The organism is Micromonospora humida (genome assembly GCF_016901255.1).
In the GTDB taxonomy this organism is placed as follows: Bacteria; Actinomycetota; Actinomycetes; order Mycobacteriales; family Micromonosporaceae; genus Micromonospora; species Micromonospora wenchangensis.
This window is the reverse complement of the sequence record NZ_JAFEUC010000003.1, coordinates 401,254-458,280: the sequence shown is the minus strand read 5'-3', so window position 1 is coordinate 458,280 and position 57,027 is coordinate 401,254. Positions and strand designations below refer to the sequence as shown.

Sequence of the window (57,027 nt, the reverse complement as noted above, 5' to 3'; positions counted from 1 at the left end):
ACCCCGGCAGCTCACCGCGTTGGCCGGTGCGGTCCAGCAGTTCGCGGACCCCGCGCAGCAGCGGCACCGGGTCACCGGTGACGTCCCGGGCCGGCCCCGGCGGGTCGCCGATCCGCCGGGTGCCCAGCCGGGACCGTAGCTCGGCCCAGAGGTGCCCCACCTCGGCGTCGACCCGCTCCAGCATCGACCGGGCGTCGACGACCTCCTGCTCGGCGTCGCGGAGCTGGGTGGTGGCCTGCGCGACGGCCCGCTCGGCGGCGGCGCACTGCTGGCCGTGCCAGGCCTGCGCCTCGGCCCGCTGGGCGGCCACCCGGCCGGTCAGCTCGGCGAGCCGGCGCACGTGGGCTGCGTAGGTGTCACTGGGGACCGGTTCGTTCATCGGGACGGACCATAAGGGATGATCACCTGTCCGGTGCGGTGCACCGCCCGGTCGAAGAAGAGCCCCCGCCACGGACGCGGGTACCAGTCCGGCCCGCCGGAACCCGGGTAGAGCGCCGAGCCCAGCTCGCCGCCCTGCACGTCCAGGGCCACCCAGGCGCCGATCTGGTCGGTACGGGCGGCCGGCCCGCCCAGGTCAGCCCGCATCCGGGCCACCCCGCGCCACCAGGCCAACACGTGGGTACGCCGTTCCGGCCCGTCGTGCAGGATGCGGCGCAGCCGCTCCAGGCCGGTCGACCCGGGTGAGCCGGTGGCCAGCGCCCCGGCCGCCGCGTCGACGGCGAACAGCAGCAGGTAGTGCGGGGTGCCCGGGGTGCCGGGGCGGGTCAGCGCGGTGGCCGTCTCGGCCATCAGCTCGGCGACGGTCTCCTCGTCGTACCAGGCGGCGTCGTCGGCGAGGTCCTCGTAGAGGGCGCGGGCCGCCGGGTCGGCGTCCGGGTCGAGGCAGGCGATGGAGAACCGGGCGGTGCCGGGGCGGTGCTGACGGGCCAGCGAGCGGGCGGCGGCGTCGAGCACCGCGCACGCCTCGTCGACCCGGGTGCCGAGGACCGCGAGGTTACGGCCGGGCGCCCGGGGCAGCCGCAGCGCCGCCGACCGGGACTGCACGTCGATGATCTCCCCGAGCACCGCGACCGGGCCGCGCGGCCCGGCGTCGCCCGGCGGCGGGGTGAGGGCCCGGAAGTCGGGGGCCTCGGTGAGGCGGGGGATGGCGTCACCGTCGAAGAGCCGTGCCGGGGCGGCGTCGGCGGGCCGCATCCGCCACAGCCGGTGCTGCAACTCGCTCCACGTCTCCCAGTCGCTGGCCGACGGAATGCGGGCCACCTCGTTGCCCTCGGTCAGGCCCGACTCGGCGTTGACCACCGCGTGGTAGCGGGGCAGCGCCTGTGCGGCGTCGTTGCGTTCGGCCAGGATGCGCAGCGCCTTGGGCAGCGCGATCCGCAGGGTGAACTGGGCGACCAGCGCGGGCCGGCCCCACAGCGCCTCGATGCCCCGCACGTCCTGCGAGGCGAGCACCAGGTGGATGCCCTGCGAGCGGCCCCGCCGGGCGAGGTCCTCCAGCAGGTCGGCGGCCTCCCGGGCCACCACGTCCCGGCCGGCGAGCAGTGCCTGGAACTCGTCGACCACGGCGACGATCCGGGGCCAGTGCCCGGCCGGGTCCACCGCCCGCAGCTCGGACAGCTTGGTGACCTCGTGTTTCTTGGCCGCGTCGGCCCGGCGGCGCAGCTCCTCGGCGAGGAACCGCAGCAGTGCCAGGCCGAACTCCCGGTCGGTGTTGACGTTGATGCCGACCAGCCGCATGTGTGGCAGCCAACTCGGGTCGCGCCGGCCCTGGGCGAACCGGGCGAAGGACACCCCCTCCTTGAAGTCGAGCAGATAGAACTCCAGCTCGGCGGGGGAGTAGCGGGCGGCCAGCGCGCCGATCCAGGCGAAGATGAGGTTGGTCTTGCCGGTGCCCGACGGCCCGCCGATCAGCGCGTGCGGAGGATAGTCACCGAGGGTCAGCAGCACCGGCCGGCCGTGTGGTCCCTCCCCGATCGGGGCGGTCAGCCCGTGCGCCGAGTCCTCCTTCCACATCTGCTCCGGCGGCGGCAGCAGGTCGGTGAAGGGGGTCGGCGGCGGGCCGGCGTTGACCCGGGTGGCGATCTCGCGGCAGGTCTCGGTGACCAGGGTGGCCGGCGGGGGCGGGTCGAGGCGTACCGGAGGGCCGGGCGGGGTGCCGATCCGGGTTCCGTCCGCGCCGGCACGGATCCGGGTCAGGCCGGGGTCGTCGGGCAGCTCGATGCCGCGTACCACCAGGTGCACCCCGCAGGCTGCGCCGGTGCGGACCACCCGGTCGAGCTGGCCGCGCTCGTGGCGGGACAGCTCGTCGCCGCCGAGCAGCACCGCGACCCGCCACGGCTCGGGCCGCCGTCCGGTGGCTGCGGCCAGGGCCCGCAGTGAGCCGTACTCACCGGCCAGCACCGTCTCGTTGATCCGGCGGATCTGCTCGACCAGGTCGTCGAGGAGCCGGGCCAACCCGCCCGGCCCGACGAAGGTCAGCAGCCCGGCGGTGCCCAGCGGGGCGAAGCCGGCGAGCCCGCCGCCGAGGTGTTCGGGGTCGTACCCGTAGAGCCGGACCGTGCCCGGGTCGGTCCGGCCGACACCGCGCAGCAGCAGCGCCGACACCACCGCCTCGGCACCCTCCCGGTCGTCGCCGTGCAGCTGCACGTGACCGGCGTCGAGCAGCGGCACCAGCGCCGGGACCGGTTCGGCGTCGGCGACCCGCAGGGTGCCGACCCGCAGCGGGCCGGGACTCTCGCCGCGACCGGCCGGGGTGACCTGCCAGTGGGACCAGGGGGCGCTGGCCGCGCCGGGGGCCTCCCGGCGGGCCGCCTCGGCGGCCCGGTGGGCGAGTTCGGCGAGCCGAGCGGCGTGCCGCCTGTCGATCTCGGCCAGCCGCCTGTCGCGTTCGACGCCGACCCGCTCCGGGACACCGGCGGCGGCCCGCCGGACCCGGGCGAGCCGGTCCCGGGCGGCGGCCAGCTCCGACTCGGCCGTGGCGACCCGGGTACGGGTGACGCCGAGCGCCTCGGAGAGCATTCCGCGTACCCGCGTCGCCAGTTGGGCCCGCAGATCAGCCACGGGGCCCACCGTCCGCCCACGGGCTCCTCGGGCGGGGCGGGGCCGACCCGGCGGGCGGTGGCGGTGGCGTCGGCTCGGGCCGGCGCTCGGTGTGCCGGCCGGCGGGCGGTCGGGGCGGCGACCGGTCGGGTTCCGGTGCCCGCTGCGGCACCTGCTCCCGCTGCGGGTCGCGGTCCTCGCGGGGCAGGTCACGGCCGAGTCGGGCCAGCAGCACGCCGGTCAGCACCCCGGCGGTGACGGCCGGGTCGGCGGCGTGCGGCTGCTCCTGCTCGCCCTCGCCCCGGCGTGGCGGGGGCATCCGGCAGACCCGGGTGAGCAGGGTGTGCAGCACCGGCGGCGGCAGACCGGGCAGCAGGTCGCGGACCCGGCCGTCCAGTTCCCGGCGCAGCCGGGGCAGGTCGTCGGCGCGGGGCGGATGCCCGAGCAGTTCCCCGGCGAGGTCGCGCAGCAGCGGCGGGGCGATCGCGGCGAGCCCGAGGCCGACGTCGGCGTGCGCGGCGCGCAGCTCCCGGTGCAGCCGGTCCCGGTCGCCGGAACGGATGCCGGCGACGACCCGGTGCAGCAGTTCCCGGGAGTCGGCGACCCGCTCGTCCGGCTGCTCGGGTTGGCCCTCCCGGCCGCCGGTCAGCTCGGCGACCCGGACCGCCCACCAGCGCTTGACGGTGGGGTCCTCGTCGGCGGCCGGTGCCGGGGCGGCAGGTGGCGCGGTGGTGTCGCCCCGGGGCCCGTCGTGGCGTGGCGCGGGACCGTCGGCGCGCGCCGGGGGCGGGCCGTCGGGGGCCAGCCCGATGGCGGCGAGGTAGCCGGAGAGCTGTTCCTGGGCGACCCGCAGGGCGTGCCCGGCCGACTCGGCGTGTTCGGTGGCGGCGGCGAGTTCCGGCACCCCCATCGGGTTGGCCGACTCCTGGCGTACCCAGCGCAACCGCTCGGTGGCCTGGCCGAACTTCTCCAGGGCCAGGGCGAGCTGGGCCAGGGGGAACTCCTCGGCGGCGGCCCGTACCTGGGCTCCGACGTCCTCGACGATCGACACGACGCCCCGCTACAGCGACGACACGTAGAGCTGCGCCTGTTCCACCGCGACGAGCGTCGCGGCGAGACATTCCTCCAGCTCCTGGCCGGCCTGGGTGAGGGAGGCCTGGGCGGCCTCGACGGTCTCGTGCCCGCTGCCCTCCAGCGCCCCGGCGAGGGTCTGCTGCGCCTCGGCGAGCTTCTCCCCGGCGGCCTGGACGGCGCTCTGCCCGTCACCGATCTGTTGGAGGGCGATGTCGATCGCGGCCTTCAGCTCGGCGACGCTCGCCACGGTTGACCTCCTGGGGGCGGGGAGATCTCCATTACAACGTATACCCGACGGGGAGAGAACATCCGCCCTGGCGGTGTTGCCGCCTGGTTGTCCGGTTACCGCCCTGACGTGCGGGAAGCCGCCGACCCGGTCACGGTAGCGGGACATCTGATCCCGTCGACGGGACCGCCGGGGCGGGTTGCGCGCCACCCACCCGCGCCGGGGACGGGGGTCAGGAGGGCAACCAGCGTGGGCCGTACACCTCGGCGCCCAGCTCGCCCACCCGGCCGCGCAGCTCCCGGTCGGCGGTGACCACCAGCCGCCGCCGGTCCGCCGACTCGCGGACCAGGTCGACGATGGTGTCGTCGCCCGAACCGGGGGCCGCGACGGTGCGTACCCCGGCCACGCCCGGCACGTCACGGGCCGCGCCCTCCACCACCAGCACCACCTCGACGGGCGCCGGCAGCTCCGGGGGTACGCCGGTGTCGGCCACCGGGACCAGCCGGTCGCGCAGCCGGGCCGCCGCACCGGCCCGGTCGTGCCACCAGCCGTCCGGCCGGGAGCCGACCACGTTCGCACCGTCGACGATCAGCAGCGGATGGGTGTCCATGCCTCCACCCTGCCACCTGTCGGCGTTTGTCGGGGCGACCGTCGGGTAGCCACCGGCGATCGTGTCGCGCCTGCGTGTCGCCCTCGGCGGCCCGGCCGCGCCCGAGGAGCGGAGGACAGACATGATGGGACCCGGTGACTTCGGCTCCGACCCGTGGGACGAGTTCCTGGCCCGGTACTTCGGTCGGGGTGAGGGCGGACGCCGGCCGGCCCATCGGGTCGACATCACCCGGCTGATGACCGCCGACGCCCGGGAGATGCTGGCCGACGCCGCCCGGCGGGCCGCCCAGAAACACAGCACCGACCTGGACACCGACCACCTGCTCTGGGCGGCGTTGCAGCGCGAGCCGCTGCGCGACCTGGTACGCCGTGCCGGCGCCGACCCGGACACCCTGGTCAACGCGCTCGGTGGCCGCGCCGACGGCGCCCCGCGCGGCGAGGTGCCACCGAACCTCTCCCTCACCCCGGCGGCGAAACGGGCGTTGCTCGACGCCCACCAGCTCTCCCGGGCGATGGGGGCGAACTACATCGGCCCCGAGCACATCCTGATGGCGTTGCCGCTCAACCCCGAGTCGCCCGCCGGTCGGATGCTCGCCGCCGGCCGGATCCAGCCCGAGTCGTTGCAGGCGGCGGGGGCCGAACGCGGGGCGACGGCCGGCCCGAAACCGGACCGGGGCACGCCGACCCTCGACCAGTACGGTCAGGACCTCACCGACCTGGCCCGCAACGACCAGATCGACCCGGTGATCGGCCGCGCCGACGAGATCGAGCAGGCGGTCGAGATCCTGTCCCGGCGGACCAAGAACAACCCGGTGCTGATCGGCGAGGCCGGCGTCGGCAAGACCGCCATCGTGGAGGGCCTGGCCGAGCGGATCTGCGACGGTGACGTGCCGCAGACGCTGCTCGGCAAGCGGGTCGTCCAACTCGACCTGGCCGGCCTGGTCGCCGGTACCCGCTACCGGGGCGACTTCGAGGAGCGGCTCAAGAAGGTGATCGACGAGATCCGGGCCCACCGGGACGAGCTGATCATCTTCCTGGACGAGATCCACACCCTGGTCGGCGCGGGCGGCGCCGGCAGCGAGGGCGGCATGGACGCGTCCAACATGCTCAAGCCGGCGCTGGCGCGCGGTGAGCTGCGGGTGATCGGGGCGACCACGCTGGACGAGTACCGGCGCAGCATCGAGAAGGACGCCGCCCTGGCCCGCCGGTTCCAGCCGGTGCTGGTGCCCGAGCCCGACGTCGAGGACACCGTGGCCATCCTGCGCGGCCTGCGGGACCGCTACGAGGCCCACCACCAGGTCCGGTTCACCGACGAGGCGCTGGTCGCCGCGGCCGAACTGTCCGACCGGTACGTCACCGACCGGTTCCTGCCGGACAAGGCGATCGACCTCATCGACCAGGCCGGCGCGCGGGTCCGGCTGCGTACCCGCACCCCCGCCTCCGACGTGCGGGAACTGGAGCAGCAACTGGAGGACGTCCGTCGGGACAAGGAACAGGCGGTCGCCGACGAGCAGTACGAGAAGGCGTCCGCGCTGCGCGACCGGCTCGCCGAGCTGGAGGCGCAGATCGGGCGGGCCCGGGGCGACGGCGGCGACACCCAGGTGCCCTCGGTCGGCACCACGGAGATCGCCGAGGTGGTCTCCCGGTCCACCGGCATCCCGATCAGTCAGCTCACCGAGGAGGAACGGGACCGGCTGCTGCGCCTGGAGGGCCACCTGCACCAGAAGGTGATCGGTCAGGACGACGCGGTCAACGCCATCGCCGAGGCGGTCCGCCGCTCCCGCACCGGGCTGGCCGACCCGAACCGGCCGATGGGCAGCTTCCTGTTCCTCGGCCCGACCGGCGTCGGCAAGACCGAACTGGCCCGCGCCCTGGCCGAGGCCCTGTTCGGCGAGGCCGACCGGATGGTCCGGGTGGACATGAGCGAGTTCCAGGAACGGCACACGGTGGCCCGGCTGGTCGGCGCGCCCCCCGGCTACGTCGGCTACGAGGAGGCCGGCCAGCTCACCGAGGCGGTCCGCCGCCGCCCGTACGCGGTGGTGCTGCTCGACGAGATCGAGAAGGCCCACCCGGACGTGTTCAACATCCTGCTGCAGGTGCTCGACGACGGCCGGCTCACCGACAGCCAGGGCCGTACGGTCAACTTCAAGAACACCGTGCTGATCATGACGAGCAACCTGGGCTCGGAGCTGATCACCGGGGCCCAGCGGACGGTCGGGTTCGGCGTCGGCGCGCAGGGCGACCAGCAGGAGGCCGACGAGCTGCGGGAGCGGCTGATGCGCCGGCTCCAGGAGAACTTCCGGCCGGAGTTCCTCAACCGGATCGACGAGACGATCATCTTCCAGCGGCTGGAGGCCGAGCAGCTGCGCCAGATCACCGGGCTGCTGCTGGAGGAGACCCGCCGCCGGCTGCACGCCCAGGACATCCAGGTCGACGTCACCCCGGCCGGCACCGACTGGCTGGCCGAGCACGGCTACCAGCCGGAGTTCGGGGCCCGGCCGCTGCGCCGGGTGATCCAGCGGGAGGTGGACAACCGGCTCTCCCGGATGCTGCTGGAGAACCAGCTCTCCCCGGGGCAGAAGGTCACCGTCGATGCGCGGGACGGACAGCTCACCTTCGACGTGTCCGCAGGCGACCGCGACTACGCGCCCGCCACCACCTCGCATCCCCGATGACCGGAGGGCGGAGATGACCGAACCCGAGGAGACCGAGGAGTACGCCGAGCGGACCGCACCCATCCTCGCGCCCCCGACGGCGAACCCGGCCCGGGTGCAGGTGCCGCCGGAGGGCCCGGGGCAGTGGACCGACGACGGGGACCCGGCACCACCCGGGCCACCGGAAGAGGAGGCGTGATGGCACGCGAACAGCGACTCGACCCCGAGGTCGAGCTGATCTGGGAGGACTTCCACGCCGAGGTGAACGTCCCCTCCGAACAGCTGCGGCAGTGGCTGCTGACCCGGGGGTCGGGCGAGGAGGCGTTCGGCCCCGACCCGGACCTCGACCTGCCCGAGCCCGGCCGGCAGATCCTGGCGGTGCTGCGTAAGCGCAAGGTCGACCTCACCCCGGCCGACGTCGCGGTGATGCGGGCGGCGATCGACCGGATCCGGTCGCTGGTGGACGAGAAGCCCGGCGACGGCAACGCCGACGACGAGTGGCGGCACGCCCTGCTCGACCTGGGCCACGACGTCCTCGTCGAACGCTGACCCGCCGACCGGACCCGGACCGGCACCGGACCCGCCGGCACCGGACCCGGGCCGACACCGCGCCGGGCACCCGGGACGGCGTCCCGGCTGCCCGGCGCGTCGGTGCGGCTACTCGGACTCCAGGCTGGGCAGCCGCAGCCCGGCGGCGTCGGCGGCGTCCTGCCGCTCGGTGCGGGTCTGCTCCTCCCGGCTGAGCAGCGTCGCGTACTCGGTGATGTCGGCCGGGTCGGGAACCTCGGGCAGCCGGCGCAGGAACGTCTCGACGTCACGGGCGGCGGCGGTGTGCGCGCTGGCCGCCCGACGCAGCAGCTCCCGCTGGTCGGCGGCCGGATAGAGATCGGTCATGCAGGGCTGATACCCGCCGTTACGCCGTTCGCACCCGTGGGGCCGGGCGGGCCGTGCCGGTGTCCCGCGCCCCGAACTCGGGATGCCGCAGCAACCAGGCCAGGTAGTCCGGGTGCGCGGCCAGCGAGTCGGAGTACGCGGCGACCGCGTCGTCCAGCACCGCCTCGGCGACCCGGGCCGCCGGGGATTCCGGGTGCCAGCCCAGCAGCAGCCGCCAGCGCAACGGGGTGCCGGCCAGCCGCCGGGTCACCAGGCCGGCGACCGGGCGGAAGGTGGCCTGGCACAACGCCACCGCCTCGCCGGCGTCGACCAGGTCCATGCAGCCGCGCACGTCGGTCTCGTACACCTTGCGGGGGGTGAACCCGGCGCGGGCGCAGGCGGCGGCGAAGCAGTCGCCGAAGCAGCCGTCACCCGGCGCGGCCACCCACTGCTCGTGGCGCAGGTCGGCCAGGCCGACCTCGTCGCGGTCGGCCAACGGGTGGGCGGACGGCAGCAGCACCAGCACCGGATCGACCGCCACCTCCCGCCAGGCCAGCCCGAACTCCGCCGGCGGGGTGGCGTCACCGCAGACGCCGGTCAGCGCGAAGTCCAGCCGGCCACCGGCGACCAGCGCGGCCAGCTCGTCGGCCGACCACGACGCGTAGGTGGTGATCTGCGCGTGCGGCTGCTCGGCGGCGAGCCGGTGCACCAGCCGGCCCAGGATCGGGCTGTTCACCCCGCCGAACCGGTACCGGCCGAGGGCGTCGTCGGCCCCCGCCAGCCGGGCCGCCTCGTCCTGCAGGCCCTTCATCGCCGGCAGCAGCACCCGGGCCCGGGACAGCACCAACTCACCCAGCGCGGTCGGCCGGGCACCCCGCCTGTCGCGTTCGAACAGCGGACCGCCCAGCGCCCGCTCGATGCGCTGAAGCTGGGCGGTCAGGGCCGGCTGGGCCAGGCCGAGGGTGGACGCGGCCTTCGTCACGCTGCCCGTCTCGGCGATAGCGCAGACCACCCGGAGGTGACGCAGCTCCAGATTCATATGGTGACGGTATGGCCACACGTCGATAGACGGAAGGCCCCGGACCGAACCGGGCCGGTGAACCTGACGGATCGGGGCCGGTCGATCACTGTCGCGGACGGCGGTTCAGGTCGGCCAACTGGGTACGCCGGCCGGTCACCGCGTCGCGCAGCTTGTCCACCACGCCGACGGCCGGTTCGACGATCCGGTTCCACGGCGGGGTGGCCGGGGTGCCCGGATGCGGCCGGGTCGGCGCCGCCTCCTCGGCGATCTCCCACCGGTTGCCCAGCCGGATCAGCTCCGCGTCGGAGGCCACCTCGCGTAGCGGGGTGACCAGCTCGGCCACCGCGGTGACATGCCGACGCACCTGGGCGGCGACGTCGGCGAGCGTCGGGTCGTCCGGTCCGGCGAGGGCCTTCAGCGCGGTCAGCAGCGTCGCGTCCGCCGCGATCTCCCGCTCCACCCGGGCGGTGGCGTCGGGCAGTGCCGCGCGGACCGTGGGCAGCAGGTACTGCTCCTCGGCCGACAGGTGCCGCGACACCATGGCGGTGAGCACCTGGAGCACCTCGCGTCGCCGGCCGGGCGCCACCGTGGCGTCGGTGACCTCGTCGACCAGGGCGAGCAGCTGCCGGTGCTCGGTGTCGGCGAGGTCGGCCATGCTGCGCCCACCCGGACGGTAGGCGTCGTCGGCGGAGGGCGGCAGCGGCGGCAGGGGAACGGCGGACATGACGTCCTCCTCGGCGGGGGCCGGCGCGGGGCGCCGGCCGGTGCGACGGGCGGAACGGGGACGCCAGCGCCGGTACCCGTACCCGGTGATCGGCAAACCGGAACGGCGTCCACCGCCGGCGTTTCCGCCGCCCACGGCCCGCTCGGCCGGCACCCCGCCGCCGGGCGGCCCCGGGTGGCCGCCGCCGCGGCGGCCGGGCCGTTCGCGGCCGGGGCGGCGACTGGTAGAAAGAGGCGATGACGAGCGATGCCGCCTCCGCCGCGCCCGACCCCACCGCCGAGGTCGTCGACCTCTGCCGTGACCTGCTGCGCATCGACACCACCAACACCGGCGACAACGACACCAGCGCGGGCGAGCGCCGGGCCGCCGAGTACGTCGCGGAGAAGCTCGCCGAGGTCGGCGTGGCCGCCGAGATCCACGAGTCCGCGCCGGGCCGGGCCAACCTGATCGCCCGCATCCCCGGTACCGACCCCGGCCGCGACGCCCTGCTCGTGCACGGCCACCTGGACGTGGTGCCCGCCGACCCCGCCGAGTGGTCGGTACACCCGTTCTCCGGGGAGGTCCGCGACGGCTACCTGTGGGGCCGGGGCGCGATCGACATGAAGGACTTCGACGCGATGGTGCTGGCGGTCGTACGGCACTGGCAGCGCACCGGCGTCCGCCCGCCCCGCGACATCGTGCTGGCCTACACGGCCGACGAGGAGGCGGGCAGCGACTACGGCGCGCACTTCCTCGTCCAGCAGCACCGGGACCTCTTCGACGGCTGCACCGAGGCGGTCGGCGAGGTCGGCGGCTTCTCCTACTCGATCAGCGACGCCCAGCGGCTCTACCTGATCGAGACGGCCGAGAAGGGGCTGGACTGGATGCGGCTGCACGCCAGGGGCCGCCCCGGGCACGGCTCGTTCGTCCACGACGACAACGCGGTCACCGCGCTGGCCGAGGCGGTCGCCCGGATCGGGCGGCACCGGTTCCCGCTCACCGTCACCCCGACCGTCCGGGCGTTCCTGACCGAGCTGTCCGACGTGCTCGGCGTGGAGTTGGACCCGGACGACCCGGAGACCGCCATCGCCAAGCTCGGCCCGATCGCCAACATCATCGGCGCGACCGTCCGCAGCACCGCCAACCCGACCCGGCTGGCCGCCGGCTACAAGGACAACGTCATTCCCGGCCGGGCCACCGCCACCATCGACTGCCGCAGCCTGCCCGGCCAGTCCGAGCTGCTGGAACGGCAGCTGCGTGAGCTGGTCGGCCCGGACATCGAGATCGAGTACATCCAGCGCCAGCCCGCCCTGGAGACGACCTTCGACGGCGACCTGGTCGACGCGATGTCGGCGGCGTTGCGGGCCGAGGACCCGGGTGCCCGCCCGGTGCCCTACATGCTCTCCGGCGGCACCGACGCGAAGGCGTTCGCGCAGCTCGGCATGCGGTGCTTCGGTTTCGCCCCGCTGCGGCTGCCGGCGGATCTCAACTTCTCGGCGTTGTTCCACGGCATCGACGAGCGGGTACCGGTGGACGGACTACAGTTCGGCGTGCGGGTGCTCGACCGGTTCCTCCGCAACTGCTGACCGGACCGGTGCCGCACCTCCCCCCATGTCTCGAAGGGACAGCCTCATGACCGACCAGCACGGTGAGCTGGACGCCGCCCTGGAACGCGTGATCGACGCGGCCCGTGCCCACCTGACGGCCGTGCGGGCCGCGCAGGGTCGGATCGACGACGACGACGTGTGGCAGGCGTACGTGGCGTTGAACAACGCCTCCTTCGCCTACGACGAGCAGCTGCTCGACGCGTTCGGCGAGGTCACGCCCTGGGACGTCGAGTCCATCGACCCGGACGAGGCCGACGAGCGGTTCGGCGGGGCGGCCGGGGACGCCGAGGCCGCCGACCCGCACCCGCAGGTCATCTCGGTACGCCAGCGCCGCGACTACCGGGTGCCGAGCGTCTCGGCGCTGCTGCGGGTCGCCGAGGTGGCCCGCCGCGAGGGCACCCCCGAGGACGACGAGCCGGCGCCGGTCGAGGGGGTCGGCGAGGCGGTGCTGGAGCTGTTGCAGAGCGGCGACGGTTCGCTGTCCGCCCTGGACGTGCCGGAGCTGGAGCCGCTGGACGGGGTGGTGATGGTCAGCGAGGTCGGCACCCCGGTCGACCTGGAGTCGTTCGACGACGACGACCCGGTGGGCCCGTTCACCCCGGCCGCCGACGACCGGCTGGTGGGTCGGCTCGACGAGCACCCGTTCCTCGACGAGGACGACCACGACCACGCCGGGCACCGGCACTAGACGGTGGCCGGGGTCGCCCGACGGCACCACCGGGCTCGCCCGGTGCGGGCCGGCCGGCGGCCCCGGGCCACCCGGGTGCCCCCGGACGACGGTCGTGCCGCCGACGGGGTCAGTCAGTAGGACAGGCCCGGTTGGGGTTGGTTGACCCGGCGGCGGCGCAACACCACCTTGCGGGTGCCGTCCCGGAACAGCTGTACCCGGGCCAACTCCCACCCGGAGAACTCCGCCTGGATCGCCAGCTGCGCCGCGGCGGTCAACCTGTCGACATTCGGCGGCAACCGCAGCGGCGCGTATTCGTAGTCCATGGCACCTATGCTGCCCAGCCCGGCGGCCCCGCGCCACCCTTTGGCCGGTGCGCCGCGCCACCCGCCACCGCCGGTCAGCCCGGCACGCAGTCGGTCGCCCCGTGCTGCCAGGAGTGGTCGTAGCGGCCGGCGATCCGCTCGACGAACTCCTCGACCGCCCGCTCGTCGAGGGTGTCCAGGCGGTCCAGCCGCTGCCAGCCGGTCAACCCGATGCCGTGACCCAGCGGCGGGTAGGGGGCCACCACCACGTCCCGGGGATGCCGGCGACCGAGCCGCTCCAGCTTCTCGACGTCGCCCGGCGGGACGTCCGGGGCGTACTGCACCAGCACGTGGCCGTGTTCCAACGCGTGTACCTGGAGTTCCTCCGGCACCGCGTCGCGGTAGATGCCCGGCACGACCACCCGGGGCGAGTGCGGCCCCGACGTCGGCGGGAGTGTCCGGTACGGCTCGTGCGGCGCCCCCTCGTACGCGATGTGCCGGTCGCCCTCGAACGGTTGCGCCGTGCCCGGCAGCCGGTCGCAGGGCAGCGCGGCGTCCCCGCCGAACAGGTTGACCAACACCCCCACCCCGAGGCTGGACATGGTCGCCACACTGAGCACGGTGACCACCACGCTGACCACCGGGCCGAGCCATCTGCGATTCACGTGGCCAACCTTCCGGCGCGGTAACGATTACGCACGATCACCCCTAGCGGCAGCAGGATGTTGAGCGAGGCGAAAGCCGCCAGCGCAATTCCCTCCCACCAGTAGGCACTGCCGAACGGTGCGCCGGTCAGCACTCCGGCGGCCCACCCCAGGGTCACTTTCGCCCCCGGTAGCAGAAAATGGATGGCGAACCAGACCATCCAGATTACCCCGGCGACATACAACAACCGGTACCAGCGGGACACCCGCAGATCCCGGGCGTGCGCGTCACGCAGCACGGTGCTTTCGGCCGGGGTCAGCCGGCGAACCCATTTCTTGAGGCTGAGCCGGGTCACCTCGTGCAGGTTGCGGCAGCCGGTCGCGGTGGCCATCACCAGGTACATGTCGGTGCGCAGATAGGCGAGCGTCTGGAAGGCCAGCTTGACGGCCTGGCTGAACACCACCATGGCGAGGAACCGCACCATTCCCGGCGGCAGCTCCAGCCAGCCCCGCGACCAGGCGAACCGTGGGGCGACGGCGGCGAACAGCAGGATCCCGTCGATGGCCATGCCGGCGAGGAAGGGGCCGTAGCGGCGTTCCGGCGGCAACGCCCAGAGCCCGGTCAGGTCGGTCTCCAGCACCGGGAAGATCCCCCGACGTTCCAACCGCAGTTGCGACCGGACGCCGACGGCCGCCCCGGCGAACGCGTGCCACGCCTCGTGCACCACCGTCAGCAGGGCCACCGTGACATTGGTGATCAGCAGGCTGAGCACCACGTCGGGAAAGATGAAGGTGTCCTCGTAGGTCGGCAGCAGGGACGGTTCGGCGACGAACATCGCCAGCGTGGCCACCAGCGCGCCGACGTACACCGTCCAGGCCACCCGGCCGAACAGCGGCCGGACCAGCCGGGCCGGGATGCGCGACACCGACCAGGGGCGGGCCTGCGTCGGCGGCGGCCCACCGTCGGACTGCGGCCGGATGATGCCCGCCTCGACGAGCACCTCGACGAAGTCCAGCGCGTCGACCGGCTCACCGGTCTCGCGTTCCACCTCGTCGGCGGCCTCGGCGACGGTCCGGCCGGCGGCGAACAATGCGACCAGCCGCGCCCCCACCTCGGGCACCACCACGAAGTTCCCGCTGGCCAGGTCGCCGACGACGTACTCGTCGTCCTCCTCCTGGCGGACCACCAGGTGCGTCACCGCGGGGCGGCTGTCCAACCCGAGCACGGTCACCGTTCCTCCTGGAACCAGCCGCAGGTGTCGCACTTGACGCCGGGCCGGGGGTTGACCACGTAGTGGTAGGTCAGGTCGGTCAGGCTCAGGTGGAACATCCGGCCCCGGGTGGTCGTCGGGATGCCGGCGAGGTGGTAGACGACGTCGAGGGCGGCCAGGTGCCCGGTGAGGTTGGCGGTGGGGGCGATCACCGCGTGCCCGGTGAATTCGAACAACTCCTCCGGCTCGGTGCCGTGCTCCTCACGCAGCCGGTCGGTGACGCTCGGCAGGCACGCCTCGCAGCAGGTCTGACCGGGCACGAAGAGACCGATCACCGCCATCGGGCCCGCGTACTGGGCGAGCATCCAGGGGGTGCCGGTGGCCAGGGCGGCCCGGTTGGTCCACTCCCGGATGGCGTGCCGGGGCTGGTCGGCGCAGAGCACCAGCAGGTCGCGGTCGCGCATCAACGCCGCCACGTCCTGCGTCGAGTCGACCCGGGCCTCCTCGCCGGTGACCGTGACGTGGGAGTTCATCCGGCGCAGCCGGGCCACCGCGGTGTCCACCTTGGCGGCGCCGATGTCGTCCTCGGTGTAGAGCAGTTGCCGGGTCAGGTTGCCCGCCTCGACCACGTCGAAGTCGACGCAGTGCACCGTGCCCACCCCGGCGGCCACCAGCGAGGCGGCCACCGCCGACCCGGAGCCGCCGAGCCCCAGCACCACCACCCGGCCCGCCTTGAGCCGGGCCTGCACCTCGTAGCGGGAGGTGCGCGGGGTGAGATCCACCCAGGCGTGGTAGGTGAACGCCCGGTCGTAGCGGTCGATCTCCGCTGGGCTCAGCTCGGGCGGGGGCGGCGCGGCGGCATCCTCCACGTACCCGGCGTCGATGATCGTCTGCATCGCGTCGGTGGCGTCCTCGGCGGCCATCTCCGGGCGTACGTCGAGCAGCGCGGCGACGATCTCCGCCCGGGTCCGGGTGCCGTCCATCAGGCGCAGCAGCTCCCAGAGGCTGCCGTCCTCGTCGTCGATCTCCGCGCCGATCCCCAGCTGCCGACCACCGATGTTGATCAGGGTCGGGTGGAGCCGTACCGGCTTGTGGATGCCCTTGATCCGGGGCCGCTGCATCGGGCGAAGACCTCCTGGAAGATGGCCGGCCGGGGCGCGGCACGCCGCGCCCCGGCCGAAACGGGGTGGGTCAGCCGCAGACGTCGTTGCGGCAGCCCGGCTCGCTGATGATGGCGACGGTGGTCTCGAGCCGCTCGAGCTTGCGCACGACGACCTTGGCGGGCTTGCGCTTGACGTCGGTCTTACGGTCCACGGGTCCTCCAACGAAATGGGAGAAACGGCGCGGCGGGGGTCGCTCACGCCGCAATCATTAGAGCACCGTCATTGGTCCGCCACAATGTTTACGGCGGCCGGATCAGACGGTTTTCGCCGGGCCGGATCTCTTTCCGGACAGGCCCACCGAAAAGCGGACGCCGAAACCCGGGCCAACAACACCAGGGGGTTCTAAGCCGCCTATTCGGACGGAACAACGCAAGCGGCCTGAACCAATTATGGGGGAGTGGCAGTTGGTAAAGGACGATCGGTGGAATTGACACGTACCGGTGTGCTTTTGGTCCGGTCCGCCACCTTGTGCGCCGGCGGCGGGATCAGCCCTCGCGCTCCGGGTAGCCGACCGGCACGGCGGACACGTCGTCCAGCGCCGTGGTGATCTCCTCCGGCAGGGTCATCCGTTCCACCTGCAACGCGCCGAGCAGCTGCCCCACCGTGCGGGCGCCCAGCACCGGCGCGGTCACCCCCGGCCGGTCCCTGATCCAGGCCAGCGCCACCTCCAGCGGCGACACACCCAACCCGCCGGCCGCGATGCTCACCGCCTCGACGATGCTGGAGCAGCGCGGCTCCAGGTAGGTGGCGACGAACGCCTCGAAGTGGGCCGAGGCGGCCCGCGAGTCCGCCGGGCGGCCGTTGCGGTACTTGCCGGTCAGCACCCCCCGCCCCAGCGGCGACCAGGGCAGCACGCCCAGGCCCAACGCGGCGCAGGCCGGCAGCACCTCCCGCTCCACCCCCCGCTCCAGCAACGAGTACTCCACCTGGGCGGCGACCACCGGGGCCCGCCCCGGCCAGGCGGCCTGCCAGGCGGCGGCGCGGGCGGTCTGCCAACCCGAGAAGTTCGACACCCCGACGTAGCGGACCCGGCCCGAGGCGACCGCGTGGTCCAGCGCGGCCAGCGTCTCCTCCAGCGGGGTGTCCGGGTCGTAGCCGTGCACCTGCCACAGGTCGACGTGGTCGGTGCCGAGCCGGCGCAGCGAGGCGTCCAACGTACGCAGCAGGTGCCCGCGCGAGCCGTCCCGCCGCCGACCGCTGCCCGGCCGCAGCCCCGCCTTCGTGGCGATCAGCACGTCCTCGCGGGGGACCAGGGTGCCCAGCAGCGACCCGAGCACCGACTCGGCGTCGCCGTCGGCGAACACGTCGGCGGTGTCGACCAGGTTGCCGCCCGCGTCCAGGAAACTCTTCAGCTGGGCCGCCGCGTCGTCGGCGTCGGTGTCCCGGCCCCAGGTCATGGTGCCGAGCGCGAGCCGGGAAACCGCCAGCCCGCTTCGGCCGAGCGGTCGCTGTTGCATGGGTGAACCTTATTTCGAACGCGGCGCAACCGATATCCTCGCTCCCGGCATCTCTGCCTGTCGCGTCGCCGATCCGACCGTCACCGCCGCCCGCGCCGCCGCGTTGTGCACCGGATGCGCCGGTCCGGTCGCTGGCTGTCCACCCGTCCCCGCGCGGCCCGACCACCCACCCCGCCCGGCGTCCGGACGGTCGGCGTCCGGTGGCGAGCCGGTGGGCGGCCGGCCCCGGGCCATTGCGTAACCTGATGCGACCTGTGGTGCGGGATGGGGAGGATCAGTGCGACTCGGGCTCAGCCTCGGATATCAGACGGCGTGGAGTACGCCGGCGGACCACCTGGCGCTTGCCCAGGAGGCGGACCGCCTCGGCTACTCGGTGGTGTGGGCGGCGGAGGCGTACGGCTCGGACTCCCCGAGCATGCTCGCCTGGATGGCCGGGCAGACCGAACGGATCGACGTGGGCAGCGCGGTGATGCAGATCCCCGCCCGTACCCCGGCGATGACCGCGATGACGGCGGCCACCATCGACGCGCTCTCCGGCGGCCGGTTCCGGCTCGGCCTGGGGGTCTCCGGCCCGCAGGTCTCCGAGGGCTGGCACGGCGTCCGGTTCGCCAAGCCGCTCGCCCGCACTCGCGAGTACGTCGACATCGTCAAGCTGGCGGTGGCCCGCAAGGAGGTCGCCTACGCCGGCGAGCACTACACCCTGCCGCTGCCCGACGGCCCCGGCAAGGCGCTGCGGCTGGGCTTCCACCCGCCGCGCGAGCACATCCCGATCTACCTGGCCGCCGTCGGCCCGAAGAACCTGGAGCTGGCCGGCGAGATCGCCGACGGTTGGCTGGCCGTGTTCTACGCCCCCGAGTTCGCCGACGAGCAGCTCGCCTCCGTCAGCGCCGGCCGGGCGAAGGCCGGCAAGGAACTGGCCGGGTTCGACGTGGTGCCCTCGGTGCCGGTGGTGGTCGGTGACGACGTCGCCACCTGCGCCGAACTGGTCCGTTGGTACGCCGCCCTCTACGTCGGCGGCATGGGCAGCCGGCAGCAGAACTTCTACAACCAGCTCGCCACCCGGATGGGCTACGCCGACGCCGCCCGCGAGGTGCAGGACCTCTACCTGGCCAAGCGGCAGCGCGACGCCGCGGCGGCGGTGCCGATGGAGTTCATCGACCGCACCTCGCTGCTCGGCCCCAAGGAACGCATCGCCGAGCGGATGCGGGAGTACGCGGCCGCCGGGGTGACCACCCTGTCGGTCACCCTGTTCGTGGCCGACCGGGACAGCGGCGTGCAGACCCTGCGCACCGTCGCCGAGGCCTTCGACCTCTCGGGAGTCGGCGAGTGACCTGGGTCGAGGCCATCGTCCTGGGCATCGTCCAGGGGCTCACCGAGTTCCTTCCGGTGAGTTCGTCGGGGCATCTGCGGATCACCTCGGCGATCTTCTTCGACCGGGACGCGGGCGCGTCGTTCACCGCGGTCACCCAGCTGGGCACCGAGGCGGCCGTGCTCATCTACTTCGCCAAGGACATCTGGCGGATCACCCGGACCTGGCTGGTGGGGTTGCGGGACCGCTCGGTGCGTTCCAGCCTCGACTACCGGATGGGCTGGTACGTGATCGTCGGCTCGATCCCGATCGGGCTGTTCGGTTTCCTGTTCAAGGACCAGATCCGCACCGCCGGCCGCAACCTGTGGGTGGTCTCCACCACGCTCATCGTGTTCGCCTTCGTGCTGGCCTTCGCCGAGTACTGGGGGCGGCAGACCCGCACCCTGGTGAACTTCCGGATGCGCGACGGCATCGTGATGGGCTTCGCCCAGGCGATGGCGCTGATCCCCGGGGTGTCGCGCTCCGGCGGCACGCTCACCGCCGGCCTGCTGCTCAACCTGACCCGGGAGGCCGCCGCCCGGTACTCGTTCCTGCTGGCCATCCCGGCGGTGGTGATGTCCGGCATCTTCAGCGTCGGGGACGTCTTCGAGCCGGCCGCCCCGGGCACCTCGGTGCCCTCGGTGGCGCAGATGGTGGTCGCCACGATCATCGCGTTCGGCATCGGCTACGCGGCCATCGCCTGGCTGCTGCGTTACGTGGCACACCACACCCTGTACGTCTTCGTGCTCTACCGGGTGGCGCTCGGCACCCTGGTGCTGGCGTTGCTGCTCACCGGCACGATCAGCGCCACCTGACCGTACGTCGGCCGCCGGCCCCCGACACCACCTCAGGTGTCGGGGGCCGGCTGTGGTCCGGCTGCCCCTAGGGTGGTGGCGTGGCGACCCTTCTGCTTCTGCGACACGGCCGGACGACCGCGAACGCCGAGGGCGGGCTGGCCGGCCGCCAGCCGGTCGAGCTGGACGACACCGGGCGGGCCCAGGCGGACGCGGTCGGCCAGCGGCTGCGCGGCCTGCCGCTTTCGGCGGTGGTGACCAGCCCGCTGATCCGCTGCCGGCAGACCTTGGAGCTGGCCCTTCCGCAGGCCACCCCGGTGGTCGAGGAGGGGCTGATCGAGTGCGGCTACGGCGCCTGGGAGGGGCAGCCGCTGAAGAAGCTGGCCAAGGAGAAGCTCTGGCCGGTGGTGCAGCAGCACCCCAGCGCCGCGGTCTTCCCCGACGGGGAGTCGATGGCGCAGATGTCGGCCCGCGCGGTCGCCGCGGTACGCGCCTGGGACGCCCGGATCACCGCCGAGCACGGACCGGAGGCGGTATGGCTGGCGTGCAGCCACGGCGATGTGATCAAGGCCATCGTCGCCGACGCCCTCGGGGTGCACCTCGACCTGTTCCAACGCATCGTCGCCGACCCGGCCTCGCTCACCGCGATCCGCTACACCCCGCTGCGGCCGTTCCTGGTCCGGCTCAACGACACCGGCGGTGACCTGGCCTCCCTGGTGCCGCCACCGGCCCGGCGGCGGCGTCGGGCGACCGGGCCGGCCGACTCCGACGCGGCCGTCGGCGGGGGTGCGGGCGCCACCGGCTGAGCCGGCCCGCCGGGGGACGCCGGCCACCGGGCGCGGGCCGCGCCGTTTCGCCCTCGGCTGATTCGGCGTCGGTGCCTTGCGCGACCGTTCCACGCTCCGGATAGGGTCGTGGGTATGACCCACCAGGTGCACGCCTTCGAGCCGCCCGAGCGGTTCGTCGCCGGGACCGTCGGGCCGCCCGGGGAGCGCACGTTCTTCCTCCAGGCCCGCGGTGGCGGCCGGCTGGTCAGCGTCGCGCTGGAGAAGGTGCAGGTGTCCCTGCTCGCCGAGAAGCTGGAGGAACTGCTCTCCGAGGCGCAGCGCCGCTTCGGCGTCGAGCTGCCGGAGTCGCCGGTGTCCGTCGGCGACAACGACCCGCTGGACAATCCGGTCGACGAGGAGTTCCGGGTCGGCACCCTCGGGCTGGCCTTCGACGTGGACTCCGCCACGGTGGTGATCGAGGCGATCGCCGCCGGTGAGGCGGAGGCCGAGGTCGAGCTGGGTGACGACGAGGACGACGAGGACGACGACGATGACGAACCGGACGAGGACCTCGACCGGCTCCGGGTGCGACTGACCCCCGAGGCGACCCGCGAGTTCATCGAACGGGCCCGCCGGGTGGTCAACGCCGGCCGCCCGCCCTGCCCGCTGTGCGGCCAGCCGCTCGACCCGGCCGGGCACCTCTGCCCCCGGCACAACGGCTACCACCGGTGACGTCGTCGGAGGTGCAGCGCCAGGATGCCAGCGCCGCGCTCCGGCTGCTGTGCGAGGGTGAACTGGAGCTGGAGGGTCGGCTTGTCGACGCCTCCAACACCACCCTGCGGGCCACGCTGACCCTCGACGGCCGTACCGCCCGGTGCGTCTACAAGCCGGTGCGCGGCGAGCGTCCGCTCTGGGACTTTCCCGACGGCACCCTCGCCGGCCGGGAGGTCTCGGCCTACCTGGTCTCGCGGGCCACCGGCTGGGATCTGGTCCCGCTGACGGTGCTGCGCGACGGGCCGCTCGGGCCCGGGTCGTGCCAGCTCTGGATCGACGAGCCGGACGACGCCGAGCCGCTGGTCGGGTTCGTGCCGGCCGAGTCGGTGCCGCCGCGCTGGTTCCCGGTGGCCGCGGCCCGCGACGACGACGGCGCGGCGTACGCCCTGGCCCACGCCGACGACCCCCGGCTGGCCCGGCTGGCCGTGCTGGACGCGGTCATCAACAACGCCGACCGCAAGGGCGGGCACGTGCTGGCCGGCGCGGACGACCGGATCTACGGGGTGGACCACGGGGTCTGCTTCCACGTCGAGGAGAAACTACGGACCGTGCTGTGGGGGTGGGCCGGCCGGCAGCTCCCACCGGACGCGGTGCAGGTGCTCGACGCCCTCGACCGGCAACTCGCCGGCGAGCTGGGGGAGGAGTTGGCCGAGCACCTGACCCTCGGCGAGGTCGCCGAGGTGGCCGCCCGGGTACGGCGGCTGCGCGACACCGGCCGGTACCCGCTGCCGCCGCAGGAGTGGCCGGCGATGCCGTGGCCGCCGATCTGAGCCGTTGTCGTGTTGATCACCCGGGCGGTTCCTCCCGGCGGCCGGGCGGCTCGTTAGGCTGGCGGTCATGGAGTCTTGGGCGGGACACGAGGTGCCACGGCTGCCGGGTGACGGCGGGCCGCTGAGCTTGTACGACTCGGCGCGACGCGGTGTCCACCCGAGCCGCCCCACCGGCCCCGCCACCATGTACGTCTGCGGCATCACCCCGTACGACGCCACCCACCTGGGCCACGCTGCCACCATGATCACCTTTGATCTGCTGCAGCGGATGTGGCGCGACGCCGGCCTGACCGTCCGGTACGTGCAGAACGTCACCGACATCGACGACCCGCTGCTGGAACGCGCCGAGCGCGACGGCGAGGACTGGAAGGTCCTGGCGATGCGGGAGACGGCGCTGTTCCGCGAGGACATGGAGGCGCTGCGGATCATTCCTCCGGCGCACTACGTCGGCGCGGTGGAGTCGATCCCGGACATCGCCGACCGGGTCCAGGAACTGCTCAAGGACGGTGCCGCCTACCGGCTCGACGACGGCACCGGCGACGTCTACTTCGACATCGCCGCCGCCCCGGCGTTCGGCTACGAGTCGAACCTGACCCGGGAACAGATGCTGGAGATCTTCCCCGAGCGCGGTGGCGACCCGCGGCGGGCCGGCAAGCGCGACCCGCTCGACCCGCTGCTGTGGCGCGGTGCCCGCGACGGCGAGCCGTCCTGGCCGGGCGGCGAGCTGGGCCCCGGCCGGCCCGGCTGGCACATCGAGTGCACCGTGATCGCGCTGAACCTGCTCGGCGACCGGCTCGACGTGCAGGGCGGCGGCAACGACCTGATCTTCCCGCACCACGAGTGCTCCGCCGCGCACGCCGAGCGGCTCACCGGCACGGCCCCCTTCGCCGACCACTACGTGCACGCCGGCATGATCGGCCTGGACGGCGAGAAGATGTCGAAGTCCAAGGGCAACCTCGTCTTCGTCTCCCGGCTACGCGCCGACCGGGTGGACCCGATGGCCGTCCGGCTCGGCCTGATGTCCGGCCACTACCGGGACGACCGGGCCTGGACCGACGACGTGCTGACCGCCGCGCAGCAGCGGCTGGACCGCTGGCGGCGGGCCGCCGCCGCGCCGTCCGGGCCGTCCGGCGCGGCCTTCCTGGCCGGGGTACGCGAACGCCTCGGCGACGACCTGGACACCCCGGGCGCCCTCGCTCTGGCCGACGACTGGGCCGCGGCGGCCCTGGCCGGCACCGGCGACGACCCGCAGGCCCCCGCCCTCTTCGCCACCACCGTCGACGCCCTCCTCGGCATCCACCTCTAACCCCCACCCCACCCCCACCCCCGCCCGGCCCGTCGATCATGGAGTTGTGGTGGGGGTTGAGCCCCCATGTGCGACGTTTTCTGAACCCCACAACTCCATGATCGACGCAGGGGGCGTGTCGGGGTGGCTGATGGGGGTCAGCGGGGGGTGGGTTGGCGTAGGGCGACGCGGGTCTGGGTCTGCACGACGCCGCAGCTCTTCTTGAGCCGACGTAGCAACGCGTCCAGGGCGGCGGTGTCCCGCAGCCGGGCCCGCAGCAGGTAGTCGTACGGCCCGGTCATGTGCACCGCGTCGACGATCTGCTCGATCGGGGCGATGGCGTCGACGAACGTCTCGTAGTCGGTCCCGGCGTCGAGGCGTACGTCGATGAACACTTCCAACCCGCCCCGGAGCTGCGGCGCGTCGTGACCGGTGACGACCGTGTACCCGAGGATGACGCCGTCGGCTTCCAGCCGGCGGACCCGGGCGGCGGTGGCGTTCGTGCTCAGGCCGACCCGTCGACCGATCTCACTGAACGAACACCTCGCATTCTCCTGCAGGATGCCGAGAATGTGCTCGTCCAGCTGGTCCACACCGATAATCGTACGCCGGCACCACTCATCTGTCGGTCGTGCCCGTCGGGGTGACCCAGACTCGGCGGATGGCTGATGGAATCGTGTTCCTGGCGGTCGCCGGGTTCGCCGCCGGGCTGGGGGTGGCGATGCCCCTGGGGGCGATCGGGGTGCTGATCGTCCGGGAGGGGATGCTGGGCGGTCACCGCAGCGGCCTGGCCGCAGCATTCGGCGTCGCCACCGTCGACACCCTCTACTGCCTCGGCGCGCTGCTGACCGGGGCGGCGCTCGCGCCGGTGATCGCCTCGTGGGGAGACGCTCCCCGCTACCTGTCCGGGCTGGTGATCGTCGGGCTGGGCTGCCACCAACTGGTCACCCTGCGCCGAGCCCCGGCACGCCCCGCCGGGGCCGCAGCCGAGCGGGACGGCACCGGCGGGGCCCGGCGGGACGGTGGCGGTGGAGCCGAGCGGGACGGCACCGGCGGGGAACGTCCGGCCCGGACCGCCGCCGGACCGGTCTACGTCCGATTCGTGCTCCTCACCGCGGTCAACCCGTTGACCCTGGTGTACTTCTTCGCCCTGGCCGGGACGGTGAACGCCGTGCCGGGCAGTTGGACGGGGCCCGGGGTGTTCGTCGCCGCCGCCGGGCTGGCCTCCCTGCTCTGGCAGACCGGGCTCGCCACGATCGGCGCGGCCCTCGGTGCCACCGTCCCCGTACGGGTCGCCGACCTGCTCGGGGTGGTCGCCTCCCTGATCGTCGTCGCGCTCGGAGCGGCCGTCATCGTGGTCACCGCGCTCACCTGAGGCACAGCCGACGCCCTTGCGCCCGGTACCGTCCCACCGGCCATGCCGCCGCCGTTGTACGGTGCGGCCCAGCCCTTGTGCGGCCCAGCCCCGGTGCGGCCCAGCCCTTGTGCGGAGGCCGGACCGGGACGGGGGCCGGACCGGGACGGCGGGCGGTGCCCGACCGGGAGGATCAGCCGAGGACCAGGCCGGGATCGGGGTCGGGGTCCGGTGCGGGGGCGGGGACCTGGTACTCCTCGGTCAGCGTGGTCATCGGGCCGGGCCAGGTGGCCTGGGCGACCTCGATCGGCTTGCGGTGGGCGTCGTAGGCGACGTGCAGCAGGTGCAGCACGGGCGTGTCGGGGCGGATCTGGAGCGTTTCGGCCTCCTCCCGGCTGGGCTGCCGGGCGCTGATGGTGTCGGCGGCGGTGGTGTACCGCCGGCCGGTCGCCTCCTCGGCCTCCTGGTAGAGCGGCCTGCCGAACGCCTCGGCCCGCTCCAGGGAGGTGCCGGCGGTGTCCTTCGGCAGGAACCAGGACGCGCCCACCTCCACCGGGGAGTCGTCGGTGCGTACCAGGTGCCGGCGGCAGAGCAGTTCGGTGCCGTCGGCGACCCCGAACGCGTCGGCCACCTCGGGCGGGGCGGGTGCCCGACCGACCGAGACGAGCTGCTGGCGGTACCGGGCGGCGAGGTCGGCGTGGTAGCCGCGGAAACCGCCGTACCGACCCCGGGAGAGCCGGTTGAGCCGCCGCCGGGTGCCCCGCACGTACGTACCGGAGCCGGGTTTGGTGATCAGGATGCCCTCGACCCGCAGCTGGTCGACGGCGCGTTGCACGGTCTGCTTCGCCACCCCGAACATCTCGGCGATGGCCGGGATGGACGGCAGCCGTTCGCCAGGCCCCCAGTCGCCCCGCCGCACCTGGGCCTTGAGCTGCGCGGCGATCTGCCGGTGCGGGAACTCGGCGGCTCCCGGGTTGATCTGCACGCCCGCCTCCTCCTGACAGCTAGGTTCCTAGGATGCCCTAGAGGGGGTGACGGCGCCACCCCGGACACGCCGAAAGGCCCCGGACGCCGCGACGCCCGGGGCCCTGCGGGGACGACTACCAGGAACCGGCGGTGGGGCCGGCGGAACCGCCCCGGCGGCGCAGGTACTTCTCGAACTCCTGGGCGATCTCGTCACCGGTCAACGGGGTGATGCCCGCGTCGCCGACGCGTTCCTCCAGCTCCCGCACGTACTCGCCCAGCTCGGCGTCCTGCTCGGCGGCGCCGCGTACCCGCTGCTCCCACTCGGCGGCCTCCTCGGCCAGGTCGGCCATCGGCACCGGCAGGTCGAGCACCTCCTCGACTCGGTGCAGCAGCGCCAGGGTGGCCTTGGGGCAGGGCGGGTTGTTGGCGTAGTGCGGCACGTGCACCCAGAACGACACCGCGTCGACCTCGGCCCGGGTGCAGGCGTCCTGGAGCACCCCGACGATGCCGGTGGGCCCGTCGTAGCGGGTGGGGGTGAGCTGGTAACGCTGGGCGGCCTGGGCGTCGGAGGCGCTGCCGCTGATCGGCAACGGCCTGGTGTACGGCACATCGGCCAGCAACGCGCCGAGCAGCACCACCCGTTCGACCTCCAGGCTGTGGCAGATCTCCAGCACCTGCTCGCAGAACGTGCGCCAGCGCATGCTCGGCTCGATGCCCCGGATCAGCACCACGTCACGGTCGGTGCCCTCGGGGCTGGCCACCACGAACTTCGTGGTGGGCCACTCCACCCGGCGGGTCTCGCCGTCGGACATCGTGATCGTCGGGCGGCTGACCTGGAAGTCGTAGAACTCCTCCGGGTCGATCTCGGTGATCTGGCGGGCCTGCCAGACCTGTTCCAGGTGTTCCACGGCGGCGGTGGAGGCGTCCGCGGCGTCGTTCCAGCCCTCGAAGGCGGCGATCGCCACCGGGGACCGCAGCACCGGCAGCCCGTCGAACTCGGTCACGCCGTCACCTCGCCCCGCTCGTCGCCGGCGGTGCCGGGGGTCGGCCCGGTCACCCGCCCGCCGTGCACGGTGGCGTCCCTGATGTCCTTCACGTCCGCAAGCCTACGTCCCGGCGCGGCGCGTGGCCCGTCGGCCGCGCCGGCACGCCGCCCCACCCCACCGCCGAACCGGTACGAACCGGGACGCGGAGCGGGCGGACACATAGTGGGACGACCCCGGGCGTCGACAGTCACCGGATCGACCGCACTAACCTGATGTGGTGCGGACTTCGTTGCGGGATGTGCTGGCCGACCGGATTCTCATCGCCGACGGCGCGATGGGGACGATGCTCCAGGCTGCCGACCTGAGCCTCGACGACTTCGAGGGGCTGGAGGGCTGCAACGAAATCCTCAACGTGACCCGGCCCGACGTGGTGCGCGGCGTGCACGAGGCCTACCTGGCGGCCGGCGCGGACTGTGTCGAGACGAACACGTTCGGCGCGAACCTCGCCAACCTCGCCGAGTACGACATCCCGCAGCGCATCCGGGAGCTGTCCGAGGCCGGCGCGCGGATCGCCCGGGAGGCCGCCGACGCGTACGCCACGGCGGAGCGCCCCCGGTTCGTGCTCGGCTCGATCGGCCCCGGCACCAAGCTGCCCACCCTCGGCCACGCCCCGTACGCGACGTTGCGGGACGCGTACCAGGAGAACGCGGCCGGGCTGATCGCGGGCGGGTCGGACGCGCTGATCATCGAGACCTGCCAGGACCTGTTGCAGGTCAAGGCGGCCGTGGTCGGGTCGAAGCGGGCGATGGCCGAACTGGGCCAGCAGGTGCCGATCATCTGCCACGTGGCGGTGGAGACCACCGGCACCATGCTGGTGGGCAGCGAGATCGGGGCGGCACTGGCGGCCATCGAGCCGCTCGGGGTGGACCTGATCGGGCTGAACTGCTCGACCGGCCCGGCCGAGATGGGTGAGCACCTGCGCTACCTGTCGCAGCACTCCCGGATCCCGCTGTCGGTGATGCCGAACGCCGGCCTGCCGGTGCTGACCGCCGACGGGGCGTACTTCCCGCTGAGCCCGGCCGAGCTGGCCGACGCCCTGGAACGGTTCGTCGCCGACTACGGTGTCGGGCTGATCGGCGGCTGCTGCGGCACCACCCCGGAGCACATCCGGGCGCTGGCCGAGCGGCTGCACGGCGCGACCCCGGCGGCCCGCGAGCCCCGGCACGAGGCGGGCGTCTCGTCGATCTACCACCCGGTGCCGTTCGCCCAGGACGCCTCGGTGCTGATGGTGGGGGAGCGGACCAACGCCAACGGCTCCAAGGCGTTCCGTGAGTCGATGCTCGCCGCCGACTGGCAGGCGTGCGTCGAGGTGGCCCGCAGCCAGGCCCGCGACGGCTCGCACCTGCTGGACCTGTGCGTCGACTACGTCGGTCGGGACGGCACGCAGGACATGCGGGAGCTGGCCGGCCGGTTCGCCACCGCGTCCACCCTGCCGATCATGCTGGACTCCACCGAGCCGGCGGTGATCGAGGCCGGGTTGGAGATGCTCGGTGGGCGTTGCGTGGTCAACTCGGTCAACTTCGAGGACGGCGACGGCCCCGACTCCCGCTACGCGCGGGTGATGCCGGTCATCGCCGAGCACGGTGCGGCCGTGGTGGCGCTGCTCATCGACGAGGAGGGGCAGGCCCGTACCCGGGAGTGGAAGGTCCGGGTGGCGGCCCGGCTGATCGACGACCTGACCGGCCGCTGGGGCATGGACCGGTCGGACATCCTCATCGACGCCCTGACCTTCCCGATCGCCACCGGCCAGGAGGAGACCCGGCGCGACGGCATCGAGACGATCGAGGCGATCCGGGAGATCGCCGCCCGCTACCCGGGGGTCAACTTCACCCTGGGCATCTCGAACGTCTCGTTCGGCCTCAACCCGGCGGCCCGGCAGGTGCTCAACTCGGTGTTCCTGCACGAGTGCGTGCAGGCCGGGCTGACCTCGGCGATCGTGCACGCCAGCAAGATCCTGCCGATGTCCAAGATCCCCGAGGCGCAGCGCGAGGTCGCCCTCGACCTGATCTACGACCGGCGGCGCGAGGGCTACGACCCGGTGCAGCGGTTCATCGAGGCGTTCGAGGGTGTCGACGCCGCGTCGGCGCGGGCCACCCGGGCCGAGGAACTGGCCGGGCTGCCGCTGGAGGAGCGGCTCAAGCGGCGGATCATCGACGGCGAGCGCAACGGCCTGGAGGCCGACCTGGACGCCGCGATGGCGCAGGGCCGGTCCCCGCTGTCCATCATCAACGACATCCTGCTGGACGGGATGAAGGTCGTCGGTGAGCTGTTCGGCTCCGGGCAGATGCAGTTGCCGTTCGTGCTCCAGTCCGCCGAGGTGATGAAGACGGCGGTGGCCTACCTGGAGCCGCACATGGAGGCGGTCGAGGACGGCGGCAAGGGCCGGATCGTGCTGGCCACCGTACGCGGCGACGTGCACGACATCGGCAAGAACCTGGTCGACATCATCCTGTCCAACAACGGCTACGAGGTCGTGAACATCGGCATCAAGCAGCCGATCACCGCGATCCTCGACGCCGCCGAGCAGCACCGGGCCGACGCGATCGGCATGTCCGGGCTGCTGGTCAAGAGCACGGTCATCATGAAGGAGAACCTCGCCGAGATGGCGTCGCGCGGGGTGGCCGAGCGGTGGCCGGTGCTGCTGGGCGGGGCGGCGCTGACCCGCGCGTACGTCGAGGACGACCTGCGGGCGATGTTCCCCGGCCAGGTGCACTACGCCCGGGACGCCTTCGAGGGGTTGGCCCTGATGGACCGGGTGATGACCGCCAAGCGTGGTGGCGCACCCGTGATCGACCCGGAGCGGGAGGCGGCCCTGGCGGCCCGGCGGGCCCGCCGGGAGAAGCAGCGCACCATGGTCACCGAGGCGCTGCCGGAGCTGCACGACTCCTCGGTCCGCTCCGACGTGGCCACCGACGTGGCGGTGCCCACCCCGCCGTTCTTCGGCACCCGGGTGGTCAAGGGGGTGCCGCTGGCCGACTACGCGGCGCTGCTGGACGAGCGGGCCACGTTCCTCGGCCAGTGGGGGCTGCGCGGGTCGCGGGGCGGCCAGGGTCCGTCGTACGAGGAACTGGTGGAGACCGAGGGGCGGCCCCGGCTGCGGTACTGGCTGGACCGGCTCATCGCCGACCAGGTGCTGGAGGCGGCCGTGGTATACGGCTACTTCCCGGCGTACTCCGAGGGCAACGACCTGGTGGTGCTGGACGAGAACGGCACCAGCGAGCGGGCCCGGTTCTCGTTCCCCCGGCAGCGGCAGGAACGGCGGCTCTGCCTGGCCGACTTCTTCCGCCCGAAGGACGACGGGCTGGACGTGGTGGCGTTGCAGTTGGTCACCGTCGGCCAGCCGATCAGCGAGTACACCGCGAAGATGTTCGCCGCCAACGAGTACCGCGACTACCTGGAGGTGCACGGGTTGTCCGTGCAGCTCACCGAGGCGCTCGCCGAGTACTGGCACCGGCGTATCCGCTCCGAGCTGACCCTGCCGGCCGGTGGCACGGTCGCCACCGGCGACCCGACCGACCTGGCCGGCCTGCTGCGCAACGACTACCGGGGCTGCCGGTACGCGTTCGGCTACCCGGCCTGCCCGGACCTGGAGGACCGGGCGAAGATGGTGGAGCTGCTGGGGGCGGAGCGGATCGGCGTGCAGTTGTCGGAGGAGTTCCAGCTAGTGCCGGAGCAGGCCACCGACGCGATCGTGGTGCACCACCCGGAGGCCAACTACTTCAACGCCAAGTGATGTCATCACCTCGACGGCACTGAAACCTGCGGACAGCACGGCCCCTCCCCGCTGGGCCCCCGGGCCGGGGGTGGGAGCCGTGCTGCGAAGGGACGATGATCACCGGACGGGTGCTGTCCCGGCTCGTTCGTAGCAGTCCGGGAGACCCGCGAGGAGACCGGTAACGGTGTCGAGGTGACCGGGATGGTGGGCGTCTACTCCGACACCGACCACGTCGTCGAGGACTCGGACGGTGCTGGCATGATCAGTGGGCCGAGTGTCGGTCTGACGGCCTCAGCTACTGATGCCCCCTTGGCGCGGAGGATCGAAGGTTGGCGGGCGTGGAGGGGTACTCGTTACGTGGCGGTATCCGGGTGGTTCCTAGAATTGGGGGCGGTTTTCGCGCCGATTCTGGCTGGCCGATGGCGAGGCTTCGAGCGGATCCGAACTTCATCACGTTGAGGGAGATCTGGGCCGGAACTCTGATGATCACCGCCGACAATCTGGTTGCGATCCGACGATGGCGAAGCACCGGGTTGGAGTTCGAGGTCAGTGATTGTGATGAGTTGTGGATCTTTCGGACCCGTAGTGTCGACCGATTGATTGACCGCCTTGCGGCGCTCGGATGGACCGTCGAACGGTGACGGCGCTCCCGCCGAGACAGCCCGGAGTGTCCGGACCTGAGTGGCCAACCGAGTGACGGCCGGTACGCGCATCGCCGGACTACCGTGGACGCTGGAAAACCCTTTCTGCAGGTCACCGTTCGCATCGAGGCTGGCCCGGCCGGCCGGGAAGGTCCTTCGCGCATAGCGGTCGAGCTGTAGGGTCAGCGTCTACGTTCGGGCCGAGCGGCCCATGCAGCAGCGGCGGCGCAGAGCATGAGGCAGGCGAACAGGCAACTCAGCGCGCCGCACAGCAACATGACCCCAGCCCCGATGCCTTCCATGAGCATCAGCGTAGGCGCTCAGCCTTCCGTTCCCACAGCGTGCCCGATGCGTAGAGGTCACGAGTTCGATCCTGGGAAGTTGCGGACAGCGGCACGCCCGCTGAAGGTGAGGATGGTTGCTGTGATAATGGCAGGCACAAAGGATGCCACCAGCCCGATTCTGCCAACCTCAACCCATGTCGGATGAATCTTGGCGAATGCTGCGGGAAGTGCGTCATCAAACTCTGTCGGTTCGTCGGATAGCCATAGTCGCCATCCGGAACCGTAGCAGCAGACCACGCTGAGCAGGCTCGTTGTGAGGGTGACCACCCTTGCGGCCTCGTGGTCCGTCCTGACCCACAGGGCAACGCCGGCCAATGTCGGTGCGAAGAAGAACGCATACCACAGAGTAATCCGGGCTTCGAAATGGAAGTAGGACGCCTTGAGTGCGATCGAACTGCTGTCTATCGGTGTGCCGGAGCGGTTCGCTGCGTCGTTTATGGCAGCGTTGATGTCCCCTTGGGTATATATTACGGAAATCGCCGCGAATATTAGCAGGGATGCCTGGAGGGTCAACAGCGCGCTTGCGATATTGACTCCCGGTGAGAGGCGTCGAGGTAGCCGCTCGCCAGTCGAGTTCGTGCTGGTTGGAGCCACGAGCCGATGCTATATGGCGATCAACACCAAGCGCCTGGCGGGGTGGTGGGCGGTGGTGGACCAGAATCGCAGGTGGCTGCGGCGTCAGCCTGGCGTCTTTCCGGTGGGGCCCCTGAATGCACTGCAAAGGGACGTTCCAAATCGACTCGTGCGGGGATGAGTGGCCGAAAGCCCTGACACGTCGTGCGTGCTCGACGGTATGACGCTGCATTTCCGGGTCGACCGTCGGTGTGGTGCGCCGAAGCCGTTCCCCGCTGAATGACCGAGGCTGGCGGGGGAGCGGCGTTGCGACGTAGACACCCTTGCCCTGCCTGCCGTCGATCAACCCTTCGGCTTTGAGGATGAGCATCGCGGCGCGGATGACGGTGTTGCTCTCCTCGTATCGCTCGCACAGGGCGGCGAAGGACGGCAGCACCCGAAGGTACGCCTCCAGCGCCTCGTCTGAGCGTCGCCTCGGGGGGCGTCAGCTGGTCTCGTCGTACGAACGGCGGGCGGCCTCGATGGCGGGCAGGTGCCGCCCGGCCCAGTCGAGAAGGACGTCGACCGGGTGCCGGAGGGTCTTGCCCAGCGGGGTGATGCGGTATTCGACGGCGACCGGCCGCGACGACAGGACGTGCCGCGCGACGATGCCGTTGCGTTCGAGCCGACGCAGGGTGGCGCTCAGTGACTTCTGGGACACGGTGGGGATGGCGTGGCGCAGCTCGTTGAACCGGCAGGGTCGTTCGCAGAGTTGGTTGAGCACCTCCAGTGACCACTTGTCGAGGACCTGGTCGAGCAGTTCGCGGTGTGGCGGGGTGACCCGGAGGGCTTCCTCCGGCAGGGATGTGGTTTCGGGCATGACACCTAGTCTCGTTGAAGTTGCCTCGGTACACCAGGTATCCATGAGATACCAGCGAGGAAAGGAAGCCAGATGGGTGTTCAGCTTTTCTCCGCGCCGGGCATGATGCAGCCCGTTCCCTACCACCACGTCGCGGTCGCGTCGGGGTCGCGCCACGTCCACGTGGCCGGTCAGATCAGCCGGGACGAGGCCGGCCGGCCGGTCGCGGCCGGCGACCTGCGGGGTCAGGTCGCCCAGGCGCTGCGCAACACGGGGTACGGGCTGGCCGGTGCCGGCGCGGGCTTCGCGGATGTCGTCCGCCTGACGTTCTACGTGACGAACTGGTCGCCGGAGCGGATCGGCGACTTCATGGCCGGGGTGGAGGATGCCGCGGCGGAACTCGGCCTGCCGCAGCCGTTGCCCCCGTCGTCGCTCATCGGCGTCGATTATCTCTTCGAGCCGGACGTTCTCGTCGAGGTCGAGGCGACGGCGATCCTGGACTGAGGTCCCGGTCCGACACGGCCTGTATCGGCGATCCAGTGGTATCCGAGCGCTCCGATACCGCTAAATCGGCCAAATAGCGCCGATCAGGCCGGGTCGGGGCGGGGCGGGGGCGGAGGGGGTGGGGGCGGGGGGGCTAGCGGCCCTGGGTGAGGAAGCCTTCCAGGGCGAGGGTGGCCGCGCCGAGGCTGACCGGGTTGCCGGCGACGGGGGAGCGGACGATCCCGGTGGCGGCGAGCGGGCGGCGCAGCGCGTGCTGGGCGACCACGGCGCGGACCTCGTCGCGCAGCCGGTCGCCGAGCCGGTCGGCGACCCAGCTGCTGAGCACGATGACCTCCGGGTTGAGCAGGTTGACCAGGTCGGCGACGGCGACGCCGAGGTAGCGGGCGGTCTCGGCGACCACCTTCGCGGCGGTGGGGTCGTCGGCGGCCAGTGCGGCGGCGAGGGCGTCGAGGGTGGCGGTCTGGTCCTCGGGGTGCAGCAGCGGGCTGGTCGGGGCCAGGTCGCGCAGGGTCTGCATGATGCCGGGCGCGCCGACGTACGCCTCGACGCAGCCCCGGCTGCCGCACCGGCAGAGCCGGCCGTCGAGGACCAGGGTGGTGTGCCCCCACTCGCCGGCGCTGTTGCTGCTGCCCCGGTAGAGGGTGCCGCCGAAGGCGAGGCCCGCGCCGACGCCGGTACCCAGGTTGATCACGGCGACGTCGTCGCGGCCCCGGGCGGCCCCGGCCCACAGTTCGGCGAGCATCGCCGCGCGCAGCGGGTTGTCCAGGTGCAGCGGCAGCGGCAGGTGGTCGGCGAGCAGGTCCCGCAGCGGTACGTCGTGCCAGTTCCAGTTGGGCGCGAACACCGACACGCCGCCCTCCCGGTCGACCTGGCCGGGGACGCTGACCCCGACGCCGAGCACCCGGGCCCCGGTGCCGGCCAGGACGGTGCCGATGCCGCTGACGATGTGCCGCACCACCTGGTGGGGGCGGCGTTCCAGGGGGCGTAGCGCCTCCTCGGCTCCGGTCAGCCGGGTCAGCGTGGTGTCGAAGAGGTCGACGTGCACGTAGGTCTCGGCGACGTCGACGCCGACGAGCAGGCCGCCGTGCGGGTCGGCGGCGACCAGGCCGCGGGGCCGCCCGCCACCGGAGTCCTCCTGGCCGGCCTCGGTGAGCAGCCCGAGGTCGGTGAGTTCGGCGACCAGGGTGGCGACGGTGCCGAGGCTGAGCCCGGTGTCGACGGCGAGGCGTTGCCGGCTGGTGGTGCCGGCGGCGACGACCTGCTGGACGACGGTGAGCCGGTTGGCGGAACGGATGTCGCGGGAGGTCCGGGCCATGGCGCTTATCGCAACACTTACGAAAACCATTGGCAATAGTGCAGGATGACAACCATCTATTTATAGAGAGAGGTGTGTCGATGGGACGTCTCCGGTACGGCGCCCTGGCGGCGGTGCTCTGCGTGCTCGGTGGCCTGCTGGTCGCCGGGCCGGCGCGGGCCAACGCCGCCGGGCCGGTCCCGCACTACCTGATGACCGCGTTCACCAACAGCAGCGAATCCAACATGTACGTCTACGACTCGGCCGACGCCACCCGGTTCACCCTCCAACGGGCCAACGCCTACACCCCGCCGTCCGGGCTGGTCCGCGACCCGAGCGTCATCCGGCACACCGACGGCTACTACTACCTCGTCTACACCACCGGCTGGACCGGCAACACCATCGGCATCGCCCGCAGCTCCGACTACCTGAGCTGGACCTTCCAACGCAACGTCACCGTTCCCGTCGCGCCGGCCAACGGCAGCACCTGGGCCCCGGAGTGGTTCGTCGACAGCGACGGCAGCGTGCACATCGTCGTCTCCGTCTCGCAGACCGGCACCGCCGGGCAGTTCCAGCCCTACCGGATCACCGCGACGAACTCCGCGCTGTCGGCGTGGAGCGCCCCGGCGGCGCTCGCCGGCATCGGCACCAACCACATCGACAGCTTCATCGTCAAGGTCGGCAACACCTACCACAACTTCATGAAGAACGAGACGACCAAGTACATCGAGCACGCCACCGCCCCCGCGCTGACCGGCCCGTGGAGCTGGGTCGGCACCGGCAACTGGGCCGGCTGGGGTTCCGGCCTGGAAGGCCCCGCCCTGGTCCGGCTGCCCGACAACCGGTGGCGCATCTACTTCGACCAGTACGGCGCCGGCCGCTACTACTCCGCCGACAGCAGCGACCTGTACGGCTTCACCGGCAAGACCGAACTGGCCGGGCTGTCCGGCACGGTGCGCCACTTCACCGTGCTGCGGGAGAGCGTCGGGGACTCCTCCGCCCCGCCCACCGGCAACCGCTCGCTGCGCTCGGCGAACTTCCCCGACCGCTACGTCCGCCACCGCGACAACGTGGCCCGCATCGACGTACTGGGCAGCGGCAGCCCGCTGGGCGACCGGCAGGACGCCACCTTCCAGATCGTCCCCGGCCTGGCCAACTCCTCCTGCTACTCGTTCCGCGCGGTCAACGGCTCCTACCTGCGGCACTGGGACTTCACCATCCGGCTCGCCGGCAACGACGGCAGTGCCGTCTTCGCCGGGGACGCCACCTTCTGCAGCCGCACCGGGTTGGCCGGGGGCGGCAGCTACTCGTTCGAGTCGTGGAACCATCCCGGCCGCTACCTGCGCCACTACGACTACGTGCTGCGGGTCGACCCGTACGCCGCCGGCAGCACCTTCGCCGGGGACGCCTCGTACACCCTCACCGCGCCACTGGCCTGAACGGGCCGACGCGCCGGCCGGTGGGCGCGAGCCACGCCCACCGGCCGTCAGCGGGTGGCCGGCAGGCCGAACGTCGGGAACAGGGTGTCGTCGAGGAACGACACGAGTTCGGCGATCCGGCCGTCGCGCACCGTCAGCACCGTGATCGACCAGGGCAGGTACGGGCCGGTGTCGCCCGCGCGCAGGTAGTTGGCCACCGCCGGCTGGCCGTTGGCGGCGACCGGCACGTGCCGCCAGGCGCCGCAACTGCCCAGCGGCATCGCCCGCGCGAAGTCCAGCACCGCGTCCCGGCCGGCGTACCAGTGCGGCAGCGGCGGCATCGACCAGGTGACGTCCTCGGTGAGCAGGGCGACCAGGGCGTCGGCGTCGCCGTTCTCCAGCGCGGTGGCGTAGCCGGCGGCGACCTCCCGCAGCCGGGCGTCACCGAGGGTCCGCAGCGCCTGCTGCTGGCTGCGGGCGGGCACCCGTTCGGCGACGACCCGGCGGGCCCGCGCCAGCGCCGAGTTGACCGACCCGGCGGAGGTGCCCGTCATGGCGGCGATCTCGGCGGCGGTGAAGCCGAGCACGTCGAACAGCAGCAGCGCGGCCCGCTGGTTGCCGGGCAGGTGCTGCAGCGCGGCGACGAACGCCAGCTCGACGGCCTCCCGCTGCTCGTAGCGGGCGTCCGGGGCGGCCGGGCCGGCGGCCAGGTCGGCGTCGGGGTAGGGGCCGAGCCACCGTACGTGGTCGGCGGCGACGCCGCCCGGCACAGCGTGTTCGCTGGCCGGCCCCAGGTCGACGGGCAACGCCCGCCGCCCCCGCCCGGTGGCCAGGTCCAGGCAGGTGCGGGTGGCGACGGTGTAGAGCCAGGTCCGCAGGGAGCTGCGCCCCTCGAACCGGGGCAGCGACCGCCAGGCCCGCAGCAGGGCCTCCTGCAACGCGTCGTCGGCGTCGTGCGGGGAGCCGAGCATCCGGTAGCAGTGCGCGTGCAGTTCCGGCCGCAGCGGCGCTACCAGCGCGGTGAACGCGGCGTCGTCCCCGCCCCGGGCGCGGGTCAGCGTCGCGTCGTGGTCGTCGTCCGTGATCTCGGCAAGAATCCTGCTCACGACCGACGATTCTGCCCCACGCCGGGAGTCTTACCGGGTAAGAGCCGCACCTCACGACCCGGAGGACCCGAACATGAGCAGTTCCACCACCGTCCCGGTGACCACCGCCACCCTGGCCGTCCCCGACGGGACCCTGCACTTCGAGGTACGCGGCCAGGGACCCCTGGTGGCGCTGGTCGCCGCCCCGATGGACGCCCGGACGTTCGCCCCGCTGGCCGACCTGCTCGCCACCGACCACACGGTGCTCACCACCGACCCACGGGGCATCCGCCTCAGCCGGCTGCACGACCCCGAGCAGGATTCCACGCCCGAACTGCGCGCCGACGACCTGGCCCGGCTGCTGGCCCACCTCGACGCCGGCCCGGCGGCGGTGCTCGGCTCCAGCGGCGGTGCGGTCACCGTCCTGGCGCTCGCCCACGCGCACCCGCAGGTGGCGCACACCGTGATCGCCCACGAGCCGCCGCTGGTGCTGCTGCTCGACGACCGTGACGAACTGCTCGCCCGGGAGGACGACATGGTCGCCACCTACCGGCGGGGGGACCGGCTGGGTGCCTGGCGGAAGTTCCTCGCCATCGCCAACATCGTCATGCCCGAGGAGATGATCCAGGGCATGTTCGGCCAGGAACCCGACCCGCAGGACGCCGCCGACGAGCGGTACCAGTACCTGCACACCCTGCGCGGCACCACCCGCTACCAGCCGGACGTGGCCGCCCTGCGCGACGGCCCGACCCGGGTGGTCGTCGGTCTCGGTGCGGACTCGGCCGGGGAGCTGTGCGACCGCAGCTCCCGCGCGCTGGCCGCCGCCCTGGGGGTGCCGCCCACCATGTTCCCCGGCGGTCACCTCGGCTTCGCCGACGACCCGGCCGGCTTCGCCGTCCGGTTGCGGGAGGTCATCGCCGGGTGACGGCGGGCGGCCGGGGTGCTCCGGGCGGCGGGGGCGGTCGCGATGGTGGCGACCGATGCGCGACAGTCGCGCGGGGCGCGTGCGTCGCGGCCCTAGAGTGCCGCGCATGACGCTGATCGTGCGACTCGTCGGCGGGTGCGCCGTTCTCGTGGCGGCGCTGGCGGCGGGGCCGGTGCCGGCCCTGGCCGCGCCGCCCGCCGGGGGCCTCGGGCTGGACCTGCGGACCAGCACCCCCCGGTACGCCCCGGGCGAGCCGGTCCGGTTGACGTTCGCCGTCACCAACGACACCGGTACAGCCTGCGCGCTGGCCACCGTGGCCGACGGGACCGTGCAGGTGACCTCGGTCCGCCGGGACGGTCAGGAGCTGACCCCGAGCCTGGGCCGCAGCTTCTACGGCGACGGCATCGGTGCCGCCGCCACCGCCGGCACGGTCACCCTGGCACCCGGGCAGAGCGTGACCGTGGCACTGGTCGGCCTCCGGGTGCACGACGGCGACGGCGACGACGCCGTGGTGCTGCGGTCGGTGACGGCGACCCCGGACGGCGGCGGGTTGGACACCCGGTGGCCGGTCGGGGCGGCCGGACGCTACGAGGTGACGGCGAGCTGGACGGCACTGCCGGTGACCGGCCTGGCCGACCCCTGCACGGGAACGACGGCACTGCGCACCGTCGGTTTCACCGTCGGCGGCGACACCGCCGGGCCGGGGTGGTGGCGCTGGCTGCTCGGCGGGGCGGTGCTGCTGACGGTGGTGGTCGGTGGGCTGGCGCTGCTGCTCCTGCGGCGGACCCGCCGCCGCCCGGCCGCCGCCGTCGTGCTGCTGCTGGTCACCGCCGGAGCGGTCGTCGGCGGCGACGTCCGGCCGGCAAGCGCCGACTACCAGGTCGACCCGGGCGCCGGCGTGCCGGTCCCCGGCGTCGACTTCCAGGCCGCCGTCGACGGCTGCCTCCAGGGGTTCGCCGCCGCCGGCGGCGACCCGGCGGGCATCCTGCCCCGGCTGCGGGACGCCAAGACCCCCCGGGTGCGCATCATCCCCACCCCGGGCGGATCGGGCTCGTTCGAGACCCCGGACAGCAAGGACGGCAAGGGTTCCTCCACGGTGACCTGGAACCCGACCTCGGTCGACCCGTACGGCGACGGGGTCGCCCGGGACCCGTGCGCGGCGCTGTACCACGAGCTGAACCACTCCGACGACATCTCCCGCGACGCCGTGCCGCAGGGCGAGTGCGGGGGCACCGGGATCAAGACCGCCGAGGTCAAGGCGACCCTGGCGGAGAACAGGTACCGGGCCGCCAAGGGTCTGCCGCCACGTACCGAGTACGACGGCAAGACCCTGCCCAAGAGCCTCGACGAGTGCAAGAAGCCCAGGAAGAAGACCCCGCCGCCCAAGGGTCCGGTGAAACTCTGCGAGGACGGGGGCGACTGCGGCGGCACCAACGGCGACCCGCACCTGGTCACCTTCGACCGGCACTACTACGACTTCCAGGCCGTCGGCGAGTTCGTGCTGGTCGCGTCCACCTCGGGTGACCCGCTTTCGGTGCAAGTCCGGCAGACGCCGATGGGTGACTCGCGGACGGTGTCGGTCAACTCCGCCGTCGCGTTCCGCACCGGCGCACACCGGGCCGCCCTCACCCTGGTCGACGGCCACACCGAGGTCCGCGTCGACGGCACGGCCCGGGAGGTGCCGCCGGGCGCGACGGAGCTGCCCGGCGGGGGTCGGCTGACCCGCCGCGACTCCGACACCGGTGCCGCCGACGGCTACGACCTGCGCTGGCCCGACGGCTCCGCCGCCGCCGTCGACCCGATCGGCCCGTACGGCTACCGGGTGCTGGTGAAGCTGGACCCGGGCCGGGCCGGGAAGGTCCACGGGCTGCTCGGCGACTTCGACGGTGACCCGGCCGACGACGTCGCCGCCCCCTCCGGGGCCGCCCTGCGCCAGCCCGTGCCGTTCGAACAGCTCTACCCGTCCTATGCCGACGGTTGGCGGGTCACCGGGGACACCTCCCTGTTCAGCTACGCCGACGGGCAGGACACCGGCTCGTTCACCGACCGGGAGTTCCCGCAGCGGGAGGTGACCGTCGACGACCTCGACCCGGCCCGACGGGCCCACGCCGAGCAGGTGTGCCGGTGGGCCGGCATCACCGACGCCCGGCAGCTCGCCGAGTGCGTCCTCGACGTCGGGGTGACCGGCCGCCCCGAGTTCGCGGTCAGCGGCGTCGGCACCGAGCGGATCGTCCCGCCGGCCCCCGCGCCGATCGCCGCGACCCCGCTCGCCACCGGGTCGCTGACCCCGGGTGGTCCGCCGCTGACCTTCACCGCCCGGGCCGGGGACGCCGTGTTCGTCGACGTCGCCGGGCCCGGCCTGGCCGACGGCTGTTCCCCACTGCGGCTGCTCGACCCGAGCGGGACGGAGGTGGCCAGCGGCTGCACCGTCGGCGGCCTCGGCCACATCGACCGCACCGACCTCGCCAACGACGGCAGATACGCGGTGGTGGTCGACGCCGGTGCCGGCACCGGGCGGGCCACCGTGCGGGTCTACGCGGCCCGGGACACCACAGGCACCCTGCGACCGGACGCGCCGGCGGTCACCGCGACGCTCGACGTACCGGGCAGCCGGGCCCGGTACCGGTTCACCGGCCGGGCCGGCCAGCGGGTCTTCGTCGAGGTGCCGCAGAGCACCCTGCCCGACCAGTGCTCCCCGCTGGAACTGCTCGACCCGGACGGGCAACGGCTCAACGGCGGCTGCGTCGTCAACGGCGTCGGCGAGGTCGACGGCACGCTGCTGCCCGCCGACGGGACGTACACCGTGCTGGTGGACCCGGTGGACCGCGGCGTCGGCACCGTGGCGCTGCGGCTGGCCGTCACCGCCGACCGGGTCGGCGCGATCACCCTCGACGGCCCGCCGGTCGTCGCCACCGTCGACCGGCCGGGGGCGGTGCTCAGCTACCGGTTCACCGGCACGGCCGGCACGTCGGTGACCGTGACGGCCAGCGACGCCACCCTGCCCGACCAGTGCTCCCCGTTGACCCTGCGCGACGCCGACGGCGCGACGGTGGCCGCCGGCTGCCTGGTCGCCGGCGTCGGTGGCATCGGCGCGACCGTCCTGCCGGGCACCGGTGACTACACCGTCGTGGTGGACCCGTCGGGCGCGGTCACCGGCGCGGTCACCCTCACCCTGAGCCGGTGACCGGCCGGCGGCGGGCCGTCCGCCCGCCGCCGGCCAGCCGGTCCTGACCCGTGGATCAGTGGGGGAGGGGTCGGCGTGGGACGGGGCTTGAAATCCTATCGATTCGATAGGAAACTGGTCCGGTGCTGCTCGTCCGGCTGTTCACCGTCCGCCGGGTCGTCGACCTGATGCGGGTCGCCGCCCAGCTGTGTCCCGGGCCGTCCCCCGCCGCCTGACCGGCTGCGGTCGCCGCACCACAGCGCTGACCGCCACCGCCGCCGGCAGGGCGGATCCCGTAGGCCCGCGCGGCGTCCGCCGTGCCGCCGAGACCCTTCGACCCCCGTGCGGGAGGCCCCTGTGACGACCGAGTCCGACCATCGTCCACCGCCGGTCGAGGCCGACGCCGACACCCTGCGTACGCTGCTGCGCCACCAGGCCAGCACCGTCGTGGTGGTCACCGCCCCCGGCGCCCCGGCGGTCGGCTTCACCGCCACCTCGTTCACCTCGGTGTCGCTGGCCCCGCCGATCGTCTCGTTCTGCCTGCACCTCGGGGCGTCGAGCTGGCCGACGGTGGCCCGCAGCCGGCACGTGGCGGTGCACCTGCTCGCCCACCACCAGCAGGACCTGGCGCGCACCTTCGCGACCAGCGGGATCGACCGGTTCGCCGCGCCGACCCGGTGGCAGGCCGGGCCGCAGGGGGTGCCGATCCTCGACGACACCCTGGCCTGGCTGCTCTGCCGGGTGGTCGAGCGGGTGCCCGTGGGCGACCACGCGATCGTGCTCGCCGAGCCGGAGCTGGTCCGGCACGCCGACGTGGGATCGCCGTTGCTCTACCACCGGGGCCGCTACGCCGGCCTGGCCGGTGGCCCGGAGGGCGTCACCCGCCGCCCCGCCGCCTGACGGACGCAATCTATGCAAATCCTATAGTCCTAGTAGGTATTGGTCAACGGATCGACACCCCTCGGTGCGATAGCCGACATCCGTCGCGCGTTCCGTTGACACCTCCGGCACCCCGAGGTGGACTCGACCCATGTCCAGCGAGCTGCGGCTGACGATCCGCGGCCACATCGACTTCGGTCGGGTGTGGTCGAGTTCCTGTCTGGCCTGACCCGGCACCCACACCCGGACCCGACGCGCCACCGGCCCGTCGAGGTGGGGCTCACCGCCGAGCTGACCGCCGCACCCTTCCCGACACCGCACCGGCCCGCGCCCCGCGCCCGGCCGGGTGTCGGCGTACCCGATCGCCTGCCTGGACAGGAGAACCCGCCATGCCCGTCCGCCCCCTGCGGACCCTCGCCGTCGCCGCCGTGCTCGCCCTCGCCGGCTGCGCCACCGCCACCACCCCGGTCGTCGAGGCCGCCGGGCGACCCCGCTCCGGCGGCGCGCTCACCTGGGCCGTCGAGACCGAACCGATCACCCTCAACCCGCACCAGTACGCGCAGGCCAAGGCCCGCCTGCTGGTCTGGAACAGCTTCGAGTCACTGCTCACCTACGACGCGCAGGGCCGAGCCGTGCCCTGGCTGGCGACCGGCTGGCAGACCACTCCCGACGGCCTGACCTACACCCTCCCGCTGCGCACCGGAGTGACCTTCACCGACGGCACCCCGTTCGACGCCGCCGCCGTCAAGGCCAACCTCGACAAACTCCGCGAGCCCGGGTACGCCCCCGCCGTCGCCGTCGTGCAATTGCGCCACCTGAAGACCGTCGAGGTCGTCGACCCGCACACCGTACGGCTCACCCTGACCGCCCCCGACGTGCTCATCCTCGACTTCCTCGCCTCCCCGCAGGGCGCCCAGGTGTCCCCGAGGTCGCTGCGGGAGGCCAGGAACCTCAAGGCCGGCGGCGTCGACGTCGTCGGCACCGGGCCGTTCGTGCTCGACCGCTACCTCCCCGGTCAGGAACTGCACTACCGGCGCAACCCCGGCTACGACTGGGCCCCGCCCACCGCCACCCACACCGGCCCCGCCCACCTCGACGAGATCACCTACCGGTTCCTCAAGGAGTCCGCGGTCCGGGTTGGTGCCCTCACCGCGCAGCAGGTGCAGCTCATCGAGGGGGTGCCCGCCACCGACCAGCCACTGATCACCGGCAACCCGCGGCTGCGGCTGACCCGCGAGCTGAACTCCGGCTCCGCCTACTCCTACTACCTCAACGTCTCCCACGCCCCCTTCGACGACCTGCGGGTCCGGCAGGCGTTCCGGGAGGCACTCGACGTCGACACCGTGCTGGCCTCGGTCTACCGGGACACCGCGACCCGGGCGTGGAGCGTGGTCAGCCCGTCCAGCCCGCTCTACGACAAGCGGCTGGAGGGCAGCTACGGCGGTGACACCGCCGCGGCCAACCGCCTGCTCGACCAGGCCGGCTGGACCGGCCGCGACGCCGACGGCTACCGCACCCGCGACGGCCGGCGGCTCACCGTACGGCTGGTGCAGGCCGCCCCGTACGTGCGCGACCGCCGCGACGTGCTCGCCCAGGCCGTGCAGGCGGCGGTGAAACAGAGCGCCGGCATCGACCTGAAGGTCTCCGTGGTCGACCAGGGCACCGCCCAGCAGGCGTTCGACCGCAACGAGTACGAGGTCTTCGACAACTCCCGCGCCGACACCGACGCCGGGGCGGCGCTGAACCTGCTGCTGCACTCCGCCGGCGGCATCAACCGCACCCGGGTCGCCGACCCGCAGCTCGACCGGCTCCTGGAGGCCGGGCAGGCCGCCACCGACCCCGCGCGGCGGGCCGAGAGCTACGCCGCCCTGCAACAGCGGGTCGTGGCCGTGCAGGCGCTCGCCCTGCCGCTCTACGCCCCGGCCGACCAGATCGCCGCCAGCACCGCCGTCGGCGGGGTGCGGTTCGAGCCCACCGCCGGGGTGCCGGCCAGCGCGTACGACCTGTGGATCGCGCGGTGAGCCTGCTGCGGGCGGCGGCCCGTCGGGTCGCCGCCGGACTCGTCGTGCTGTGGGCCGCCGCCACCACCGCCTACCTGGCGCTGCTGGCCGCCCCCGGGAACACCGTGGACAGCATCGTGGGCGACGGCGCGGACACCCCGCAGATCCGGGCCCAGATCATCACCGAGTGGGGCCTGGACCGGCCGCCGGTCGTGCAGTACCTCGACTACCTGTGGCGGCTGGCCGGGGCTGACCTGGGCCGCTCCTACCTGCTGCAACGCCCGGTCGCCGAGGTCATCGGCGAGCAGCTCGCCCCCACCGCGACGCTCGCCGTCGCCGCTGCCGGCCTCGGGGTGCTGCTGGCCGTGGTGGTGGCGGTCGGCACCGCCGGCCGTCGCCGGCGGTGGCCGCGCCGGGTCAGCTCCGCAGCCGAGCTGCTGCTGGTCTCGACCCCGCCGTTCCTGATCGGCATCGTGCTGCTCACCGTGCTCTCCTTCCGGTACGGGCTGTTCCCCGTCGCCGGCGACCAGGGGCCCGCCGCCCTGGTGCTGCCGGCGCTCACCCTCGCCCTGCCCATCGCCGGCCTGCTCGCCCAGGTGCTGCGCGACGGCCTGGACCGGGCGCTGGACGAGCCGTTCGTGCTGACCGCCCGGGCCCGGGGTGTCCGCGAGCGGGCGGTGCTGCTGCGCCACGCCCTGCGGCACGCGCTGCTGCCGGCGGTCACCCTCGCCGGCTGGCTGTTCGGCGTCCTGCTCGGCGGCGCGGTCGTCGTCGAGCAGGTGTTCGGCCGCCCCGGCCTCGGCCAGGTCACCCTGAGCGCGGTGACCAGCAAGGACATGCCGGTGGTGCTGGCCGTGGTGACGCTCTCCGCCGCCGTCTACGTGCTGGTCAACACCGCCGCCGACCTGACCTGCCTGCTCGTCGACCCGCGCCTGCGAAGGAGCTGACGATGACCGTCACCCTGGGGCCCACGCCCACCGCCGTCGCGGCGGTCCCGCTCGCCACCGACCCGTCCACCCCCGCCCGCCCACGCCGCAGCCGGCCGTTGCCCGGCCTGCTCGTCGCCGGGGCGTACCTCGTCCTGCTGGTCGTCGCGGCGGTCCTCCCGGCGCTGCTGGCCCCCGGCGACCCGCTCGCCGCCGACCCGCGTGCCGCGCTCGCCGCACCCGACCCGGCGCACTGGTTCGGCACCGACCAGCTCGGCCGGGACGTCTGGACCCGGGTGGTGCACGGCGCGGGGCACTCGCTGACCATCGGCCTCGCCGCGACCGGGATCGCGGTCACCGGCGGGGTGCTGCTCGGGCTGCTCGCCGGGCTGGCCCACCGGTTCGCCGACGAGACACTCAGCCGGTCCTTCGACGCGTTGTCGGCGTTCCCGCTGCTGCTGCTGGCGTTGCTGTTCATCACGGTCACCGGCCCCGGCACCGCCAGCCTGGTCGTCGCCATCGGCATCGCCACCCTCCCGCACCACGCCCGGGTGGTACGCGGGCAGACCCTGCTGGTCCGCCGGGCCGGCTACGTCGAACAAGCGGTCAGCTTCGGTCTGTCCCGACCCCGGCTGGTGTGGCGGCACGTGCTGCCCAACGTGCTCGGCCCGGTGCCGGTGCTCGCCGTGATCGGGCTCGGCGAGGCGGTGCTGGCCGCCGCCGGGCTCAGCTTCCTCGGCCTCGGCCCGCAACCACCGTCGCCGGAGTGGGGCGCGATGCTCTCCGAGGGGCGCAACTACCTCCAGGTGGCCTGGTGGATGACGGTGCTGCCCGGTGCGGCGGTCACCGCGACGGTGGTCGCGCTGACCGTCGTCGGCCGGCACTGGCAGACCCGCTTCGACGGGCGGCGTCCCTGATGGGCCCGCTGCTCGCCGTCGAGGACCTGCACGTCACCTTCGACACCCCGAGCGGCCCGGTGGCGGCGGTCCGGGGCATCGACCTCACCGTCGGGGCCGGCGAGTGCGTCGCCCTCGTGGGGGAGTCCGGCTCGGGCAAGAGCGTCACCGCCCGTGCCCTGGTCGGCCTGGCCGGCGTCGACGCCCGGGTCCGCGCCGACCGGCTCGACCTCGCCGGCCGGGACGTGCGGGGCTACCGGCCACGGGACTGGCGACGGGTGCGCGGACGGCTCGCCGGGCTGGTGGTGCAGGACGCGCTGGTCTCCCTCGACCCGCTGCGCACCGTCGGTGCGGAGATCGGCGAGGTGCTCGCCGCGCACGACATCGTCGGCCGACGGGAACGCGCCGGCCGGGTCACCCACCTGCTCGACCAGGTACACGTGCCCGAACCCGCCCGGCGGGCCCGGCAGTACCCGCACCAGCTCTCCGGCGGGCTGCGGCAGCGGGCGCTGATCGCCTCGGCGATCGCCGGGGAACCCGTGCTGCTCGTCGCCGACGAACCGACCACCGCGCTGGACGTCACCGTGCAGGCGCAGATCCTGCGGCTGCTCGCCGAACGCCGGGCCACCGGGGTCGGGCTGCTGCTGATCAGCCACGACCTGGCGGTGGTCGCCCAGGTGGCCGACCGGGTCCTGGTGATGCGGGACGGCCGGATCGTCGAAGAAGGGCCGACCGGCCGGCTGTTGCAGGCACCGCAGCACCCGTACACCAGGCAGTTGCTCGCGGCGGTGCCGTCGGCCTCGTCCCGGGGACGTCGGCTCAGCGAACCGGCCCGGGTCCGCGACGGCTGCGCGGTGCCGGCACTGGCTCGGACCCCACTGCCGGCGCGGCCCGCCGTCCGCCCGGACGACACCGTGCTCGACGCGGTCGGCCTGACCCGACGGTACGGCCCGCACACCGTCGTACGGGACGTGTCGTTCAGCGTGGCCCGGGGCGAGACGCTGGGGTTGGTCGGTGAGTCCGGGTCCGGCAAGAGCACCGTCGCCCGGCTCGTCGCCGGCCTGCTCGCCGCCGACGCCGGCACCGTCACCTTCGAGTCGACCCGGTGGTCCGGGGTGCCGGAGCGGGCCCGCCGCCCACTGCGCCGCCGGTTGCAACTGATCTCCCAGGACCCGCTGGGCTCCTTCGACCCCCGGTACACCGTGGGCCGGCTCGTCGCCGAGAACCTCGACCCGGGACCGGACCGCACCGAGCGGGTGGTCGCCCTGCTGCGCCGGGTCGGCCTCGGCCCCGACCTGCTCGACCGGCACCCCCGGTCGCTGTCCGGCGGGCAACGGCAACGGGTCGCCATCGCCCGCGCCGTCGCCCCCCGGCCCAGCCTGATCATCTGCGACGAACCGGTCTCCGCCCTCGACGTCTGCGTCCAGGCCCAGGTCCTCGACCTGCTGGCCGACCTGCGGGCCACCGACGGCACCGCCCTGCTGTTCATCTCCCACGACCTGGGCGTGGTGCACCACCTCGCCGACCGGGTGCTGGTGCTGCACGACGGCGCGGTGGTCGAGCAGGGCCCCGTCGGCGACGTCTTCAGCTACCCCCGGCACGACCACACCCGGTCCCTGCTCGACGCGCTGCCCACGCTGGTCACCGCCGGCTGACCGAGGAGGAGAACCCATGCCCGAACCCACCCTGCACCTGACCGCCGCCCTCGACGGCCTCGGCTGGCATCCCGCCGCCTGGCGGTTGTCCCACGCCGACCCGGCGGCGCCGCTGTTCCCCCGCTGGTGGGCCGCCCTGGTCGGGCAGGCCGAACAGGCCGCGCTGGACCTGGTCACCATCGAGGACTCGCTGGACCTCCAGTCGTCCCTGCCTGACGGGCCGGACGGCCGGGTCGACCAGCTCCGGGGCCGGCTCGACGCGCTGCTGGTCGCGGCCCGGATCGCCCCGCTGACCCGGCACATCGGGCTGGTCCCGACCACCAGCGTCACCCACACCGAGCCGTTCCACGTCTCGACCGCGGTGGCCACCCTCGACCACGTCAGCGGCGGCCGGGCCGGCTGGCGGCCCCGGATCTCCGCCCGCCGGGCCGAGGCCGGGCACTTCGGTCGGCGGGAGCTGCCCCCGCCGGACCCGACCCGACTGGCCGAACCCGAGCGGGTACGACTCGTCGGTGACCTGTTCGCCGAGGCCGCCGACGCCGTCGAGGTGGTCCGCCGGCTCTGGGACAGCTGGCAGGACGACGCGGAGATCAGGGACGCCCCGACCGGACGGTTCGTCGACCGGGACCGGCTGCACTACACCGACTTCACCGGCCGGTGGTTCTCGGTCAAGGGCCCGTCGATCGTGCCCCGGCCACCGCAGGGGCAGCCGGTGGTCGCCGTGCTGGCCCACGCGACGGTGCCGTACACGTTCGCCGCCCGGCACGCCGACGTCGTGTTCGTCACCCCCACCGACGCCGCGCACGCCGAGACCGTCGTCGCCGAGGTCCGGGCGGTCGAGGAGACCCTCGGCCGCGGCGGGCCGCCCCTGCGGATCCTCGCCGACCTGCAGGTGCTGCTCGACGACACCCCGGCGGCGGCCCGACGGCGTCGGGACCGGCTGGACGAGCTGCACGGGACGGCGTACACCTCCGACGCGGCCACCTTCACCGGCAGCCCCGCGCAGCTCGCCGACCTGCTCGCCGCGTGGCGGCGGGCCGGGGTGGACGGGTTCCGGCTGCGTCCCGCCGTGCTGCCCGACGACCTGACCACGATCACCCGGACGGTGGTGCCCGCGCTGCGGGACCGGGGCCTGTTCCGTGCCGGCTACCCCGGTGGCACGCTGCGCGACCTGCTCGGCCTGCCCCGCCCGGCCAACCGGTACGCCGTCGCGGGCCCCCGCTGACCCCCGGAGAGGACCCATGCCCAAGCAGATCATCCTGGCCGCGCACTTCCCCGGCGTGAACAACACCACAGTGTGGAGCGACCCGGCCTCCGGCAGCCACATCGACTTCGCCTCCTTCGTCCACCTGGCCCGCACCGCCGAACGCGGCCGGTTCGACTTCTTCTTCCTGGCCGAGGGCCTGCGGCTGCGGGAACAGCGCGGCCGGATCCACGACCTGGACGTGGTGGGCCGGCCGGACACCCTCACCGTGCTGGCCGCGCTCGCCGCCGTCACCACCCACCTGGGGCTGGCCGGCACCCTGAACACCACCTTCCGGGAGCCGTACGAGCTGGCCCGGCAGCTGGCCACCCTGGACCACCTCAGCGGCGGACGGGCCGCCTGGAACGTGGTCACCACCTCCGACGCGTTCACCGGGGAGAACTTCCGCCGGGGCGGCTACCTCGACCGGTCGCTGCGCTACGAGCGGGCCGCCGAGTTCGTCCGGGTGGCCCGCCGGTTGTGGGAGTCGTGGCCGGCGGACGTCATCGTCGGTGACCGCGCCACCGGCAGGTACGTCCGTGAGGCCGGCCCGGGTGCCTTCGCCCACCACGGCGGGCAGTTCGACATTGCCGGGCACTTCACCGTGCCCCGCAGCCCGCAACTGCACCCGGTGATCCTGCAGGCCGGTGACTCGCCCGAGGGCCGGGAGTTCGCCGCGTCCAGCGCCGACGCCGTCTTCTCCCGGCACGGCACGCTGGCCGAGGGGCGGGAGTTCTACCGGGACGTGAAGGCCCGGCTGGCCCGGTACGGCCGCACCCCGGAGGACCTGAAGATCATTCCTGGGGCGACCTTCGTGCTCGGCGACACCGACGCCGAGGCGCAGGAACGGGCCCACCACATCCGTCGCCAGCAGGTCAGCCCGCAGACCGCGATCCTGCTGCTGGAGCAGCTGTGGAACCGGGACCTGTCCGGGTACGACCCGGACGGCCCGCTGCCGGCGGAGGACCCCGACGTCGACGCCGCCACGATCAGCCGGGGCCGGGCCGGCATGTACCCGGACCCGGTCGGCACCGCCCGGCGCTGGCGGGCGCTGGCGCAGGAGAAGGGGCTCGGGATCCGTGACCTGATCATCGAGGTCACCGGCCGGCAGTCGTTCGTCGGCACCCCGCAGCGGGTCGCCGAGCAGATGGACCACTTCGTGCAGTCCGACGCGGCCGACGGGTTCATCCTGGTGCCGCACCTGACCCCGGGCGGGCTCGACGAGTTCGTCGACCGGGTCGTCCCGCTGCTGCAGGAACGTGGCGTGTTCCGCACCGGGTACACCGGCACCACCCTGCGGGAGCATCTCGGCCTGCGGGCCGCCCGCCCGGTCACCCGGGTCGGTGCGGCGTGACCGCCGCGCAGGCGACTCCGGTCACCGTCTGCCGGCTGCGCCCGGACGACCCGGACGCGGTGGCCCTGCGGGCCGCGATGACCGGGGAGCTGCGCCAGCGGTACGCCGACCGGCCGTACGACCCGATCCACCTGCCCCCGGAACGGGTGTTCGCGCCGGGCTCGGTGGCCTGGACGGGGGTGGCCTACACCCCCGACGCCACCCCGGTCGGGCACGCCGCGCTGCGCTGGCACGGCTGCGACCTGGAACTCAAACGGATGTACGTGGCACCCGCCCACCGGGGGCGGGGCATCGCCGACCAGCTCCTGGACGCCGCCCGGGAGGCGGCCGGGCAGCTCGGCGCGGGCCGGATCGTCCTGCAGACAGGTGACCGTCAGCCCGACGCGGTCCGCCGCTACGAACGCGCCGGCTACCGGCCGATCGCGGTCTTCCCGCCGTACGATGCATTGCCCTACTCCCGGTGCTTCGCGCTGGTGATCCGGCCCGGCACCCGACGGAAGGCCCCGGTCCCGGCATGAAGGTCCTGCTGGTCACGCTGATCACCCACCTGCCCGACCCGGTCACCGGGCGACTGCGGAGCACCACCGGACGGTTCCGGGAGGTGGTCGACACCGCCGTGCTCGCCGAGGAACTCGGTTTCGACGGCTTCGGCGTCGGCGAACGCCACGAACGCCCCTTCATCTCCTCGGCACCGCCGGTGGTGCTCAGCCACATCGCGGCCCGGACCCACACCATCCGGCTGTTCACCGCGGTCACCACGCTGAGCCTGCTCGACCCGGTCCGCGCCTACGAGGACTACGCCACCCTCGACCACCTCTCCGACGGCCGGCTGGAACTGATCATCGGCAAGGGCAACGGCGCCGCCCAGGCCCGGCTCTTCGGCGTCACCGCCGAGGACCAGTGGGACCGCAGCCGGGAGGGCTACGAGCTGTTCCGCCGGCTCTGGCGGGAGGAGCGGGTCACCTGGTCGGGCCGGTACCGGCCGGCGTTGACCGAGGCCGAGACCTGGCCCCGCCCGTTGCAGGAGACCATCCGGATCTGGCACGGCAGCGCCACCAGCCGGGACTCGGTCGACCTGGCCGCCCGCCACGGCGACCCGATCTTCTCCGCCAACGTCGTCAACCCGATCGAGCCGTACGCGGAGCTGGTCCGGTACTACCGGCAACGGTGGGTGCACCACGGCCACGACCCGGCGGACGCCCTCGTCGGGGCCGGCACCGCCGGCTTCTACGCCGCCCGCACCTCACAGGAGGCGGTCGAGACGTACCGGCCGATCTTTGACGCCCGGGTCGCCGCGTCCCGCCGGCTCGGCGTGGAGCCGGTCTTCCCCACCATCGAGGACGCCGTGGCCCGCAGCTCCCTGCTGGTGGGCAGCCCGCAGCAGATCGTCGACAAGGTGCTGCGCCAGCACGGGCAGCTCGGCCACGAGGTGATGCACCTGCGGGCCGACCAGGACGGGCTGACCGCCGAGGCGCACCGGCGGAGCCTGGAGCTGTTCCAGGCGGAGGTGGCACCCGTGCTGCGCCGGGAGATCCCCAGCCGTCCCTTCCGTCCGCCGGCGTCCGCCGCCGCGCCGCTCTGAGCAGAAACGGGGTCACCCATGCCATCGACCGCGCTGTCCGTGCTCGACCTGTCGCCGGTGCCCGCCGGTGGCACCGTCGCCGACGCGCTGCGGCACACCGTCGACCTGGCCCGTCGGGTCGAGCAGTTCGGCTACCGCCGCTACTGGGTGGCCGAACACCACCTGGCCGCCGGGGTGGCCAGCGCCGCGCCGGCCGTGCTGATCGGGCAGGTCGCCGCAGCCACCAGCGTGCTGCGGGTCGGCTCCGGCGCGCTGCTGGTGGGGCACCGGACGGCCCTGTCGGTGGTGGAGGAGTTCGGCACCCTCGCCACCCTGCACCCGGGCCGCATCGACCTCGGCATCGGCCGGTCCGGACCGCCCCGCGCCGACGCCAGCGGCGCACCCGCCCCACCGCCGGCCGGCGCCCGGGTGGTCGACGGGCTGCTGATCCCCGCTCCGTTCTCCTACGCCCACCTCGCCGCCGCACCCCGGTACGCCCTCGCCACCGCGCTGCTGCACCAGGCCGGCGCGCGACCGCCCGGGTTCGCCGGGCAGCTCGACGACATCCTCGCGCTGCTGCGCGGCGACTACCGGGACGCCGACGGCCTCGACGCGCACGCCGTACCGGGGGAGGGGGCGGACCTGCAGGTGTGGCTGCTGGGCAGCAGCGGCGGGGAGAGCGCCCGACTCGCCGGGGCACGGGGCCTGCCGTTCGCCGCCAACTACCATGTCAGCCCGGCGACGGTGCTCGACGCGGTCACCGCGTACCGGGCGGCGTTCCGGCCGTCGGCGGTGCTGGCGAAGCCGTACGTGGTGGTCTCCGCCGACGTGGTCGTCGCCGACACCGACGCCGAGGCGCGTCGGCTGGCCACTCCGTACGGGCACTGGGTGCACAGCATCCGCAGCGGTGTGGGCGCGATCCCGTACCCGAGTCCCGAGCAGGCCGCCGCCCTGCCGTGGACCGACGCCGACCGGGAACTCGTCGCCGACCGGGTGGACACCCGGTTCGTCGGCGCGCCGGACACGGTCGCCGAGCGGCTGCGCACGCTGCGGGACGTCACCGACGCCGACGAACTGCTGGTCACCACGATCACCCACGACCACGCCGACCGGGTGCGGTCCTACCAGCTGCTGGCGAAGGAGTGGGCCCAGTCCGGCGACACCGGTCGGGCCCACTAGCGGGAGGCGTGCCCACCCCGGCCCGGCCGGCGGCACGGATCGGGGGTGTCCGGGTCGGGGTGGCGCGTCACGGCATCGTGCTGAGCAGCCCGACCTCGGGGCGCAGGACGCCGTCCTGGCCCAGCGACCGGAAGTCGGCCTCGACGGCGGCCCGATCCAGCCGGCCCGCCCGCACCGCGTGGTAGCGCACGACCGACCAGAGGAAGACGTCGAGGGTGTCGAAGCGGGTGCCGCCCTCGACGACCTCCTCCTCGTGGAACCAGAGGCCGACCTGCCCGCTGGCGAGGACCACGTGCAGGTTGCCGCCGCCGTCGGCGCCGATCGAGTAGACGTCGTCGTCGGTGAGCGTCGGCCGGTAGTCGGCGTCGAGGAGCTGGCAGTCGTTCCCGGCGAAGTCGAAGCCGTAGGACCAGTCGTGGATGTCGAGGAACTGGGGCATCCGGCCGGACCGGACCCGGCGGTCGAACGCCGCCAACGCCGTGGCGGCCGGCGGTGGCAGCCGGTCGAGCATCGGCGTCACCGGCCGGGCCGGGTCGGGCACGACGACCGGTGGGCGGTCGGCGAACCAGCGGGCGAGATCGGCGTCGAGGTCACGCTCGACGTAGCCGGTCAGGTCGTCAGGGGTGAGGGTCACCGGCGGATGCTAGCCGCTGCCCCCGACAGGCCCGCCGTGCCGGTCGGCGTCGGCGGGAGGGCCGCCGGCAGGATTCGGTTTCGTCCACCGCTGCGGCTTTCACCGAGGTCGGGATATATTGACGCAAGCCACTTACTGCTTCGGAGGTGCCCGACGTGAGAGTCCGTTCGATGGTGGTGGCGGCGGTCGTGGCGGGGCTGGCGGTCACCGGCGTCGGCACCGCCACGCTCGCCGGGGCCGCGCCGGCCGACCCGGCACCGGCCGCCACGACCCTGGCCGTCGGCGACTTCGACTTCACCCGCCCCCAGGTGGTCGCCACCGGCCTGACCGTGCCCTGGGGGATGGACTTCCTGCCCGACGGCAGCGCCCTGACCGCGTTGCGCAACTCCGGCCAGGTGGTGCGGGTCCGTCCCGGGCAGGCCCCGGAGCAGGTGGCGCAGATCTCCGGCGTGAACGCCAGCGGTGAGGGCGGCCTGCTCGGCCTCGCGGTCTCCCCCGGGTACGCCCAGGACGGCTACGTCTACGTCTACCTCACCACCACCACCGACAACCGGATCCTCCGGTTCCGGCTCAGCGCCCCGCAGAACCAGGAGCCGATCCTCACCGGCCTGGCCCGCTCCACCATCCACAACGGCGGGCGGATCGCCTTCGGCCCGGACGGGATGCTCTACGCCGGGGTCGGTGACGCGGGGCAGACCGCCAACGCGCAGAACCCGCAGAGCCGCAACGGCAAGATCCTCCGGATGCGGCCGGACGGGTCCGCGCCGTCGGACAACCCCACGGCCGGCTCCCTGGTCTACAGCCTCGGACACCGCAACGTGCAGGGCCTGACCTGGGACGCCCAGGGCCGGCTCTACGCCGCCGAGTTCGGGCAGAACACCTGGGACGAGGTCAACCTCATCGTGCCCGGCGGCAACTACGGCTGGCCCACGGTCGAGGGCCGGGCCAACGACCCCCGGTTCCGGGACCCGCTGCTGGTCTGGACGACCGCCGAGGCGTCCCCCAGCGGCGCGGCGGTCGCCGGCAACCGGCTCTTCGTCGCCGCCCTGCGCGGCACCCGGCTGTGGACCGTGCCGCTCACCGGCTCCGGCGGGGTCGGCACCCCGACCGCCGAGCTGACCGGCGCCTACGGCCGCCTGCGCACCGTCGAGTACGGGCCGGACGGCTGGCTCTGGGTCACCACCAGCAACCGGGACGGGCGTGGCACCCCGGCGTCGACCGACGACCGCATCCTGCGCTTCCCGCCGAAGGACACCACCCCGCCACCCACCACCCAGCCACCGACCACCCCGCCCCCGACGACGCCTCCGCCCACCACGCCTCCGCCCACCACGCCGCCGGGCACCCCGCCGCCCGTCTCCTGCCGGGTCGTCTGGCAGCCCAACCAGTGGAACGGCGGGTTCACCGCCGAGGTGTCGATCACCAACCTGGGATTCTCGGTCACCAGTTGGACGTTGACCTGGTCCTTCGCGGCCGACCAGCGGATCACCAACGCCTGGAACGCGCAGGTCACCCAGTCCGGCGCCGCCGTCACCGCCCGCAACGTCGCCTGGAACGGGAGCGTGCCGCAGAGCAGCACGGTCAGCTTCGGCGTCCAGGGCACCTCCGGCGCGAGCAACCCACGCCCGGCCGCGTTCCAGTTCAACGGGGGAGTCTGCCTGGTCCAGTGATCCACGACGGGGCCGGGGTACCCCGGACCGGCCCCGTCCGCCGTGCCACCCGGCCCGTCCGGGCGACGCGGTCGCGTCGTCGCCGACACACCGGCGTCGGTCGAACCGGGGCAATGTGCCGGATTCGCCGACGCCGGCCGTCGTTCCGGTGGAGCCTGCGAGAGACGCGATCGCGCACGGTGCGGCGGAACGGGGTGGTCTTGAATCGAAGGTTCGTCGGGCTGCTGCTGGTGACCAGCCTGGTGCCGATGATCGAGGCCACCGTGCTGGTCGCCCTCGGATTCCGGGCCGCCCAGGGCATCCCCCCGCAGCTTACCGCCCTGTGGCCGTACGACACCTACCACGACCTGCGGTGGCTCTACGTCTACCACCGGTCGTGGTGGGAGTTCGCGCTCTGGCTGACCTACGTGCTGGTCGCCCGGGGCCTGTTCACCACCGGCCTGGTGCGGCTGGCCTGGCCGGCCGGGGTGCCCCGGCCGTCACTGGGCTGGCTGCTGCGCCGCAACGTCGTGCTGGGCGTGCTGGTCGGCGGGTTCGTCGCGCCCTGGGCGGCGATCTCGGTGGCGGCGTCGGTGGTCGCCCTGTCCTGGGTGCTGCTGGCGTCGCTGCTGCCGATGTTCCTGCTCGCGCCGTTCCTGCAACGGGTGGCCGTGGTGGAGCACTGGTGGCGGGGGCTGCCGTCGATCTCGCTGGTCGGCTGGTCGCTGCTGAACTTCGTGGTGCTCACCGTGGCCGGCGCGCTGTGCTGGGCGGCGCCCGGCTGGTGGACGGTGCCGGTGGCCGGGGTGGCGGGGGCGCTCAACGGGGTGCTGTGGAACCGGACCGTCCGGGCGGCGCTGCTGCCCTCGCGGGTGCGCTGGGCCCGGGTGCCGGTGACCCCGCTGGCGGCGCTGCTGGCCGTCGCCGTTCCGCTGGTCATCCCGCCGGTGACGGAGCTGGTCCCGGGCAACGAGCAGTGGATCAGGACGGCGGTGCTGGAACGACCGCTGCCCGCCGCGGTCACCCACGCGGTGATCGTGCTCACCGGCTACGGCTCGGACTACGGCGGTGAGCAGCCGTCCGACCCCCGGGTGCAGCGCTTCTCCTACCGGGGGCTCGACTCCGACGGGAAGCCGCTCGCGTACCGGTCGGCGGACACCACCCGGTCGATGGCGGACAGCGTGGCGCTGCTCGCCCGGCAGGTGGAACTGCTGCGCCGGCGCACCGGACGGCGGGTGGCGCTGATCGGGGAGAGCGAGGGGGCGATGGTGGCCCGTACCTATCTGGCCCGGCGGCACGACGCGACGGTCGACATCCTCGTCATGTTCAGCCCGTTGATCTACGCCGGCCGGGCCTACTACCCGCCCCCGCACCACGACGAGGGCTGGGGGGTGGTCACCGGCTGGCAACTGCGGGTCATCTTCGGGCTCGCCGACGTCGGCGGCGGCCCGGACGAGCCGTTCATCCGGTCGTTGCTCGACGACGCGCCGTTCTACCGCAACCAGCTGATGTGTCCCGTACCGGGGGTCCGGATCGTCGCCTTCCTGCCCACCGCGACGGCCACCGAGGCGCCACCGGGGGAGTACAGCCGGATTCCGGTCTACCAGATCCCCGGCGTGCACGGTGGCCTGCTGGACCGCAGGCTGCTCCAGGAACGGTTGATCGACTTCCTGATCGGCAAGCCGATCGCGCGCACCCGGGCCGAGTACCCGCTGATGCAGAGCTTCGCCGCCGCCTGGCAGGCGCCGCCGCTGCCGATCGAGGCGAACCCGGCCTGGGCGGGCAACCGGCAACCCGACCCGGCGTTCACCGGGAAGGTCTGCCTGCCGGCCCGCTGAGCGCCAGGCCGCGACCGTCACCGGGCGAGCAGTTGAACGACCACCAGCACGGCGACCAGGTCCGGGCCGCGCAGCACCTGACGGACCAGGTCGACGGGCACCATCGCGAACGGGGTGTTCACCATCGCCCCGCCGTACCGCATGGCTGGGCGGGTGCCGGCCCAGAAGGCGGCCGTCACGACCCCGAGCAGCAGCACCGCGTCGAGCGGGACGGGCACCGGCCGCAGCGCCGGAAGGGTGGCCAGATACCACACGGTGGCGCCGACACCCGGCACGACGAGGTGCGTCAGCCGCAACAGGGCGTCGTTGCCGCCGATGGACCGCCGCAGGCCCGGTGCGCGACTGACCGCGCGGAG

Annotated in this window: 53 protein-coding genes and 1 pseudogene (2 of these 54 cut by a window edge); 30 read left to right on the top strand and 24 right to left on the bottom strand. The window is 73.5% G+C overall.

The genetic code is table 11. The features are described 5' to 3' along the window. The 5 genes from JQX11_RS09030 to JQX11_RS09010 form a co-directional block, all read right to left on the bottom strand. Positions 1-379, bottom strand: partial view of a hypothetical protein gene (locus JQX11_RS09030; protein WP_204924515.1) — the 5' portion only. The gene continues 281 nt to the left of window position 1, outside the view; 379 of the gene's 660 nt are visible here — the first part of the coding sequence; it begins with the start codon at positions 377-379; its stop codon lies beyond the left edge, outside the window. Further along, complete coding sequence (locus tag JQX11_RS09025; RefSeq protein WP_204924514.1) at positions 376-3,060, bottom strand: FtsK/SpoIIIE domain-containing protein; 2,685 nt, start codon at positions 3,058-3,060, stop codon at positions 376-378. Before JQX11_RS09025 ends, JQX11_RS09030 begins: the two co-directional genes overlap by 4 nt. Then, entirely contained in the window at positions 3,053-4,090 is a 1,038-nt protein-coding gene (locus JQX11_RS09020) for a hypothetical protein (RefSeq protein ID WP_204924513.1), read from the bottom strand. Before JQX11_RS09020 ends, JQX11_RS09025 begins: the two co-directional genes overlap by 8 nt. Positions 4,091-4,099: 9 nt before the next feature. After that, a complete protein-coding gene (locus JQX11_RS09015; protein WP_088646224.1) occupies positions 4,100-4,360 on the bottom strand; it encodes a hypothetical protein in 261 nt (86 codons plus the stop codon). A gap of 211 nt (positions 4,361-4,571) precedes the next feature. Beyond that, on the bottom strand, positions 4,572-4,949 hold the full coding sequence (locus JQX11_RS09010; protein WP_204924512.1) for a hypothetical protein: 378 nt from the start codon (positions 4,947-4,949) through the stop codon (positions 4,572-4,574). 121 nt (positions 4,950-5,070) lie between these two features. Between JQX11_RS09010 and JQX11_RS09005 the strand changes: the two genes are divergently transcribed. Genes JQX11_RS09005 through JQX11_RS08995 form a run of 3 tightly spaced genes read left to right on the top strand, consistent with a single transcriptional unit; the run spans position 5,071 to position 8,151 of the window. Next, complete coding sequence (locus JQX11_RS09005; RefSeq protein ID WP_204924511.1) at positions 5,071-7,623, top strand: ATP-dependent Clp protease ATP-binding subunit; 2,553 nt, start codon at positions 5,071-5,073, stop codon at positions 7,621-7,623. A gap of 13 nt (positions 7,624-7,636) precedes the next feature. Then, positions 7,637-7,801, top strand: coding sequence for a hypothetical protein (locus JQX11_RS09000; RefSeq protein WP_204924510.1), 165 nt, complete (start codon positions 7,637-7,639; stop codon positions 7,799-7,801). Beyond that, positions 7,801-8,151 carry a DUF3140 domain-containing protein gene (locus tag JQX11_RS08995; RefSeq protein WP_088646221.1) on the top strand — a complete coding sequence of 117 codons (351 nt, stop codon included), beginning with the start codon at positions 7,801-7,803 and terminating at the stop codon, positions 8,149-8,151. Before JQX11_RS09000 ends, JQX11_RS08995 begins: the two co-directional genes overlap by 1 nt. A 108-nt stretch (positions 8,152-8,259) precedes the next feature. Here JQX11_RS08995 and JQX11_RS08990 read toward each other — a convergent pair whose 3' ends face one another. The 3 genes from JQX11_RS08990 to JQX11_RS08980 all read right to left on the bottom strand — a co-directional run bounded on the left by JQX11_RS08990 (position 8,260) and on the right by JQX11_RS08980 (position 10,220). Further along, the gene (locus JQX11_RS08990; RefSeq protein ID WP_088646220.1) at positions 8,260-8,496 is read right to left on the bottom strand and encodes a hypothetical protein; all 237 of its coding nucleotides are present in this window, start codon (positions 8,494-8,496) and stop codon (positions 8,260-8,262) included. A 19-nt stretch (positions 8,497-8,515) separates the two neighbouring features. Beyond that, a complete protein-coding gene (locus tag JQX11_RS08985) occupies positions 8,516-9,514 on the bottom strand; it encodes a LysR family transcriptional regulator (RefSeq protein WP_204924509.1) in 999 nt (332 codons plus the stop codon). An 85-nt stretch (positions 9,515-9,599) separates the two neighbouring features. Continuing rightward, positions 9,600-10,220 (bottom strand): hemerythrin domain-containing protein, encoded by a 621-nt coding sequence (locus JQX11_RS08980; protein ID WP_204924508.1) that lies wholly within the window; start codon positions 10,218-10,220, stop codon positions 9,600-9,602. A 236-nt stretch (positions 10,221-10,456) separates the two neighbouring features. On the opposite strand from JQX11_RS08980, the gene JQX11_RS08975 reads away from it, so the two are divergent. Both JQX11_RS08975 and JQX11_RS08970 read left to right on the top strand, forming a co-directional pair. Further along, positions 10,457-11,785: a M20/M25/M40 family metallo-hydrolase gene (locus JQX11_RS08975; protein WP_204924507.1), complete on the top strand. Its 1,329-nt coding sequence runs from the start codon at positions 10,457-10,459 to the stop codon at positions 11,783-11,785. A gap of 46 nt (positions 11,786-11,831) precedes the next feature. Beyond that, positions 11,832-12,494, top strand: a complete 663-nt coding sequence (locus tag JQX11_RS08970; protein WP_204924506.1) for a hypothetical protein — start codon at positions 11,832-11,834, stop codon at positions 12,492-12,494. Positions 12,495-12,607: 113 nt separating this feature from the next. Here JQX11_RS08970 and JQX11_RS08965 read toward each other — a convergent pair whose 3' ends face one another. From JQX11_RS08965 to JQX11_RS08945, 6 genes are all read right to left on the bottom strand, one after another. Further along, a complete protein-coding gene (locus JQX11_RS08965; protein WP_088646215.1) occupies positions 12,608-12,799 on the bottom strand; it encodes a DUF5703 family protein in 192 nt (63 codons plus the stop codon). Between the two features lie 74 nt (positions 12,800-12,873). Further along, positions 12,874-13,443, bottom strand: coding sequence for a DUF3105 domain-containing protein (locus JQX11_RS08960; RefSeq protein ID WP_204924505.1), 570 nt, complete (start codon positions 13,441-13,443; stop codon positions 12,874-12,876). After that, the gene (locus tag JQX11_RS08955) at positions 13,440-14,654 is read right to left on the bottom strand and encodes a PqqD family protein (protein ID WP_204924504.1); all 1,215 of its coding nucleotides are present in this window, start codon (positions 14,652-14,654) and stop codon (positions 13,440-13,442) included. The genes JQX11_RS08960 and JQX11_RS08955 overlap by 4 nt, the downstream gene beginning before the upstream one ends. Further along, a complete protein-coding gene (locus JQX11_RS08950; protein WP_204924503.1) occupies positions 14,651-15,754 on the bottom strand; it encodes a ThiF family adenylyltransferase in 1,104 nt (367 codons plus the stop codon). Before JQX11_RS08950 ends, JQX11_RS08955 begins: the two co-directional genes overlap by 4 nt. Before the next feature lie 70 nt (positions 15,755-15,824). Then, entirely contained in the window at positions 15,825-15,947 is a 123-nt protein-coding gene (locus JQX11_RS33000; RefSeq protein ID WP_255470009.1) for a hypothetical protein, read from the bottom strand. A 334-nt stretch (positions 15,948-16,281) separates the two neighbouring features. Beyond that, a complete protein-coding gene (locus JQX11_RS08945) occupies positions 16,282-17,253 on the bottom strand; it encodes an aldo/keto reductase (RefSeq protein WP_088646211.1) in 972 nt (323 codons plus the stop codon). Between the two features lie 277 nt (positions 17,254-17,530). Here JQX11_RS08945 and JQX11_RS08940 point away from each other — a divergent pair, with 277 nt between their 5' ends. The 6 genes from JQX11_RS08940 (at position 17,531) to mshC (ending at position 23,012) form a co-directional block, all read left to right on the top strand. Next, on the top strand, positions 17,531-18,583 hold the full coding sequence (locus tag JQX11_RS08940; protein WP_204924502.1) for an LLM class F420-dependent oxidoreductase: 1,053 nt from the start codon (positions 17,531-17,533) through the stop codon (positions 18,581-18,583). Beyond that, on the top strand, positions 18,580-19,416 hold the full coding sequence (locus JQX11_RS08935; RefSeq protein ID WP_204924501.1) for an undecaprenyl-diphosphate phosphatase: 837 nt from the start codon (positions 18,580-18,582) through the stop codon (positions 19,414-19,416). Before JQX11_RS08940 ends, JQX11_RS08935 begins: the two co-directional genes overlap by 4 nt. 80 nt (positions 19,417-19,496) lie before the next feature. Then, positions 19,497-20,201 (top strand): histidine phosphatase family protein, encoded by a 705-nt coding sequence (locus JQX11_RS08930; RefSeq protein ID WP_204924500.1) that lies wholly within the window; start codon positions 19,497-19,499, stop codon positions 20,199-20,201. A 114-nt stretch (positions 20,202-20,315) separates the two neighbouring features. Further along, positions 20,316-20,894, top strand: a complete 579-nt coding sequence (locus tag JQX11_RS08925; RefSeq protein ID WP_204924499.1) for a DUF3090 domain-containing protein — start codon at positions 20,316-20,318, stop codon at positions 20,892-20,894. Continuing rightward, complete coding sequence (locus tag JQX11_RS08920; protein ID WP_204924498.1) at positions 20,891-21,706, top strand: SCO1664 family protein; 816 nt, start codon at positions 20,891-20,893, stop codon at positions 21,704-21,706. Before JQX11_RS08925 ends, JQX11_RS08920 begins: the two co-directional genes overlap by 4 nt. A 67-nt stretch (positions 21,707-21,773) precedes the next feature. Then, entirely contained in the window at positions 21,774-23,012 is a 1,239-nt protein-coding gene (gene mshC / locus JQX11_RS08915) for a cysteine--1-D-myo-inosityl 2-amino-2-deoxy-alpha-D-glucopyranoside ligase (RefSeq protein ID WP_204924497.1), read from the top strand. A 137-nt stretch (positions 23,013-23,149) separates the two neighbouring features. On the opposite strand, the gene JQX11_RS08910 is transcribed toward mshC, so the two are convergent. Then, entirely contained in the window at positions 23,150-23,584 is a 435-nt protein-coding gene (locus JQX11_RS08910; RefSeq protein WP_204924496.1) for an Lrp/AsnC family transcriptional regulator, read from the bottom strand. A 68-nt stretch (positions 23,585-23,652) separates the two neighbouring features. Between JQX11_RS08910 and JQX11_RS08905 the strand changes: the two genes are divergently transcribed. Continuing rightward, entirely contained in the window at positions 23,653-24,366 is a 714-nt protein-coding gene (locus tag JQX11_RS08905) for a LysE family transporter (protein ID WP_204924495.1), read from the top strand. A 172-nt stretch (positions 24,367-24,538) separates the two neighbouring features. Here the strand turns inward: JQX11_RS08905 and JQX11_RS08900 are convergent, their stop codons facing one another. Then, positions 24,539-25,330 carry a GntR family transcriptional regulator gene (locus JQX11_RS08900; protein WP_204924494.1) on the bottom strand — a complete coding sequence of 264 codons (792 nt, stop codon included), beginning with the start codon at positions 25,328-25,330 and terminating at the stop codon, positions 24,539-24,541. Between the two features lie 115 nt (positions 25,331-25,445). Further along, positions 25,446-26,315, bottom strand: a complete 870-nt coding sequence (locus JQX11_RS08895) for a PAC2 family protein (protein WP_204924493.1) — start codon at positions 26,313-26,315, stop codon at positions 25,446-25,448. Positions 26,316-26,586: 271 nt separating this feature from the next. On the opposite strand from JQX11_RS08895, the gene metH reads away from it, so the two are divergent. Then, positions 26,587-30,090 (top strand): methionine synthase, encoded by a 3,504-nt coding sequence (gene metH / locus JQX11_RS08890; protein WP_269756823.1) that lies wholly within the window; start codon positions 26,587-26,589, stop codon positions 30,088-30,090. A 320-nt stretch (positions 30,091-30,410) separates the two neighbouring features. Next, complete coding sequence (locus JQX11_RS08885) at positions 30,411-30,713, top strand: hypothetical protein (RefSeq protein ID WP_204924491.1); 303 nt, start codon at positions 30,411-30,413, stop codon at positions 30,711-30,713. 359 nt (positions 30,714-31,072) lie between these two features. Here the strand turns inward: JQX11_RS08885 and JQX11_RS33340 are convergent, their stop codons facing one another. The 3 genes and pseudogenes from JQX11_RS33340 to JQX11_RS08870 form a co-directional block, all read right to left on the bottom strand. Further along, on the bottom strand, positions 31,073-31,651 hold the full coding sequence (locus JQX11_RS33340) for a hypothetical protein (protein ID WP_204924490.1): 579 nt from the start codon (positions 31,649-31,651) through the stop codon (positions 31,073-31,075). 271 nt (positions 31,652-31,922) lie between these two features. Next, positions 31,923-32,063 (bottom strand): annotated as a pseudogene (locus tag JQX11_RS33335) (GntR family transcriptional regulator); the annotation flags it as partial. A 51-nt stretch (positions 32,064-32,114) separates the two neighbouring features. Further along, positions 32,115-32,489: a winged helix-turn-helix transcriptional regulator gene (locus JQX11_RS08870; protein WP_204924489.1), complete on the bottom strand. Its 375-nt coding sequence runs from the start codon at positions 32,487-32,489 to the stop codon at positions 32,115-32,117. A 72-nt stretch (positions 32,490-32,561) separates the two neighbouring features. Between JQX11_RS08870 and JQX11_RS08865 the strand changes: the two genes are divergently transcribed. Beyond that, positions 32,562-32,972 (top strand): RidA family protein, encoded by a 411-nt coding sequence (locus tag JQX11_RS08865; RefSeq protein ID WP_204924488.1) that lies wholly within the window; start codon positions 32,562-32,564, stop codon positions 32,970-32,972. 133 nt (positions 32,973-33,105) lie between these two features. Here the strand turns inward: JQX11_RS08865 and JQX11_RS08860 are convergent, their stop codons facing one another. Further along, complete coding sequence (locus JQX11_RS08860; RefSeq protein WP_204924487.1) at positions 33,106-34,287, bottom strand: ROK family protein; 1,182 nt, start codon at positions 34,285-34,287, stop codon at positions 33,106-33,108. Between the two features lie 80 nt (positions 34,288-34,367). Here JQX11_RS08860 and JQX11_RS08855 point away from each other — a divergent pair, with 80 nt between their 5' ends. Next, positions 34,368-35,705, top strand: coding sequence for a glycoside hydrolase family 43 protein (locus tag JQX11_RS08855; protein ID WP_204924486.1), 1,338 nt, complete (start codon positions 34,368-34,370; stop codon positions 35,703-35,705). 47 nt (positions 35,706-35,752) lie between these two features. Here JQX11_RS08855 and JQX11_RS08850 read toward each other — a convergent pair whose 3' ends face one another. After that, the gene (locus JQX11_RS08850; RefSeq protein WP_307826125.1) at positions 35,753-36,790 is read right to left on the bottom strand and encodes a sigma-70 family RNA polymerase sigma factor; all 1,038 of its coding nucleotides are present in this window, start codon (positions 36,788-36,790) and stop codon (positions 35,753-35,755) included. 73 nt (positions 36,791-36,863) lie between these two features. Here JQX11_RS08850 and JQX11_RS08845 point away from each other — a divergent pair, with 73 nt between their 5' ends. From JQX11_RS08845 to JQX11_RS08790, 12 genes are all read left to right on the top strand, one after another. Further along, entirely contained in the window at positions 36,864-37,694 is an 831-nt protein-coding gene (locus JQX11_RS08845; protein ID WP_204924485.1) for an alpha/beta fold hydrolase, read from the top strand. 106 nt (positions 37,695-37,800) lie between these two features. Beyond that, a complete protein-coding gene (locus JQX11_RS08840; protein WP_204924484.1) occupies positions 37,801-40,878 on the top strand; it encodes a VWD domain-containing protein in 3,078 nt (1,025 codons plus the stop codon). 336 nt (positions 40,879-41,214) lie between these two features. After that, on the top strand, positions 41,215-41,757 hold the full coding sequence (locus tag JQX11_RS08835) for a flavin reductase family protein (RefSeq protein WP_204924483.1): 543 nt from the start codon (positions 41,215-41,217) through the stop codon (positions 41,755-41,757). Between the two features lie 368 nt (positions 41,758-42,125). Continuing rightward, on the top strand, positions 42,126-43,757 hold the full coding sequence (locus tag JQX11_RS08830) for an ABC transporter substrate-binding protein (protein WP_204924482.1): 1,632 nt from the start codon (positions 42,126-42,128) through the stop codon (positions 43,755-43,757). Next, a complete protein-coding gene (locus JQX11_RS08825) occupies positions 43,754-44,683 on the top strand; it encodes an ABC transporter permease (protein ID WP_307826124.1) in 930 nt (309 codons plus the stop codon). The genes JQX11_RS08830 and JQX11_RS08825 overlap by 4 nt, the downstream gene beginning before the upstream one ends. 2 nt (positions 44,684-44,685) lie before the next feature. Further along, positions 44,686-45,579 carry an ABC transporter permease gene (locus JQX11_RS08820; protein WP_204924481.1) on the top strand — a complete coding sequence of 298 codons (894 nt, stop codon included), beginning with the start codon at positions 44,686-44,688 and terminating at the stop codon, positions 45,577-45,579. Continuing rightward, on the top strand, positions 45,579-47,213 hold the full coding sequence (locus JQX11_RS08815; RefSeq protein ID WP_204924480.1) for a dipeptide ABC transporter ATP-binding protein: 1,635 nt from the start codon (positions 45,579-45,581) through the stop codon (positions 47,211-47,213). Before JQX11_RS08820 ends, JQX11_RS08815 begins: the two co-directional genes overlap by 1 nt. A 16-nt stretch (positions 47,214-47,229) precedes the next feature. Continuing rightward, a complete protein-coding gene (locus JQX11_RS08810; RefSeq protein WP_204924479.1) occupies positions 47,230-48,438 on the top strand; it encodes an LLM class flavin-dependent oxidoreductase in 1,209 nt (402 codons plus the stop codon). Between the two features lie 16 nt (positions 48,439-48,454). Continuing rightward, positions 48,455-49,810 carry an NtaA/DmoA family FMN-dependent monooxygenase gene (locus JQX11_RS08805; protein WP_204924478.1) on the top strand — a complete coding sequence of 452 codons (1,356 nt, stop codon included), beginning with the start codon at positions 48,455-48,457 and terminating at the stop codon, positions 49,808-49,810. Beyond that, complete coding sequence (locus tag JQX11_RS08800) at positions 49,807-50,328, top strand: GNAT family N-acetyltransferase (protein WP_204924477.1); 522 nt, start codon at positions 49,807-49,809, stop codon at positions 50,326-50,328. The genes JQX11_RS08805 and JQX11_RS08800 overlap by 4 nt, the downstream gene beginning before the upstream one ends. Beyond that, positions 50,325-51,392 carry an LLM class flavin-dependent oxidoreductase gene (locus JQX11_RS08795; protein ID WP_204924476.1) on the top strand — a complete coding sequence of 356 codons (1,068 nt, stop codon included), beginning with the start codon at positions 50,325-50,327 and terminating at the stop codon, positions 51,390-51,392. The genes JQX11_RS08800 and JQX11_RS08795 overlap by 4 nt, the downstream gene beginning before the upstream one ends. 18 nt (positions 51,393-51,410) lie before the next feature. Continuing rightward, on the top strand, positions 51,411-52,550 hold the full coding sequence (locus JQX11_RS08790) for an LLM class flavin-dependent oxidoreductase (protein WP_204924475.1): 1,140 nt from the start codon (positions 51,411-51,413) through the stop codon (positions 52,548-52,550). Positions 52,551-52,617: 67 nt separating this feature from the next. Here JQX11_RS08790 and JQX11_RS08785 read toward each other — a convergent pair whose 3' ends face one another. After that, positions 52,618-53,184: a hypothetical protein gene (locus JQX11_RS08785; RefSeq protein WP_204924474.1), complete on the bottom strand. Its 567-nt coding sequence runs from the start codon at positions 53,182-53,184 to the stop codon at positions 52,618-52,620. Between the two features lie 155 nt (positions 53,185-53,339). On the opposite strand from JQX11_RS08785, the gene JQX11_RS08780 reads away from it, so the two are divergent. After that, complete coding sequence (locus JQX11_RS08780) at positions 53,340-54,854, top strand: PQQ-dependent sugar dehydrogenase (protein WP_307826123.1); 1,515 nt, start codon at positions 53,340-53,342, stop codon at positions 54,852-54,854. Positions 54,855-54,967: 113 nt separating this feature from the next. Further along, complete coding sequence (locus tag JQX11_RS08775) at positions 54,968-56,671, top strand: alpha/beta hydrolase family protein (protein WP_204924473.1); 1,704 nt, start codon at positions 54,968-54,970, stop codon at positions 56,669-56,671. Between the two features lie 17 nt (positions 56,672-56,688). On the opposite strand, the gene JQX11_RS08770 is transcribed toward JQX11_RS08775, so the two are convergent. Then, positions 56,689-57,027: the end of a DUF6297 family protein gene (locus JQX11_RS08770; RefSeq protein ID WP_204924472.1), read on the bottom strand. The gene runs 1,077 nt beyond the window's last position; 339 of the gene's 1,416 nt are visible here — the last part of the coding sequence; its start codon lies off the right edge, out of view; its stop codon occupies positions 56,689-56,691.

What these genes read in the sequence shown, in the direction of transcription:
- JQX11_RS08790 (WP_204924475.1), top strand. Translation starts at nt 51,411, where the DNA reads ATGCCATCGACCGCGCTGTCCGTGCTCGACCTGTCGCCGGTGCCCGCC.
- JQX11_RS08775 (WP_204924473.1), top strand. Translation starts at nt 54,968, where the DNA reads ATGTGCCGGATTCGCCGACGCCGGCCGTCGTTCCGGTGGAGCCTGCGA.
- JQX11_RS09000 (WP_204924510.1), top strand. Translation starts at nt 7,637, where the DNA reads ATGACCGAACCCGAGGAGACCGAGGAGTACGCCGAGCGGACCGCACCC.
- JQX11_RS08945 (WP_088646211.1), bottom strand. Translation starts at nt 17,253, where the DNA reads ATGCAACAGCGACCGCTCGGCCGAAGCGGGCTGGCGGTTTCCCGGCTC.
- JQX11_RS08950 (WP_204924503.1), bottom strand. Translation starts at nt 15,754, where the DNA reads ATGCAGCGGCCCCGGATCAAGGGCATCCACAAGCCGGTACGGCTCCAC.
- JQX11_RS08990 (WP_088646220.1), bottom strand. Translation starts at nt 8,496, where the DNA reads ATGACCGATCTCTATCCGGCCGCCGACCAGCGGGAGCTGCTGCGTCGG.
- JQX11_RS08860 (WP_204924487.1), bottom strand. Translation starts at nt 34,287, where the DNA reads ATGGCCCGGACCTCCCGCGACATCCGTTCCGCCAACCGGCTCACCGTC.
- JQX11_RS08905 (WP_204924495.1), top strand. Translation starts at nt 23,653, where the DNA reads ATGGCTGATGGAATCGTGTTCCTGGCGGTCGCCGGGTTCGCCGCCGGG.
- mshC (WP_204924497.1), top strand. Translation starts at nt 21,774, where the DNA reads ATGGAGTCTTGGGCGGGACACGAGGTGCCACGGCTGCCGGGTGACGGC.
- JQX11_RS08810 (WP_204924479.1), top strand. Translation starts at nt 47,230, where the DNA reads ATGCCCGAACCCACCCTGCACCTGACCGCCGCCCTCGACGGCCTCGGC.
- JQX11_RS08980 (WP_204924508.1), bottom strand. Translation starts at nt 10,220, where the DNA reads ATGTCCGCCGTTCCCCTGCCGCCGCTGCCGCCCTCCGCCGACGACGCC.
- JQX11_RS08840 (WP_204924484.1), top strand. Translation starts at nt 37,801, where the DNA reads ATGACGCTGATCGTGCGACTCGTCGGCGGGTGCGCCGTTCTCGTGGCG.
- JQX11_RS08795 (WP_204924476.1), top strand. Translation starts at nt 50,325, where the DNA reads ATGAAGGTCCTGCTGGTCACGCTGATCACCCACCTGCCCGACCCGGTC.
- JQX11_RS08995 (WP_088646221.1), top strand. Translation starts at nt 7,801, where the DNA reads ATGGCACGCGAACAGCGACTCGACCCCGAGGTCGAGCTGATCTGGGAG.
- JQX11_RS08805 (WP_204924478.1), top strand. Translation starts at nt 48,455, where the DNA reads ATGCCCAAGCAGATCATCCTGGCCGCGCACTTCCCCGGCGTGAACAAC.
- JQX11_RS08970 (WP_204924506.1), top strand. Translation starts at nt 11,832, where the DNA reads ATGACCGACCAGCACGGTGAGCTGGACGCCGCCCTGGAACGCGTGATC.
- JQX11_RS08820 (WP_204924481.1), top strand. Translation starts at nt 44,686, where the DNA reads ATGACCGTCACCCTGGGGCCCACGCCCACCGCCGTCGCGGCGGTCCCG.
- JQX11_RS08925 (WP_204924499.1), top strand. Translation starts at nt 20,316, where the DNA reads ATGACCCACCAGGTGCACGCCTTCGAGCCGCCCGAGCGGTTCGTCGCC.
- JQX11_RS08870 (WP_204924489.1), bottom strand. Translation starts at nt 32,489, where the DNA reads ATGCCCGAAACCACATCCCTGCCGGAGGAAGCCCTCCGGGTCACCCCG.
- JQX11_RS09005 (WP_204924511.1), top strand. Translation starts at nt 5,071, where the DNA reads ATGATGGGACCCGGTGACTTCGGCTCCGACCCGTGGGACGAGTTCCTG.
- JQX11_RS08865 (WP_204924488.1), top strand. Translation starts at nt 32,562, where the DNA reads ATGGGTGTTCAGCTTTTCTCCGCGCCGGGCATGATGCAGCCCGTTCCC.
- JQX11_RS08845 (WP_204924485.1), top strand. Translation starts at nt 36,864, where the DNA reads ATGAGCAGTTCCACCACCGTCCCGGTGACCACCGCCACCCTGGCCGTC.
- JQX11_RS08830 (WP_204924482.1), top strand. Translation starts at nt 42,126, where the DNA reads ATGCCCGTCCGCCCCCTGCGGACCCTCGCCGTCGCCGCCGTGCTCGCC.
- JQX11_RS08975 (WP_204924507.1), top strand. Translation starts at nt 10,457, where the DNA reads ATGACGAGCGATGCCGCCTCCGCCGCGCCCGACCCCACCGCCGAGGTC.
- JQX11_RS08855 (WP_204924486.1), top strand. Translation starts at nt 34,368, where the DNA reads ATGGGACGTCTCCGGTACGGCGCCCTGGCGGCGGTGCTCTGCGTGCTC.
- JQX11_RS08815 (WP_204924480.1), top strand. Translation starts at nt 45,579, where the DNA reads ATGGGCCCGCTGCTCGCCGTCGAGGACCTGCACGTCACCTTCGACACC.
- JQX11_RS08985 (WP_204924509.1), bottom strand. Translation starts at nt 9,514, where the DNA reads ATGAATCTGGAGCTGCGTCACCTCCGGGTGGTCTGCGCTATCGCCGAG.
- JQX11_RS08965 (WP_088646215.1), bottom strand. Translation starts at nt 12,799, where the DNA reads ATGGACTACGAATACGCGCCGCTGCGGTTGCCGCCGAATGTCGACAGG.
- JQX11_RS09010 (WP_204924512.1), bottom strand. Translation starts at nt 4,949, where the DNA reads ATGGACACCCATCCGCTGCTGATCGTCGACGGTGCGAACGTGGTCGGC.